This window comes from Puerhibacterium sp. TATVAM-FAB25, assembly GCF_046535855.1.
In the GTDB taxonomy this organism is placed as follows: Bacteria; Actinomycetota; Actinomycetes; order Actinomycetales; family Cellulomonadaceae; genus Puerhibacterium; species Puerhibacterium variabilis_A.
Map to the genome: position 1 here is coordinate 57,672 of NZ_JAXUAK010000006.1, position 56,214 is coordinate 113,885.

Below are 56,214 nucleotides of genomic sequence, written 5' to 3' on the forward strand. Positions count from 1 at the left end.
GGAGTACGGCGGCGACACCATGTTCGTCGACGTCTCCGCCAAGCAGCGGATGGGCATCGACGACCTGCTCTCGGCCGTCCTGCTCACCGCCGACGCCTCGCTGGACCTGCGGGCGAACCCGGACAAGGACGCGCGCGGCGTCGCGATCGAGGCCAACCTCGACCGCGGCCGCGGTGCCGTGGCCACGGTGCTGGTCCAGTCGGGCACGCTGCACGTCGGCGACGCCATCGTCGCGGGCACGGCCCACGGCCGCGTCCGGGCGATGTTCGACGAGCATGGCAACGCGGTGACCGCCGCGGAGCCGGCCCGCCCCGTCCAGGTGCTGGGTCTGTCCTCGGTGCCGAGCGCCGGCGACACGTTCCTGGTCGCCCCGGACGAGCGCACCGCCCGGCAGATCGCCGAGAAGCGCGAGGCCGCCGAGCGTGCCGCCCTCCTGGCCAAGCGCCGCAAGCGCATCAGCCTCGAGGACTTCACCAAGGCGCTCGAGCAGGGCAAGGTCGAGACGCTCAACCTCGTCATCAAGGGCGACGTGTCCGGTGCCGTCGAGGCGCTGGAGGACTCGCTGCTCAAGATCGACGTGGGCGACGAGGTCCAGCTGCGGGTCATCCACCGCGGCGTCGGCGCGATCACGCAGAACGACGTGAACCTGGCCACGGTGGACAACGCCGTGATCATCGGCTTCAACGTCAAGTTCGGCGAGCGCGTCGAGGACCTGGCCGACCGCGAGGGCGTCGAGGTCAAGTTCTACTCGGTCATCTACCAGGCGATCGAGGACGTCGAGGCCGCCCTCAAGGGCATGCTCAAGCCGGAGTACGAGGAGGTCCAGCTCGGGACCGCGGAGATCCGCCAGGTCTTCCGCTCCTCGAAGTTCGGCAACATCGCCGGTTCGATCATCCGCTCGGGCACCATCCGACGGAACTCGAAGGCGCGCGTGCTGCGCAACGGCACGGTCGTCGGGGACAACCTGTCGATCGAGTCGCTGCGCCGCGAGAAGGACGACGTCACCGAGGTCCGCGAGGGCTTCGAGTGCGGTATCGGCCTCGGCGCGTACAACGACATCACCGAGGGCGACGTCATCGAGACCTTCGAGATGCGCGAGAAGCCGCGCGTCTGACGCCGCCCCGACGTCTCGTGGCCCGGGTGCCCTGCCAGCGGCAGGGCGCCCGGGCCACGGGCGTCCACGACACCATCCCGGGAGGGAACCGACTCATGGCCGAGAACCCGCGCGCCCGCCGGCTGGCGGACCGCATCAAGGTGATCGTCGCGCAGCTGCTCGACACGCGGATCAAGGACCCGCGGCTCGGGTTCGTCACGATCACGGACGTGCGCGTCACCGGTGACCTGCAGAACGCCTCGATCTTCTACACCGTCTACGGCGACGACACCGAGCGGGCCGGCACGGCCGCCGCGCTCGAGAGCGCCAAGGGCCTGGTGCGCTCGGAGGTCGGCAAGCAGACCGGCGTGCGCCTCACCCCGGCGATCGAGTTCCACCTCGACGCCGTGCCCGAGACGGCCGCGCACCTGACGGCCGCGCTCGACGAGGCCCGCCGGCGCGACGCCGAGCTGGCCGCGCTGCGCGAGGGCAAGGACTACGCCGGCGGCGAGGACCCGTACCGCAAGCCCGCCGAGGACGACGACGTCGACGCCCTCGGGGGCGCCCTCGCGGACGACCTCGCGGACGACCTCGGCGCCGACGACGACCGCCGCGCCTGAGGTCGCCCGCGCCGTGACCACCGCGACCAGCGACACCCCGCGCCCGCCGCGGCGCCCGACGGCGCCCGACGGCCTGCTCGTGGTCGACAAGCCCGCCGGGTGGACCAGCCACGACGTGGTCGGGCGCGTCCGGCGGCTCGCCGGCACCCGCCGCGTCGGTCACGCCGGGACCCTCGACCCGATGGCCACCGGCGTGCTCGTCGTCGGCGTGGGCCGGGCCACGCGCCTGCTCACCTACGTGGTCGGGGCGGACAAGGCGTACGACGCCACGGTCCGCCTCGGCGTCGGGACCACCACGGACGACGCCGAGGGGGAGGTGACCGCCCGCCCCGGCGCCGCCGGCGTGACCGACGACGCCGTCCGGCGGGCCGTCGCCGACCTCACCGGCGACATCCTCCAGGTGCCCACCGCCGTCTCGGCGATCAAGGTGGACGGGCGCCGCGCCTACGCGCGCGTCCGGGCGGGGGAGGAGGTGGAGCTGGCGGCCCGGCCCGTCACGGTGCACCGGTTCGAGGTGCTGGCCGCGCGGCCCGGGGACGCCGACGGCGTGCCCGTGCTCGACCTGGACGTCGAGGTCGTGGTGTCCTCCGGCACGTACGTGCGCGCGCTGGCCCGCGACCTCGGCGCCGCGCTCGGCACCGCCGGGCACCTCACGGCCCTGCGGCGCACGCGCGTCGGCGGGCACGCGCTCGCCGCGGCGCGCACCCTCGAGCAGCTCGAGGCCCAGGCCGACGCCGACGGGGTGCTGGCCACGATCCCGCTGGCGGAGGCCGCGCGGGCGACCTTCCCCGTGCGCGAGGTCACCGCGGCCGAGGCCGCGGACCTCGGGTTCGGCCGGTGGGTGGCGCCCACCGGCGCCCCGGGCACCGTGGCCGCCGTCTCGCCGGCCGGCGAGCTGGTGGCGCTGCTCGAGGACGCCCGGCGCCGGGGCGAGGACCTGGCCCGGCCCGTCCTGGTGCTGGCCCCGGCCGGGGGCTGACCGACCCGGACCCGACCCGACGAACCCGGCTCGACGGGCTCGACCTACCCGGACCCGGCCGCCCGGGGCGGCGGGCTACCCTTGACGGTCGACACCCGGCGCAGGCCGGACGACGACGAGGAGCGACGCGCGTGCAGGTGTGGCAGGACCTGGCCCAGGTCCCCGACGACCTCGGGTCGTCCGTCGTGACGATCGGCAACTTCGACGGCGTCCATCGCGGGCACCAGGCGGTGCTCGGCCGCGTCGTGGGCCTCGCCCGCGGCGACCGGCGGGCGGCCGTCGCCCTGACGTTCGACCCGCACCCCGCGCAGGTGCACCGCCCGGAGCAGGCGCCCGAGCTGCTCACGGGCCTCGACGACCGCCTCGAGCTGCTCGCCGCCACGGGGCTCGACGGCGTCCTGCTGGTGCGCTACACGCTGGACCTCGCGGCGCTCACGCCCGAGGAGTTCGTCACCCGCTACCTCGTCGAGGGGCTGCGCGCCCGCACCGTCGTGGTCGGCCACGACGTGCGGTTCGGCAAGAGCAACTCCGGCACGCTCGCCACGATGGTCGAGCTCGGGGGCCGGCACGGCTTCGAGGTCGTCGCCGTCGACGACGTCGGCCGCCTCGTGCCGCCGGGCGCCGGGGCCGGGGTGCGCTGGTCGAGCTCCGCCGCCCGCGCGCTGCTCGCCGAGGGTGACGTGGCCGGGGCCGCCGACGTGCTCGGCCGGCCGCACCGGGTGCGCGGCGTCGTCGTGCACGGCGACGCCCGCGGGCGGCAGCTCGGCTACCCCACGGCGAACCTGGGGGAGATCCGCGGCATGGTCCCGGCCGACGGCGTCTACGCCGGCCGCCTGCTGCGCCCCTCGCTGCCGGCGGACCACCCCGACGCGGTGCTGCCGGCCGCGGTGTCCGTCGGGACCAACCCGACCTTCGACGGCGTGGAGCGCCGGGTCGAGGCGTACGTGCTCGACCGCACCGACCTGGACCTGTACGACGAGGAGGTCGTGCTGGAGCTCGTCGCCCACCTGCGGCCCACGCTGCGGTTCGACGGCGTGGACCCGTTGGTGGCGCAGATGCGCCTGGACGTGGAGCGGGCGCGGGAGATCCTGGGCGCTCCCGCGGCCTGACCGTGCCGCCGCGTCGACGCTGGTAGACTGCTGGGGCCGTCAGAACGGCCGCGGACCGAGAGCGCCCGGCGGAACAGCCCCGGAGCACCGCGCAACGACACCAAGGAGAGCCATGCCGCTCGACTCTGCCACCAAGCAGCGCATCATGACCGAGTACGCGACGCACGAGGGCGACACCGGCTCGCCCGAGGTGCAGATCGCGCTCCTCTCGCAGCGCATCAAGGACCTGACCGAGCACCTCAAGACCCACAAGCACGACCACCACAGCCGCCGCGGGCTGCTGCTGCTGGTCGGCCAGCGCCGTCGTCTGCTGGGCTACCTGCAGAAGATCGACATCCAGCGCTACCGCTCGCTGATCGAGCGCCTCGGCCTGCGCCGCTGACACTCCCGACCCAGCCCGGTCCCTGCTGCAGGGGCCGGGCTGGTCTGGTGAGATAGTCCCGTATACCACCACAGCCGCGCCGGCGCTCGTCCGGTCCTCGGTAGTGGCTCCCCGAACCCCCGTGCGGCCTGCGCCGCGGCGGACGGGCCGACGGCCCGGGTGTCGGAGGGCCTCGATCGAAGACCGCCGAGGCTCGGCGCCCTCGCAGAACGGAGGGCACCCCATGGAGGGTCCCGAGATCCAGTTCGCCGAGGCCGTCATCGACAACGGCCGCTTCGGCACCCGCACCGTCCGCTTCGAGACGGGCCGCCTCGCCCGCCAGGCCGCCGGCTCCGTCGCCGCGTACCTGGACGGCGAGACCATGCTCCTGTCGGCCACCACGGCCGGCAAGCAGCCCAAGGACCAGTTCGACTTCTTCCCGCTGACGGTGGACGTCGAGGAGCGCATGTACGCCGCGGGCCGCATCCCCGGCTCGTTCTTCCGCCGCGAGGGCCGCCCCTCGACCGAGGCGATCCTCGCGTGCCGCCTCATCGACCGCCCGCTGCGCCCGCTGTTCGTCAAGGGCCTGCGCAACGAGGTCCAGGTCGTCGTGTCCGTCCTGGCCATCCACCCGGACGACGCCTACGACGTGCTCGCGATCAACGCCGCGTCGCTGTCCACGCAGATCTCCGGCCTGCCGTTCTCCGGCCCGGTCGCCGGCGTGCGCGTGGCCCTCATCGACGGCCAGTGGGTGGCGTTCCCCAAGTACTCCGACAAGGAGCGCGCGGTCTTCGAGATGGTCGTGGCCGGGCGTGTGGTCACGGCCGACGACGGCAGCACCGACGTGGCCATCGCGATGATCGAGGCCGAGGCCACGGACGACGCGTGGAAGCTCATCAAGTCCGAGGGCGCCCAGGCCCCCACGGAGGAGGTCGTCGCCGAGGGCATCGAGGCCGCCAAGCCGTTCCTGCGTGCCCTGTGCGAGGCGCAGTCGGCCCTCGCCGAGCAGGCCGCCAAGGAGGTCCAGGACTTCCCGCTGTTCCCGGACTACCAGGACGACGCCTTCGCCGCCGTCGAGGGCGCCGTCGCCGCCCCGCTGCGCGAGGCCCTGGCGATCGCGGACAAGCAGGCCCGCGAGAACCGCCTCGACGAGATCAAGGCGCAGATGCTGGGCGAGCTCCAGGCCGGCTTCGACGGCCGCGAGAAGGAGCTGTCCGCCGCCTACCGCTCGCTGCAGAAGAAGCTCGTGCGCCAGCGCGTGCTCACCGACGGCGTGCGCATCGACGGCCGCGGCCTGCGCGACATCCGCACGCTCTCGGCCGAGGTCGAGGTCATCCCGCGCGTGCACGGCTCGGCGCTGTTCGAGCGCGGCGAGACCCAGATCCTGGGTGTCACCACGCTCAACATGCTGCGCATGGAGCAGCAGATCGACTCCCTGGGGCCGGTCACGCGCAAGCGCTACATGCACAACTACAACTTCCCGCCGTTCTCCACCGGCGAGACGGGCCGCGTCGGCTCGCCGAAGCGCCGCGAGATCGGCCACGGCGCCCTGGCCGAGCGCGCGCTCGTGCCGGTGCTGCCGGACCGCGAGGAGTTCCCCTACGCGATCCGCCAGGTGTCCGAGGCGCTCGGCTCCAACGGCTCGACGTCGATGGGCTCCGTCTGCGCCTCGACGCTGTCGCTGCTCAACGCCGGCGTGCCGCTCAAGGCGCCGGTCGCGGGCATCGCGATGGGCCTCATCTCCGACACCGTCGACGGTGAGACCCGCTACGCGGCGCTCACCGACATCCTCGGTGCCGAGGACGCCTTCGGTGACATGGACTTCAAGGTCGCCGGCACGCGCGACTTCGTCACCGCCATCCAGCTCGACACCAAGCTGGACGGCATCCCCGCCTCGGTCCTGGCCGGCGCGCTGACCCAGGCCCGCGACGCCCGCCTGACGATCCTCGACGTCATCGCCGAGGCCATCGACACCCCGGACGAGATGTCGCCGAACGCCCCGCGCGTCATCGCCGTCAAGGTGCCCGTGGACAAGATCGGCGAGGTCATCGGGCCCAAGGGCAAGATGATCAACCAGATCCAGGAGGAGACGGGCGCCGACATCACGATCGAGGACGACGGCACCGTCTACATCGGCGCCGTCGACGGCCCCTCGGCCGAGGCCGCGCGGGCCGCGATCAACGCGATCGCGAACCCGCACGTGCCCGAGGTCGGCGAGCGCTTCGTCGGCACCGTCGTCAAGACGACGTCGTTCGGCGCGTTCGTCTCCCTCGCCCCGGGCAAGGACGGTCTGCTGCACATCAGCCAGATCCGCAAGCTCGTGGGCGGCAAGCGCGTCGAGAACGTCGACGACGTGCTGTCCGTGGGCCAGAAGGTCCAGGTGGAGATCGGCGAGATCGACCCCCGCGGCAAGCTCTCGCTCGTCGCGGTGACCGAGGACGACGCGAAGGACGCCGACGCGGCCGACGCGATCGCCACCGAGCCGGCCGACGCCTGAGGCTGACCACCACATGACCTGGCACCTCCCGCTCGTCCCCGCGGGCGAGCCCGGTGCCGAGCTGACCGCCGGGCAGGACGGCGCGACGATCCGTCGCTCCGTCCTGCCCGGCGGCGTCCGCGTGCTCAGCGAGCACATGCCGGGCCTGCGCTCGGCGACCGTGGGCGCCTGGGTCGGCGTCGGCTCCCGGGACGAGACCGACGGGCACCACGGCTCGACGCACTTCCTCGAGCACCTGCTGTTCAAGGGCACCCGGCGCCGCTCGGCGATGGACATCGCCGAGGCCTTCGACGCCGTCGGCGGCGAGGCCAACGCGGCCACCGGCAAGGAGCACACCTGCTACTACGCGCGCGTGCTCGACACCGACCTGCCCATGGCGGTCGACGTCATCGCCGACATGGTGACCTCCGCGCGCCTCGACGAGGCCGAGCTCGAGACCGAGCGCGGCGTCATCCTCGAAGAGCTCGCCATGACCGACGACGACCCGGCGGACGTGGTCCACGAGGAGTTCGCCGCGGCCGTGCTGGGCACCCACCCGCTCGGCCGGCCAATCGGCGGCACCCCCGCGACCATCCGGTCCGTGCCCCGCGACGCCGTGTGGGAGCACTACCGGTGGCACTACCGGCCGGAGACCCTGGTCGTGGCCGCGGCCGGCGGCGTCGACCACGACACCCTGGTCGAGCAGGTGACCGGTGCCCTGCGCGCCGGGGGCTGGGACCTGTCCGAGGCGGTCGTCCCGCGCGAGCGGCGCCCCGAGGAGGTGGCCGACGACGAGGCCGCCGCGATCCCGGGCGAGGGCGTCGAGCTCTCCGTGCGCCGCCAGGTGGAGCAGGCGAACGTCATCGTCGGGTCCACGGGCCTGTCCGTCACCGACGACCGCCGCTTCGCCCTGAGCGTCCTGAGCGCCGTGCTCGGCGGCGGGATGAGCTCGCGGCTGTTCCAGGAGGTCCGCGAGCGGCGCGGCCTGGCCTACTCCACCTACTCCTTCGCGTCCGGCCACGGCGGCGTCGGCACGTTCGGCCTCTACGCCGGCTGCGCGCCGGCCAAGGTCGACGTCGTCACCGAGCTGCTGCACGCGGAGCTGGACCGCCTCGCCGACGGCGGCATCACCGACGCCGAGCTCGAGCGCTCGGTGGGGCAGCTGCAGGGCGGCCTCGTGCTCGGGCTCGAGGACTCCGGCTCGCGCATGTCCCGCCTCGGCAAGGCCGAGCTCGTCTTCGGCGAGCTGCTCAGCCTGGCCGAGTCCCTCGAGCGCATCCGCGCCGTCACCGCCGAGGACGTCCGTGAGCTCGCGGCCGAGCTGGCCGCGCGGCCGCGCTCGGTGGTGCGCGTGGGCCCGTTCGGCGACTGACCACCCACCCCAGGAGGACCACGTGACCGAGCCTGACCGCGCGCCGCACCCCGAGCCGGGCCGCGCGCCGCTGCGGGTGGCCGTGCTCGGCGCCGCCGGGCGCATGGGCGCCACCACGTGCGCCGCCGTCGAGGCGGCCGGCGACCTCGAGCTCGTCGCCCGGGTGACCCGGGACGACGACGTCGCCACCGCGGTGCGCGACGCCGGCGCGCAGGTGGCCGTCGACTTCACCGTGCCGGGGGCCACCGAGGCCAACGTGCACGCCCTGCTCGACGCCGGCGTGCACGCCGTCGTCGGCGCCACCGGCTGGACGGACGCCTCGCGCGCCCGCGTGGCCGAGCACCTGGCGCAGGCGAACGCCGGCCGCGCCGACGACGCGGGCCTCGGCGTCGTCATCGCGCCGAACTTCGGCCTCTCGGCCGTGCTCGCCATGCGCTTCGCGGCCCAGGCCGCGAGGTACTTCGAGTCCGCCGAGATCGTCGAGCTGCACCACCCCGACAAGGTGGACGCGCCGTCCGGCACGGCCCGGCACACGGCGGCGGCCATCGCCGCGGCGCGCGCCGACGCCGGCCTGGGGCCGGTGCCGGACGCCACGACGTCCGGGCACGAGGCCCGCGGGGCCGACGTCGACGGGGTGCGCGTGCACGCGGTGCGGCTGCGCGGCCTCGTCGCCCACGAGGAGGTGCTGCTGGGCAACCCCGGCGAGCAGCTCGTGATCCGCCAGGACTCGTTCGACCGCGTCTCGTTCATGCCCGGCGTGCTGCTCGCCGTGCGCTCCGTGGTCGCGCGGCCGGGACTCACGGTGGGGCTCGAGCACCTGCTGGACCTCGGATGACCGGACCGGGGCCGGGCGGACCGGGGCCGGACGGACCGGGCGCCGGGCGCGGCGGGCGCCCCGCCGGGCGCCGCCGCGTCCCCACGGCGCTCGTCGGCGCCGCGGCCGTCACGCTGCTGCTCGCGCTGTACGCGTGGCAGGTGGCCGGGCGGGGCGTCGCGATGATGCGCACCGGGCAGCCGGTGCTCGTGGCCATCGGCCTCGGCGTGCTGATCATCCCGCTGCTCGTGCTCGGCCTCATCGCCGTCGAGTACCGGCTCGCCGCGCGCGTGCAGCGGATGGCGGACACCCTGGCGGCCGCGGGGCAGCTGCCCGTCGACGACCTGCCGCGCTCCCCGGGCGGCCGCATCGACCGCTCCGCCGCCGACGCCGCGTTCGGCCCCTACCGCGAGGCCGTCGAGCGGGAGCCGGGGAGCTGGCGGGCCTGGTACCGCCTCGCGTTCGCCTACGACGCCGCGGGCGACCGCAGGCGCGCCCGGGCGGCGCTGCGCAAGGCGTCCGGGCTGTACCGCGACTGAGCGGGCGGGCCCGGCGGCGGGGCGCCGCTCAGGCAGGATCCGCGGCGTCCCGCGCCGTCGAGGCCTGCGCGGTCGACCCCTGCACCGCTCCACCGGCGTCGAGCACCGCCGTGACCTCGGCCGCGGTACCGCCGTGCGTCGGCACCCAGGTGCGCCACGTGAGCACGATCCCGACGGCGAGCAGCGCCGTCGTGAGCCAGAACGGGTAGGTGCGGTCGATGCCCGAGAGCACGCCGGAGATCCAGCCGAAGGGCGCGGCCGCCAGCATGACGACGGTGCGCTGCAGCGCCATGAGGCGCGAGCGCTCCGCGGCGTCCACGTGCAGCGCCACCAGCGACTCCGAGAGCATGAACATCATGCCGCCGCCGAACGCGTCCAGGAGCAGGCAGACGCCCAGGAACGCGTACGTGCCCGCGGTGGCCGACCCCTCGGCCGCCGGGATCACCGCCAGCAGGAGCTGGCCCAGCAGGTAGACGCCGAACCCCCACAGGGTGGGCCGCTTGAGGTCCACCGCCGTCGTCAGGCGAGGGATGAGGGTGAAGAACAGCAGCACGGAGAGCAGCGAGCGGACCATGGGGAAGATCGGCAGGACGGCGTCGGGCACGTGCAGGTGCTGGCTGACCAGCAGCTGCCAGAACGTGGCGTTGACCAGCGTCACCGCAGCCACGAGCGCCATGATGCCGAGCGAGAGCAGCGAGCCGCGCGAGCGCAGGAGCATGCCGGCCACTCCGCGGTAGCCGGACAGCAGCGACCACAGGCTCTGGCCCCGGGTGGCGGCGATGCGCAAGGCGCCCTGCCGGGTCTCGTGCGACCAGGCGTACAGCCAGACGACCTTCGCGGCCATGACCACCGCGGCGTTGACGAACAGGATGCGCACGGCCACCTCGAGGCCGAGCTGCGCGACGAGCACCGCGGCGACGGGGGCGAACAGCGCCGAGCAGTCCCCGGCCACCTTGACCAGCGAGTAGATCCGGGTGAGCTGGCCGCGCTCGGCGTCCTCGACCATGAGGGCGTCCCAGGAGTTCTGCGTCACCTGCAGGGCACCGTTGACCACGGACGCGGCGAGGAAGAACCAGAAGTCCTGCGCGAGCGCCCACAGCGCGCACGGGATCACCCAGGCGATCACGTCGAACCACGCGGTGGTGGGCCGGCGCCCGAGGCGGTCGGTGATGATCCCGCCGGCGAGGCCGAACCCCACCTGGGCGACCATGCCGACGGTGGCGACCAGACCGATCTGGGCGTCGTGCACGCCGAGGGTCAGCATGTACACCGACAGGTAGGGCAGCACCAGGGCCATCGACAGGCCCCAGAGCGGCTCCGTCCACACGCAGGCGCGCGGGTTGCCGCGCAGGCGCACGAGGGTGCGCCAGAGGGAGTCGTGGGCCACCGGCCAAGTCAACCAGAGCGGTGGCCCCGTCCGGCGGAGCCGGGCCTCAGAGGAGTGCGGACCACCGGCGCTCGACGACGCTGCGCACGCCGTCCTCGTCCATGCCGACGGCCAGGGCGCGCTCCGTGCCGTCGGGGCCGAGCCCGGCCTCGCCCAGGAAGCGCTCGCGGCCGTCGTCGCCCTCGAGCACCCAGGTGACCATCTCGTCCGCGCCGTCGGCGCGCAGCCGGTCCACGGCGGCGGCCAGCAGGCGCGACCCGTGCCCGCCCCGGCGGTGCTCGGGGTCGACCTCCAGGGCCAGCAGGGTCCCGGGGGCGACCGCGGCGAAGCCGACGACGGCAGGCCCGGCCAGCGCCACCAGGACCGCGAACCCGGGGCCCGGGGGAGCGGTGACGGCGTCCCGCCAGCGCCGGCGCACGGCGTCGGCGTCCACGAGGTCCACGACGGCGTCACCCAGCGCGCGGGCTCCTCGCCAGGCCGCGAGCTGCACCCGCGTGACGGCGTCCTCGTCGCCGGGGACGGCGGGGCGCACGGAGACGTCGGCGGTCGCGCCGTCGGAGGAGCTGAACAGGGTCACGCCGCCAACCTAGCGCCGGTCCGGACGACCTAGCCCCAGCCGAGCGCCCGCAGGCCCGCCGCCGTCGCCGCTGCCAGCACCACGACGAGCACGAACGGAGCCCGCAGCGCCAGCGCCACCGCCGCCACGGCGAGCGCCGGGAGCCGCGCGTCGACCGTCAGGCCCTGCCCGTCGCCCACGGTCTGGGTGACCACCAGCGACGCGAGCAGCGCGACGGTCACCAGCGAGGTGAGCCGTGCGACCCGCGGATCGGCCAGCCAGTGCTCCGGCACCAGGTGCCCGGCGATCTTCAGTGCCAGGCACGCCAAGGACGCCAGCACCACCGTCGCCCACAGGACGCCCGTCGTCATGCCTCCCCCTCTCGCGTCAGCACCTGCTGCACGCCCGTGGCCTCGCCCGGACCGGCGCGCCGCCCGGCCCACAGCCCGACGACGATCGCGGAGGCCGCCGCGGCCAGCACCGGCACCCCCGGCGGTACCACGGGGACGAGCGCGGCCGAGAGGACGACGGCCACCGCCGCGACCACCTGCGCCGTGCGGGACGCTAGGCGCGGCCACACCAGGCCGAGGAACGCGGCGGCGGCCGCGGCGTCGAGCCCCCACCGGCGTGGGTCGCCGAGCGCGTCGCCGGCCAGGGCGCCCGCGAGCGTGAACGCGTTCCACAGGACGAAGACGCCGAGGCCGGCCGTCCAGAACCCCACCCGGGCGGCCTGACGATCGCGCTGGGCGACGCTGACGGCCGTCGACTCGTCGATGGTCACGTGGGCGGCCGCGAGGCGCAGTGGCCCGCGGGAGCCCAGCAGCGGCGAGACCACCGCCCCGTACAGCGTGTTGCGCGTCCCGAGCAGCGCCGACGTCGCCACGGCGGCCAGCGGGGAGCCGCCGGCCGCGACCACGCCGACGAGCGCGAACTGCGAGCCGCCGGAGAACATCAGCAGGCTGAGCACCATGGTGGGGAGCACGCCGATGCCCGCCGCGACGGACAGCGCGCCGAACGAGACGCCGTACAGGCCGGTGGCCACCGCGACCGAGACACCCTGGCGGGTCGCCGCCCGGACGGCCGGGGAGGGGGTGGTGCGGGTCATCCGGCCACTGCACCACAGCCCTCGGCCGCGGCGCACGCACGTCTCAGCATGCCGGCCGCTCCCGGCGTCACAGGGCCACGTACACCGTCTCCAGGTACTCCTCGAGGCCGGCCTCCCCGCCCTCGCGGCCCAGGCCGGACTGCTTGAGCCCGCCGAACGGGGCGCTGGCGTCGGACACCAGGCCGCGGTTGATGCCGATCATCCCGGCCTCGATCTCCTCGGACAGCCGCACGGCCCGGTCCAGCGACGTCGTGTACGCGTAGGCCGCCAGCCCGTACTCGGTGTCGTTGGCCAGCTCGATCGCCTCGTCGTCGTCGCCGAACGCCACGATCGGCGCGACCGGCCCGAAGACCTCCTCGGTGACGACGCGGGCGTCCCGGTCGACGCCGGCCAGCACCGTGGGCCGGTAGAAGTAGCCCTTGCGGCCGGGCCGCTCGCCGCCGGTGAGCACCTGGGCGCCGTGGTCGGCGGCGTCCGCGACCAGCTCGTCGACCTTGTCGACGGCCTTCGGCTCGATGAGCGGGCCGAGGTCGACGCCGTCCTCGGCGCCGTGGCCCAGGCGCAGCGCCTCGAAGCGGTCGGACAGGCGACGGGAGAACTCGCGGGCCACGGACTCGTGCACGACGAACCGATTGGCCGCGACGCAGGACTGGCCGGCGTTGCGCAGCTTGGCCACCATCGCGCCCTCGACGGCGGCGTCGAGGTCGGCGTCGGCCATGACCACGAACGGCGCGTTGCCGCCGAGCTCCATCGACGCCTTGAGCACCTGACCGGCGGCCTGCTCCAGCAGGGTGCGCCCGACGGCGGTCGAGCCGGTGAACGACACCTTGCGCAGCCGGGGGTCCGCCAGCAGGGGAGAGGTCACGTCGGCCGCCCGCGCGGTGGGCACCACGTTGACCACGCCGGCGGGCAGCCCCCGGTCCTCCAGCTCGGACCGGATCACCTCGGCCACCAGCATCGTCGTCATCGGCGTCAGGTGCGCGGGCTTGATCACCACGGGGCAGCCGGCCGCGAGCGCCGGGCCGATCTTGCGCGTGGCCATCGCGATGGGGAAGTTCCACGGCGTGATGAGCAGCGCCGGGCCCACCGGGCGGCGGTGGACCAGCTGCCGGTTGCCGCCCGCGGGGGCCGTGCGGGCCAGCCCGTCGAAGCGGACGGCCTGCTCGGCGTACCAGCGCAGGAAGTCGGCGCCGTAGAGCACCTCCGCGCGGGCCTCGGTGCGGGTCTTGCCGCACTCGGCGGTGATGAGCGCGGCGATGTCGTCGGCGCGGGCGACGAGCCGCTCGTAGACCGCGCGCAACAGCTCGGAGCGCTCGCGCGGCGCGGTGGCGCGCCAGGCCGGAGCGGCCTGCGCCGCCGCGGCGAGCGCGCGGCGGCCGTCCTCCGGGGTGGCGTCGGCGACGTCGAAGAGCACCTCCTCGGTGGCCGGGTCGACCACCTCGAACGTGCGGCCCCCCGTGGCCGGCCCCCAGTGGCCGTCCACGAGCATCCCGGTCGGCAGGTGAGAGACGAGGGCGGGGGAGAGCGTCGGCGCAGTCATGGTCCGAGCATGCCCCGCGTGCTGCACGCTCGAAAGCCCGCAGCCGGTACGGTGGTGCCATGGCACTCCCCTCCACCCCGGCGCGTCCGTTCGGCGCGGTCCTCACCGCGATGATCACCCCGATGACGGCGGGCGGAGAGGTGGACCTCGAGGCGGCGCAGCGGCTGGCCGCGTGGCTCGTGGACCACGGCAACGACGGCCTCGTGCTCAACGGCACGACGGGCGAGGCGCCCACCACGCACGCGCCGGAGAAGGCCGCGCTGGTGCGAGCCGTCGTCGAGGCGGTCGGCGACCGCGCCGCCGTGCTGGCCGGTGCCGGCTCCAACGACACCGCGCACGCGGCCCGCATGGCCGAGCAGGCCGCCGAGGCCGGCGCCGACGGGCTGCTCGTCGTCGCGCCCTACTACTCCCGGCCCTCCCAGGAGGGCGTGGCCCGGCACGTCGAGACCGTCGCGGACGCCGGCGGCCTGCCGGTGATGCTCTACGACGTGCCCGGCCGCACCGGCGTGCGCATCGCGGCCGAGACCTACGAGCGCCTGGCGCGCCACCCGCGGGTCGTGGCGACGAAGGACGCCAGCGGCGACGTCGCCGCGGCGGCCGGGCTCGCCGCGCGCACGGGCCTGGCCTGGTACTCGGGCGACGACGGGCTGCTGCTGCCGTTCCTCGCGCACGGCGGCGCCGGCGTCGTGTCCGTGGCCGCCCACGCCGTGCCCGACGCCTTCGCCCAGGCGGTCGCCGCCTGGGACGCCGGCGACCACGCCCGGGCCCTCGAGGCCTTCCGCACCACGCTGCCCGCGATCGCCGCCCTCAACGGCGCCGGCTTCCAGGCCGTGATGGCCAAGGCCGCCGTCGAGGCCCTCGGCGTCGTGCCCGGCCGCGCCGTGCGCCTGCCGCTCGTCGCGGCGTCCGACGACGAGGCCGCCGCCGTGCGCGCGGGCCTCGTCGAGGCCGGCGTCCTCGCCGGCGCCCCCGTGAACTGACCCTGTACCCCCTGGCCATGGAGACCGTGTGAGCCACCCCCACCCTGAGCTGACCCCGCCCCCCGCGCTGCCCGCCGGAGGCCTGAGGATCGTCGCCCTCGGCGGCCTCGGCGAGGTCGGCCGCAACATGGCCGTCCTCGAGCACGAGGGCCGGCTGCTCGTCATCGACTGCGGCGTGCTGTTCCCGGAGGAGCACCAGCCGGGCGTCGACCTCATCCTCCCGGACTTCGACTACATCGCCGACCGCCTCGACGACATCGAGGCGATCGTGCTGACGCACGGGCACGAGGACCACATCGGCGCGGTCCCGTACCTGCTGCGCCTGCGGCGGGACATCCCGCTGGTGGGCTCGCAGCTGACGCTCGCGTTCGTCGAGGCGAAGCTCAAGGAGCACCGCATCACCCCGGTCACCCTCGCGGTGAAGGAGGGGCAGGTCGAGCGGCTCGGCGTCTTCGAGTGCGAGTTCGTCGCCGTCAACCACTCCATCCCGGACGCGCTCGCCGTGGCCGTCACCACGAAGGCCGGCACGGTGCTGCACACCGGCGACTTCAAGATGGACCAGCTGCCGCTGGACGGGCGCATCACCGACCTGCGCGCCTTCGCCCGGCTGGGGGAGAAGGGCGTCGACCTGTTCATGGTCGACTCCACCAACGCCGAGGTGCCCGGCTTCGTCACGCCCGAGGTCGAGATCGGCCCCGTGCTGGACAACGTCTTCGCCCAGGCCGAGAAGCGCATCATCGTCGCGTCGTTCTCCTCGCACGTGCACCGCGTGCAGCAGGTCCTCAACGCCGCGCACAACCACGGCCGCAAGGTCGCGCTCGTCGGCCGCTCGATGGTGCGCAACATGGCGATCGCCGCCGACCTGGGCTACTTGCAGGTGCCCGCCGGCGTGCTGATCGACCTCAAGCGCGCCCAGGACCTGCCGGACGACCGGATCGTCTACATGTCCACCGGGTCGCAGGGCGAGCCCATGGCGGCGCTGTCGCGCATGGCCAACGGCGACCACCAGGTGCGCGTCGGCGCCGGCGACACGGTGATCCTCGCGTCGTCGCTCATCCCGGGCAACGAGAACTCGGTCTTCCGCGTCATCAACGGCCTGACCCGCCTCGGCGCGCGCGTCGTGCACTCGGGCAACGCCAAGGTGCACGTGTCCGGCCACGCGAGCGCCGGCGAGCTCCTGTACTGCTACAACGTGCTCAAGCCGCGCAACGTCATGCCGGTGCACGGCGAGGTGCGCCACCTCGTGGCGAACGGCGCGCTCGCGGTGCGCACGGGCGTGCCGGCCGACCGCGTCGTGCTGGCCGAGGACGGCGTGGTCGTCGACCTGGTCGACGGCAGGGCGTCCGTCGTCGGCGCGGTGCCGTGCGGGTACGTGTACGTGGACGGCTCGTCGGTCGGCGAGATCACCGACGCCGAGCTCAAGGACCGCCGCGTGCTCGGTGAGGAGGGCTTCGTCTCCGTCTTCGCCGTGGTGGACTCCGCCACCGGCAAGGTGCTCGCGGGCCCGCAGATCCTGGCCCGCGGCATGGCCGAGGGTGACGCCGTCTTCGACCAGGTGCTGCCCGACGTCGTCAAGGCGCTCGAGGACGCGATCGCCGGGGGCGCGACCGACACCTACCAGCTGCAGCAGGTGATGCGCCGCGTCATCGGCCAGTGGGTCAGCCGCCGCCTGCGGCGCCGGCCGATGATCGTCCCGGTGGTCGTCGAGGCCTGAGACGAGCGCCGCGGCGGGCTGGACGGCCCGACCCGACCCTCACCGCGGGGCCGGTCCTCCTCCGAGGAGGGCCGGCCCCGCGCCGCGCAGGGCGGCCTCGTAGCGGGCCGCGCGCGCGGCGTCGTCGCCGGGCGTCAGCCCGGCCAGCTCCAGGCTCACCAGGCCGTGCACGAGCCCCCACAGCGCGAGCGCGGCGTCGTGCGCCCGCGCGTCGAGGGCGCCGTGGACGGCGCCGTGGACGGCTCCGTCGGCGGGGCCGCCGGACGGGCCGACGGCGGGGCCGTCGGCGCCCGTGCCCCCGTCGTGCCCCGCGGCCGCGAGGACGCGGGCGACGGCGTCGCGCAGCACCCGGAACGTGGCGTGCTCGGTCGCGGGCCCCGTCTGCCCGGCGGGTGCGACGGCGCGCTCGAACATCACGCGGTAGAAGTGCGGGCCGGCGAGCGCGCTGTCCCGGTACGCCAGGCCCAGCGCCAGCAGGTCGGCGCGCGGGTCCGCGGTGCGCGGCACCGCGGCCAGGCGGTGCCCGAACCGCCGGAAGCCCTCCGCGCTCACCGCGCCGACGAGCGCCTCGCGGGACCCGAACAGCGCGTACACCGCCGACGCGCTCGTCCCCGCGGCGGCGGCCACGCCGCGCACGGTGACGGCACCCTCGCCCGCGGCGGCGATCGCCTCGGAGGCCACCTCCAGCAGCCGGGACCGCAGGGTGTCGTCGTGCACGCGGGGACGGGCCATGCCCGCAGCCTAGACGCTTGACCAGAGTTCCGTAACGGTGTTCCATAACAGTGTTACGAAACATCGGCGCACCACGCGGAGGAGTCGTCATGCTCGAGCTGACCGAGGCCGCCCGGACCACCGCGGGCGTCGTGCTCCTGACCGTGGTGGCCATCGAGTCCGGCGGCGTGTTCCTGCTGCGGGTGGTCGGCGGCGCGGTCCCCACCACCGAGTTCCAGAAGTCCTTCTACCGGGCCGGCCACGCCCACGCCGGGGTGCTGGTGACGCTGGGCCTGGTGTGCGTGCTGCTCGCCGAGGCGACCGACCTCGGCGGCTTCGCCCGGTGGCTCGCGGCGACGGGGGTGCTGGTCGGCGCGGTCCTGCTGCCGGCCGGCTTCTTCTTCTCCGCGATGGGGCGCGGGCGCACCCGGCCCGGCCGGGCCGCCGTGCTCTTCCCGCTGGGCGGGCTGGCGGTCGCCGCCGGCGTCGTCACGCTCGGCGCGGGGCTGCTGCGCGGCTGACCCGGCGCCCGGGCCGGACCTGCTCAGCCGCCCGGCGCCCCGCGGCGGGCGCGCAGGTGGCGCACCTGCCGGGCGTGCTCGCCGGCGACCCAGGCGTCGGCGAGCCGCGGGTCGGCGACGGCCGGGCCGCCGGCCGCCTCCCGCTCGAGGGCGTCGAGGTAGGCCCGGTCGGCGGCCACGAGGTCGGCGATCGCGCCCCGTCCGCGGACCACGGGGCCGTGGCCGGGCACGAGGACCTCGACGCCGTGCTCGGCGGCGGCCGCCGCGAGCCGGTCCAGGGCCGCGCGGTGGTCGCCCACGGGGTCGGGCGGCGCGGGCCGGGCCTCGCCGTCGTGGCCGACGTCCAGCAGGGGCACCTCGCGCGGCGACAGCATGTCGCCGGCCAGCAGCACCCCGCGCACCACCAGGGCGAGGTGGCCGGGCGCGTGCGCGTCGTGGACGACGACGGCGCACCCGCCCGGCGCCGGCGCTGGCAGCTCGCGCGCCTCGGCGGGCAGCGGCGTGAGGCCGCCGAACACCTCCGGGTCGAGGGCCGGGTCCACCTCGGCGGCGTCGCGCCAGGCCCGCTGCCGGTCGGCGGCGAGCGTGGCGACCGCGGCGGGGGCGGCGAAGCGGGGCGCCGTCCCGAGCGCGCGGTGCCACAGCACGTGGTCCCAGTGCGGGTGGGTGCTGGCGCCGGCGACGACGCGCCCGCCGCGCGCCGTGACCGCCGCGGCCAGCCCCGCGAGCTCCGCGGCGGTCACGCCGGGGTCCACGACGAGCACGTCGCCGAGCACGTTCCCGGGCACGTTCCGGGGCGCGTTCCCGGGCGCGTCTCCGCCGCCGGGCACCGGGGCGACGACGACGGCGTTGGACGCCCACACCTGCGACGTCGCGACGTGCACCCCCGGCGCGACCTCGACGAGCGGGCGCGCGGGGACCGGCGGGGGCGCGGGTACGCCGGGCGGCGGGACAGGGAAGCCCGCGGGCGGGGCCGCCGGCTCGTCGGGGCGGGGCACCCGACGATCGTGCCACCGCGGCACGCGCGCCCGCGCCACCGCCGCGACGGACGTCACACCGGCCGCCCGGGCCGCGCGCCTCCCGGGCGGTGCCGGGCCGGGTGACTACGGTGGGAGGATCATGGCCACCCGTCCCCAGCGCGCCGCCTCGAGCGGCACCTCGAGCGGCACCTCGAGCGGCACCTCGAGCGGCACAGCCCGCGGCGGCTCCCGCACGTCCGGGCGCACCCCGACGCGCGTCGCCCCGGCACGCACGGCGCACCGTGCGCAGGCGACCGCCGCGCGGCCCGCCCGCACGGCGAGCCGCGCCACGGGGACGAAGGCGCCCGCCCGGTCGTCCGCCGCCTCGGCCAAGGGGCGCGGCACCGGCCGGCCGCCGGCCCGGCGTCAGGGGCACTCCTGGCCGGTGCGCGCCGTCCGCGGCCTGTGGCTGGGCGTGGCGCACGGCGTCGGGGGCGCCATCCGCACGATCTTCAGAGGAGCGAGAGACCTGGAACCCGAGCACCGTCGTGACGGCGTCGCCTTCTTCCTCGTCGCGCTGGCGATCGTCGTCGCCGCGCGCGAGTGGTGGGGGATCCCCGGCGTCTTCGGGACCGTCGTGCACGCCGTCGTCGCCGGGACCGTCGGCCTGGCCGGCGTCGCCGTCCCCGTCCTGCTGCTGTGGCTCGGCGTGCGGATCATGCGGCACCCCGAGCGCGAGCAGGCCAACTCCCGCGTCGCGATCGGCGTGACCCTGCTGGTCATGAGCGTGTGCGCGCTCGTGGCCATCGCCGAGGACCTGCCCAGCCCGCGCGACGGGTTCGCCCGGGTCCAGGATGCCGGCGGCATCGTGGGCTACCTCGTCGCCACGCCGGTGGTCACCGGCGTGACCGCCTGGGGGGCCGTGCCGCTGTTCCTGCTCCTGGGCTTCTTCGGCCTGCTCGTGGTCACGGCCACGCCCGTGCACCGGGTGCCCGACCGCCTGCGCGCCGGCTACGACCGGCTCACCGGCAACCACCACCCCGAGCCGTCGGACGACGACACGCTGCAGCTCGCCGAGGGCTTCTCCCGCCACGACGGCACCGACGAGGCGCCGCGCAAGCGCCGGCGCAAGACGAAGGCCGAGAAGGAGGCCGAGCGCGCGGCGCTCGCCCGGCCCGACGGCGGGTTCTCCGGCGACGAGGCGTTCGAGACCGCCGCCGAGGTGGAGAAGCCGGGCGCGCCCGGCCGCTCCGGGCGCGCCCGCAAGACCGCGCCGGTGCCGTCCCCGCCGACGGAGGCCGTGCCGGCCGCCCCTGCCGCCCCCGTCCCGGCGGCCTCGGAGCTCGAGGGCGCCGACCCCGAGACGGCGCCCGCCGCGTCGTCGCGCGACCTCGCGCCGACGCCGCCGCCCGCGCCGTCGGGCCGGCCCGTGCAGCCCATGCTCGAGGGCGACACGGTCTACCTCATGCCCGAGGAGGACCTGCTCGTCAAGGGCGCCCCGCACAAGACCCGCTCGGCGGCCAACGACCGCGTCGTCGAGGCGCTCACCGGGGTGTTCGAGCAGTTCGAGGTCGACGCCAAGGTCACGGGCTTCACCCGCGGCCCGACCGTCACCCGCTACGAGGTCGAGGTCGGCGCCAAGACCAAGGTCGAGAAGATCACCAACCTCTCGAACAACATCGCGTACGCGGTGGCCAGCGCGGACGTGCGCATCCTGTCGCCGATCCCGGGCAAGTCCGCGATCGGCATCGAGATCCCGAACAGCGACCGCGAGACGGTCGTGCTGGGCGACGTCCTGCGCTCCTCGGCGGCCCGGCGCACCGAGCACCCGATGGTCGTGGGCATCGGCAAGGACGTCGAGGGCGGCTACGTGGTGGCCAACCTGGCGAAGATGCCGCACATCCTCGTCGCCGGCGCCACCGGCGCGGGCAAGTCGAGCTTCATCAACTCGATGATCGTCTCGATCATGATGCGGGCGACGCCCGAGCAGGTCCGGATGATCCTGGTGGACCCCAAGCGCGTCGAGCTGACGATCTACGAGGGCATCCCGCACCTCATCACGCCGATCATCACCAACCCCAAGAAGGCCGCCGAGGCCCTCGACTGGGTGGTGCGGGAGATGGACGCCCGCTACGACGACCTGGCGGCGTTCGGGTTCAAGCACGTCGACGACTTCAACGCCGCGGTGCGGGCCGGCAAGGTCAAGCCGCTGCCGGGCTCGGAGCGCAAGATCGCGCCGTACCCGTACCTGCTCGTGGTCGTCGACGAGCTCGCCGACCTCATGATGGTGGCGCCGCGCGACGTCGAGGCGTCCATCCAGCGCATCACCCAGCTCGCGCGCGCCGCCGGCATCCACCTGGTGCTGGCCACGCAGCGCCCGTCGGTCGACGTCGTCACCGGCCTGATCAAGGCGAACGTGCCCTCGCGCCTGGCGTTCGCGACGTCGTCGCTCGCCGACTCCCGCGTCGTGCTCGACCAGCCCGGCGCGGAGAAGCTCATCGGCCAGGGTGACGCGCTGTTCCTGCCGATGGGCGCGGCCAAGCCGATGCGCGTCCAGGGCGCCTGGGTCAGCGAGTCGGAGGTGCACCAGGTCGTCGAGCACGTCAAGGAGCAGCTCAAGCCGGTCTACCGCGAGGACGTCACCGCGCCGGCGGCGGCGAAGAAGCAGGTCGACGACGACATCGGCGACGACCTCGACCTGCTGCTGCAGGCCGCCGAGCTCGTGGTCACCACGCAGTTCGGCTCGACGTCGATGCTGCAGCGCAAGCTGCGCGTCGGCTTCGCCAAGGCCGGCCGGCTCATGGACCTGCTGGAGTCGCGCGAGATCGTCGGTCCGTCCGAGGGCTCCAAGGCCCGCGAGGTGCTCGTCCAGCCGGACGACCTGCCCGCGGCGCTCGCGCTCATCCGCGGCGAGACCCCGCCGCCGGCCGAGCAGGACGACGCGGTCGCGGCCGGCGGCGGCGCCCACGACTACTCCGACGGCGTGGACGGCCACCTGCCGCCCGTGGCGAAGGACTACCACGACGGGGCCGACGAGGCCGAGAGCTGGCGCTGACCGCAGGCCCGGTGGCTCAGGACCGCGGCACCACGACCGGTCCCGGGCCGCTCGGCGCCGGCGGCGCGGTGCGCTCCGGGGCGGCCGGTCCGACGGCGGTCCGGACGCGGTCGTGCCGCACGCGCAGCTCGTCCGGTCCGAGCGTGCCGGCGGCCGACCCGTCGCCGCCGCTGAGGACCCGCAGCCGGTGGCCCGCCTCGCGGTCGACGGTGGTGGCCGCCCAGCCCACGGCCGCCACCTGCGGGGCCTGCGCGCCCTGCCAGCGGAGGTCCGCGACGAGCAGCACGCCGTCGGAGGTGGCGGCGGCGCAGCAGGCGTCGTCCTGGTTCGACAGGTGGTTGCCCAGGCCGTAGGCCACCCACATGCCGGTCCCGCCCGGGCCGCCGGGCAGCCGTTCGACCGGCTGCGGCACGTGGGCGTGGTGGCCGATCACCAGGTCGACCTGGCCGGACTCCGCGAGGGCGGTGGCCACCCGGCGCTGGGCCGCGGTCGGCTCCGCCGTGTACTCGGTCCCGGCGTGCACGCTGACGACGACGACGTCCGCGCCGTCCGCGCGGGCGTCGCGGGCGGCGGCCACGAGCGCGTCGACGTCGAGCTGCTGGACGGCCCACGGGGCGTCGGCGGGCGGCGTGAACCCGTTGAGCTGCTCGGTGGCCGACAGGTGGGCCACCCGCACCGTCCGGCCGCCGCGCTGCAGGTCGTAGCGCTGCACGGCCGCCGCCTCCGCGGCGTCACGTGCCGTGCCCGCGTGCCCCAGGCCTGCGGCGTCGAACGCGTCGAGCGTAGCCACCACGCCGGCCAGGCCACGGTCGAGCGTGTGGTTGGACGCGGTCGAGCAGCCGTCCCAGCCCTGCTCGGCGAGGTCGCGGACGATCTCGCCCGGCGCGCCGAACACCGGGTAGCCGGACGGCGCCTCGCCCGGGGGCGCCAGCGGCACCTCCAGGTGGCACAGCGCCAGGTCGGCCCCGCCCACCCACGCGTCGGTGCCGGCGAGCAGGGGGGAGTAGTCGGTGCCCGCCGCCGTGGTCGCCGAGTCGTTGACCGGCCCGTGCAGCAGCACGTCCCCGGCCGCCAGCAGGGTCAGCACCTGTGCGGGCGCGGGCGCCGGCGGCACCTGCCGCTGCGCCGCCACGGCCGCGGGCACGGTGACCGGTGTCGGCGGCTCCGCCGTCTCGGCGCGCCAGCGGCCGAGGCCCGCGCCGGCGGCCACGCCGAGGCCGGCGGCGACGGCGAGCACGGCGACCGCGGCGACCGTCCGGCGTCGTCGCCGGGCCACGGCGCGGCGCCGTCGCCAGCCGCCCTCGGGGGAGCTCATGGCGCCACCGTAGGGCCGGCGGGCCTGTTCCGGGGACGTGCTCCGGCGCCGCGTCGCGGACGCTTCCGTGCGGCGCGTCCGATTTCACCCTCTAGGCTGGACGCGTGGTCGACGCAGCCCCCTCCCCGTGGAACGCCGCGAACGCGGTGACGATCGCGCGCATCGCGCTCGTCCCGTTGTTCGCCTGGGCGCTCCTCGTCGACGGAGGGCAGACGGTGGAGTGGCGCCTGGTCGCCACCGGGATCTTCGTGCTCGCCGCGGCGAGCGACCGCCTGGACGGGTACCTGGCGCGCAGCCGGGGCCTGGTGACCGACCTCGGCAAGCTGCTCGACCCCATCGCGGACAAGGCGCTCATCGGCACCGCGCTCGTGCTGCTGTGGTGGCCGCTCGGCGAGCTGCCCTGGTGGGTGCCGGTGGTGATCCTGGCGCGCGAGCTCGGCATCACGGTGATGCGGATGGCGGTGCTCAAGTACGCGGTCATGCCGGCGTCGCGCGGCGGCAAGCTCAAGACGGTGCTGCAGTCGGTGGCCGTCACGCTGTTCCTGCTGCCCCTGGAGCACCTGCCGGGCTTCGTCGGGGTGGTGGCCTGGGTGGTGCTCGCGGCGGCGATCGCCGTCACGGTCGTCACGGGCGTGGAGTACGCGGTCCAGGGTTGGCGGCTGCGCCGCGAGGCGCGGCGCGCCGCGCGGCTCGCGTGAGCGACGGCGCCACGGAGGCCGGCGCCACGGGAGCCTGCGCGGGGCCGGGCACGTCGGCGGCCCGGCAGGTCCTGGCCGCCGCGGCCGCCCGCGGGCTGACCCTCGGCGTGGCCGAGTCGCTCACCGGGGGCCTCGTCGTCGCCGCGCTGGTGGGCGTGCCCGGGGCGTCGGCGGTGCTGCGCGGCGGCGTCGTCGCCTACGCGACCGACCTCAAGGCGGCGCTGCTCGGCGTCGACGCCGACCTGCTCGCCGCGCGTGGCGCCGTGGACCCCGACGTCGCCGCGCAGATGGCGCTCGGCGTGCGGCGGGTGACCGGCGCCGACGTCGGCCTGGCGACCACCGGCGTCGCCGGTCCCGACCCCCAGGACGGGCACCCGCCGGGGCTCGTCTACGTCGCGGTGGCGGCGCCGCGGCCGGGCGCCGAGGTCGAGGTGCGCCGGCTCGACCTGAGGGGCGCCCGGCCCGCCGTGCGGGCCGGGGCCGTCGCGGCCGTGCTGGGGCTCGCGGTGGAGGTGCTGTGACGAGCACGTGCCCGGGCTGGCGTGCGCCCGCGGCCCGTGGGAGGTTCGAAGGGTGGTCCACCGGTGAGGACGGTCACGGCCGGGTATCGGCGGGAACAAGCATTCGCACGCACGCGTTCAACGAAGCGTGATCACCACCAGGCCCACGGGACGACCCCAGGTGCGTCCGAGCCGACAGGACGCGGCGCGCGCAGGGTACGGTAGGGCAACCCCCGATCACGGGGGACGCAAGTCAGCAAGGACGAGGCCGGCGACGGCGCACGATGTCCGGCCCGCAGAGCCGGACGCAGGAAGGGGGCGCGAGATGGTCGTTCTTCGACGCGAGATCGGCGACGTGCTGCGCGACGCGCGGCAGCGTCAGGGGCGCACCCTGCGTGAGGTCTCCTCGGCCGCCCGGGTCTCGTTGGGCTACCTCAGCGAGGTCGAGCGGGGCCAGAAGGAGGCGTCCTCGGAGCTGCTCGCCTCGATCTGCGAGGCGCTGGACGTGCCGATGTCGCTGGTGCTGCGCGAGGTCAGCGACCGCATCGCGGTCGCCGAGGGCCTCGCGATCCCCGACACGATCCCAGCCGACTTCGTCGCCGGGCTCCTGGCCCGCGGCGGCGAGGCGCGGCCCTGGTCGGGCCGCGGCGCCACGACGGAGGACCCGGAGCTGCAGCCGGTCGGCTGACCCGCAGCACCGCCACGCACGACGGGCGTCCCACCTCGCGGTGGGGCGCCCGTCGCCGTCGCGGCGGTGCCTGCGGTCGGGACCAGGGCCGCGCACCTCGGGCGGCGACCCGCACGCCGTGATCCAGGCCGCGACCTCAGGCCGCGGGCCCGGCCTGGCACACCGGGCACCAGTAGATCGCGCGCTCTCCGGCGTCCGGGCGCACCCCCGGGCCGGCGGTGCTGCCGAGCGCGATGGGCGTGCCGCAGCGCCGGCACGGCTTGTGGTGCCGCCCGTGGACGGCGGGCTCGACCGACCCGAGCCCCGAGCGGCGGCCCACGAGCACCGACCGGCCGATGAGCCGGCGCGCCGCCAGCAGCAGCGCGCGGCGCCCGTCCTCCGGCAGGTCTCCCGCGGGCAGCCACGGCCACAGCCGCTGCGCGAACAGGGACTCGGCCGTCCAGATCGTGCCGAGCCCCGCCACGGTGCGCTGGTCGAGCAGCGCGGCGCACAGCGGCCGCCGCGGGTCGGCGGCGAGCCGGGCGGCGGCCTCGTCGAGCCGCTCGGGGAAGTCGTCGGCCAGCACGTCCGGGCCCAGGTGGCCCAGCAGGCGCGGCTCGTCCCGGGTGCGCAGCACGTCGAGCATGCCGAGGTGCCAGCCCAGGCAGGTCCAGCGCTCCGTGGCGAGCACCGCGCGCACCGCGGCCGAGCGCCCCGAGGCCGCCGGGGTGCCCGTGCGGTGCACGCGCCAGTACCCCTCCATGCGCTGGTGGGCGTGCACGGTGCGGCCGTCGTCGAACCGCAGGAGCAGGTGCTTGCCGTACGCCACGGACTCGCGCAGCGTCGCCCCGACGAGGTCGACGCCCGCCGCCGACGGCCAGCGCAGCTCCGCTCGCACCAGCGGCACGCCGCGCAGGGCGGCGTCGAGCCGCTCGGCGGTCAGGCGGAGCACGTCTCCCTCGGGCACCTGAGCAGCCTAGGCTCTCGCGACCCGCGGGGAGCGCCGGACCGGTCTGCACAGGATCTCCCGAGAACCCGACCGAGCGCCGCCTGCGCTGCACCGTCGTGCGCCGCACGATGCCCCTAGGGTCGAGCCGTGGCCGAGAACCTGACCTCGCAGATCGCCGACTGGGCGGTGCACCTGATGGAGACCCTCGGCGCGCCGGGGGCGGGCGTCGCCGTGGCGCTCGAGAACATCTTCCCGCCCCTGCCGAGCGAGGTGATCCTGCCGCTGGCCGGGTTCACCGCCTCGCAGGGCAGCCTGGAGCTCGTGCCGGTCCTGATCTGGACCACCGTCGGGTCCGTCGTCGGCGCCCTCGCGCTCTACACGCTCGGCGCGGTGCTCGGCCGCGACCGGCTGCGCCGCCTGGTGGCCAAGGTGCGGTTCGTGCCGCTGGAGGACGTGGACAAGGCAGAGGCGTGGTTCGACCGGCACGGTGACAAGGCGGTGCTGATCGGCCGGCTCGTGCCGATCGTGCGGTCGCTGGTGTCGATCCCGGCGGGCGTGGAGCGCATGCGGCTGGGCCGCTTCCTGCTGCTGACCCTGATCGGCAGCGGGGTGTGGAACACGGTGCTGGTCGGGGCCGGGTACCTGCTGGGCGACCAGTGGCACCGGATCGAGGCGTGGGTCGGCACCTTCCAGTCCGTGGTGATCGTGCTGGCCGCCGCGGCGGTCGCCTGGTGGGTGGTGAGCCTGGTGCGCCGCCGCCGCGCCCGGGGCCGCGCCGACGCCGACGACGCCGGAGCCGACGAGGCCCGGACCGCGGACGCCCGGACCGCGGACGCCCGGACCGCGGACGCCCGGACTGCGGACGCCCGGGCCGGCGACGGCCGCGAGGCCGGGCGCCCCGGGGTCAGGCCGCGGGCCGCAGACCCCGAGGCGTGACGGCGAACCCCGCGTCGAGCAGCGCCGCGGCGGCCGGGGTCCGGTCCCGCGCGGCCGTGAGCGCCGCGACCCCGTCCACCCGCTGCACCGTGACCCGGCCCAGCCGGCCCGCGCGCGTGGCGGCGGCGAGCGCCGCTGCCGCGGCAGCGAGCCGTGCCGGGTCGCCGCCGTCGCCGCGGCCGAACGACAGGACCGTGCGCCCGCCGCGCTCCACGAAGAGGGCGAGCTCGCCGTCGACGAGCACCACCACGGCGCCGGCCTTGCGGCCCGGGCGGTGGGCGGAGGCGCCGTCGCCGTCGGCCGCCTCCGGTCCCGTGACGGCGGAGCTGGGCGGCCAGGCGAGCGCCGCCCCGTAGGGGTTCGCCGGGTCGGTGGCGGCGAGCAGCACCGCGCCCGGCTCGGCGCGGCGGGTCGTGCCCGCGCCGGCGCCGGCGTCGTCCACGAGCGCCTCGAGGGCGCGGGACCGGTCGGCGGCGTCCGTGCGCACCTGGTCGACGGCGCCGGGGACGGCGAACTGCGAGCCGCCGAGCCCCTCGACGAAGTAGCCGCGGCGCACGGCGCCGCGCTCCTCGAGCTCGGTGAGCACCCGGTAGACCGCGCGGAACTCGGGCGTCACGCCCTCCGACGGCGCCACGGCGCGGGTCAGCACCCCGTGCCGGTCGAGCAGCACCTGCGTCAGGGCGTGCGCCCGCACCGTGGGGTCCTGCTCCACGGCGGGCAGGGCCGACCACCGGCCGCCGCCGGTGCGCGGCACCACCGCTGCCGACGTCGGGCGCACCAGCCCGAACCGCGAGGGGCGCACGGGCCGGGCCCGGCCCGGGGCGGCCGGGGCGCGGTGCGCGCCGCCGCCCTGGCGGCCGGAGCCGCCCAGTGCCTCGCGCAGCGGGCCCAGCCGGTCGTTGGTCACCCACCCGGCCCACACCAGGTCCCACAGCGCCTCGAGCGTGGCGGCCTGAGACGCCCCGGCCACCTCGGCGAGCCGCGGCAGGAAGTAGCCGCCGGAGCCGGTGAGCAGGTCGAGCACGGCGCGGTGCAGGTCGCTGTCGAGCGGGGCGCCCTCCTCGACGGGGTCGGGGCGTCGCAGCGTCAGCGGCGCGCCGTCGGCCAGGTGCAGGCTGACCATGCCGTCGCCGCCGCCCGACCCGGGCAGCCGCCCGTGGCCGCACCACAGCACCTCGCCGGCCGTGGTGAGCTCGTCGAGCAGGGCGGGGGAGTAGTCCGTCACGCGCGCGGGCAGCACGAGCGTCTCGAGGGCCGAGGCGGGCACCGCCGCGCCGGCGAGCTGCTCGACCGCGCGCAGCAGCCCGTCGGTGCCGCGCAGCGTTGCGCCGGCCGAGCCGGTCCCGCCCACGCGCACGCCGATGCCGTGCCAGCGCGGCAGGAACACCCCGAGGGCCTGCGGCTCCACCGGCTCGACCTCGGCGCGCAGCGCCGCGAGGGACCGGCGCCGCAGCGTGCGCAGCACCTCGGGGTCGCACCACTCGTCGCCCGTGCCGCCCAGCGACGACGGGCGCAGCGCGCCGCGCACCACCGCCCCGACGGCGTCGAGCCGGGCGAGGGCCTGCTGCACGACCGCGATGCCGAGGCCGAACCGGCGCGCGACGTCCGCGGCGGCGAACGGCCCGTGCGTCCGGGCGTGCCGGCGCACGAGGTCGCCGAGCGGGTCGGCGACCGGCTCGGTGAACGTCTCCGGGATGCCGACCGGCAGGGCCACGCCCAGCGCGTCCCGCAGCCGGCCCGCGTCCTCGACGACGGCCCACTGCTCGGGGTCGGCGGCCTGCGGCCCGCCGACCCGCACGCGGATCACCCGGCGGCCCCGCTCGAGGTCGGACAGCCAGCCCGCGACCTCCCCGCGCGAGCCCTCGCGGGTGCGGGCCTGCAGCGCGGCGAGCGGGTGCGGCCCGGTGCGCCGCAGCACGTCCCACAGGCCCTCGGCGTCCTTGGCCTGGCGGGTCTCGGCCAGCGCCTGCAGCTCGGCCTCGGTGCGCTCCACGGCGCCAGGGTCGAGCAGGTCGGCCAGGGGGGTGGCGCCCTGCTCGCCGAGCAGCTCGGCCAGCAGGTCCGGGTCGAGCGACAGCGCGGCGGCGCGCCGCTCGGCCAGCGGCGCGTCGCCGTCGTAGAGGAACTGCGCCGTGTAGCCGAACAGCAGGGCCTGGGCGAACGGTGACGGGGAGGGCGTCGTCACCTCGACCAGGCGCACGCGCCCGGCGGCGACGTCGGCCATGAGGCCGGACAGCGCCGCGACGTCGAAGTCGTCCTGGAGGCACTCGCGCGCCGCCTCGAGCGTGATGGGGAAGTCGGGGAACTGCGCGGCCACCTGGAGCAGCTGCGCGGCGCGCTGGCGCTGCTGCCACAGCGGCTGGCGCCGGTCGGGCCGGCGGCGCGGCAGCAGGAGCGCGCGGGCGGCCGCCTCGCGGAACCGGGCCGCGAACAGCACGGATGAGCCGAGCTCGTCGCGCACCGCGGCGAGCACCTCGTCCGGCTCGAGCAGGAGGTCCTCGGCGGTGACCGACGGCGCGTCGGCGGACCGGCCGTCGCCGTCCGCGCCGACCCGCTGCCCGCGGGCGGGCAGCCGCCCGTCCCACCCGGCGTCCCAGCCGCCCGGGTCCGGCAGCCGCAGCACGATCCCGTCGTCGGCGTGCATCGCCGCCACGTCGAGCCCGTACCGGTCGCGCAGGCGGGCGGCGACCACGAGCGCCCACGGCGCGTGCACGGGGGCGCCGAACGGCGAGTGGACCACCACGCGCCAGTCGCCGAGCTCGTCGCGGAAGCGCTCGACGACGATCGTGCGGTCGTCGGGGACGCGGCCCGTCGCCGCGCGCTGCTCGCGCAGGTACGCCGCCAGGTTGTCGGCCGCCCAGTCGTCGAGGCCCTCGTCCTGCAGCCGAGCGCGGGCGGCGTCGGGGTCCGCGGCGAGCAGCGCGTCGGTGGTGCGCACGAACTCGCCGACGGCACGGCCCAGCTCGACGGGGCGGCCGGGGGAGTCGCCCTTCCAGAACGGCAGCCGGCCGGGCAGGCCCGGCGCCGGGGACACGAGCACGCGGTCGGGGGTGATCTCCTCGATCCGCCACGTGGACGAGCCGAGCGTGAACGTGTCGCCCACCCGGGACTCGTAGACCATCTCCTCGTCGAGCTCGCCGACGCGCTTGCCGCCGCGCTGGCCCTCGCCCTCCGCGCCCACGAGGTAGACGCCGTACAGGCCGCGGTCGGGGATGGTGCCGCCGCTCGTGGCCGCCAGGCGCAGGGCGCCGGGCCGCCCGGACAGCCGGCCGGTGGCGCGGTCCCACACGATGCGCGCGCGCAGCTCGCCGAAGTCCTCGCTCGGGTAACGCCCGGCGAGCATGTCGAGCACGGCCCGCCACGTCGCGTCGCCGAGGCCGGCGTACGGGTGCGCCCGGCGGAACAGGGCCAGCAGCGCGTCGGCGTCCCAGTCCTCGGTCGCGAGCGCCGCGACGACCTGCTGGGCGAGCACGTCCAGGGGGTTGGTCGGCACGTGCAGCGACTCGATCTGCCCCTCGCGCATGCGGCGGGTCACCACGGTGGCCGGCACGAGGTCGCCGCGGAAGGTGGGGAAGACGACCCCGTGCGACACCGCGCCCACCTGGTGGCCCGCGCGCCCGATGCGCTGCAGGCCGCTCGCGACCGACGGGGGAGCGCCCACCTGCACGACGAGGTCCACGGCGCCCATGTCGATGCCCAGCTCCAGGGAGCTGGTGGCCACGACGGCGGGCAGGCGCCCCTCCTTGAGCTCGGTCTCGGTGCGGGTGCGCTGGGCGCGGCTCATCGACCCGTGGTGGGCGCGGGCCAGCACGAGGGCGCCGTCGCCGTCGCCACCGCCGTCACGGCCGTCGCCGTCGCCACCGCCGCCGGGACCGGGGGCCCCGTCGTCGGGCGCGCCGCGCGCCGCGGCGGCGCTCGCGAGCGCCGCGGGCAGCGCCGCCGCGGTGCCCGACTGGCCCGGCGCCTGCGCCGCCCACTCCCGGCCCGGGTCCGCGACCGCGAGGCCGAGGCGCTGCGCCCACGTCTCGTTCATGCGCGCGGTGAGGCGCTCGGCGCTGCGCCGGGAGTTGGCGAACACCAGCGTCGAGCGGTGCGCCGCGACCAGGTCGACCACCCGCTCCTCGACGTGCGGCCACACCGACGCGCGGCGCAGCGGGGACGTCGCGTCGCCGGTGAGGTCCGGCACGCCCGGCACGCCGACCGGGTCGCGGCCCCCGACGCCGTCGTCGGGGCCGCTGCGGGAGACCGCGGCGTCCAGGTCGGCGAGGTCGGGCACCGGCACGACGACGTCGATGTCCCAGCGCTTCTCGGCCGGCGGCTGGACGACGACGACCTCGCGCCCGCCCTCGGCCGCGGGCCGGTGGCCGCCGAGGAAGGACGCGACCTCCTCCACCGGGCGCACCGTCGCCGAGAGGCCCACGCGCTGGGCGGGCCGCTCCAGCAGGGCGTCGAGCCGCTCGAGCGTCAGCGCCAGGTGCGCGCCGCGCTTGGTGCCGGCGACGGCGTGGATCTCGTCGACGATGACCGTCTCGACCCCGAGCAGACCCGCGCGCGCCTGCGAGGTGAGCACCAGGAAGAGGGACTCCGGCGTGGTGACCAGCACGTCCGGTGGCCGCGTGGCGAACGACCGGCGCTCGGCGGCGGGGGTGTCGCCGGTGCGCATGCCCACCGTGACCTCGGGCGTCTCGAGCCCGAGGCGCACGGCGGCCTGGCGGATGCCGGTGAGCGGCGAGCGCAGGTTGCGCTGCACGTCCGCCGCCAGCGCCTTGAGCGGCGAGACGTACAGCACCCGGCAGCGGCGCGAGCGGTCCTCGGGCACCGGCTCGTGGTGCAGCCGGTCGATCGCCCACAGGAAGGCCGCCAGCGTCTTGCCCGAGCCGGTCGGGGCCACCACCAGCGCGTGCCGGTCCGCCGCGACCGCGTCCCACGCCCCCACCTGGGCCGAGGTCGGCCCCTCGAACGCGCCGCGGAACCACTCGCGCGTCGCGGGGCCGAACCGGGCGAGCGGGTCGGGCGCAGCGCCCTGGCCGTCACCGGGCACTCCGTCGGGCACTCCGTCGGGCACTCCGTCAGGCGCTGCGTCAGGCGCTGCGTCGGGCGTGGTCACCCGGCCATTCTGCCGCCGACCACCGACAGGCGCGGGGTGGCCGGCGAGCGGAGCACCCCGGTCCGGGGGCGTGCCACCGGGCCGGCGTCGGGACGGTGTCGCGACGACGCCGGTGCCGCGCCGGTGCCGGGCCGCCTTGACCGTCGTGCGAGGCTGGGCACGTGCGTGAGCGGGAGTTCTGGCAGCTCGTCGACGAGGTCTTCGGACCGGCGTACGGGCGGTCGCTCGTGCGCGAGCAGGTGCTGCCCCGGCTCGGTGACCGCACGCCGGTGCAGGCGCTCGAGGCGGGCCTGCAGCCCCGCGACGTCTGGCACGCGCTGTGCGACGCCCTCGACGTGCCCGACTCCCGGCGCTGGGGCCGCGGCGCCGAGCGCCAGGCGCCCCCGCCCAGCCGCTGAGCCGCACCGCCGCCGGCCGCGGGCACGGGGCCGCCCACGAGACCTTCCTCCCCTGGTGCCGTCGCGAGCCGCGACGGCCACCCGGTGTGCGGTGCGACACACCTGACAGGGGCCTGTCTTTCGAACACGCGTTCGGCTAGAGTGGTGCACAGGCACGGGTTCTGGAACCTCGTCGACAGGCGGGGGCCGGAGGAGGCGCTCGTGTCGGTGGCTGCGCATACGGTCGAGACCGATGAGCACGCAGGCACAGAAGCCGGCGCGGACCCGCCGCGCCCCGAACGCAAAGGTGACCGACATGCCCGCACCGGCAGACCGCGACAAGGCCCTCGAGGCCGCGCTCGCCCAGATCGACCGCAGCTTCGGCAAGGGCTCGGTCATGCGCCTCGGCGACGAGACCCGCGCTCCCGTCGAGGTGATCCCCACCGGCTCCATCGCGCTGGACGTCGCCCTCGGCATCGGTGGCCTGCCGCGCGGCCGCATCATCGAGGTCTACGGCCCCGAGTCCTCCGGCAAGACGACGGTGGCGCTGCACGCGGTCGCCAGCGCGCAGCGCGCGGGCGGCATCGCGGCGTTCATCGACGCCGAGCACGCGCTCGACCCCGAGTACGCCAAGAAGCTGGGCGTCGACACCGACGCGCTCCTGGTCTCCCAGCCGGACACCGGCGAGCAGGCGCTCGAGATCGCGGACATGCTGATCCGCTCCGGCGCCCTGGACATCATCGTCATCGACTCGGTCGCGGCGCTCGTGCCCAAGGCCGAGATCGAGGGCGAGATGGGCGACAGCCACGTGGGTCTGCAGGCCCGCCTCATGTCCCAGGCGCTGCGCAAGATCACCGGTGCGCTCAACGCCTCGGGCACCACCGCGATCTTCATCAACCAGCTGCGCGAGAAGATCGGCGTCTTCTTCGGCTCCCCGGAGACGACGACGGGTGGCAAGGCGCTGAAGTTCTACGCCTCGGTGCGCATGGACATCCGCCGCATCGAGACGCTCAAGGAGGGCACGGACGCGGTCGGCAACCGCACGCGCGTCAAGGTCGTCAAGAACAAGATGGCCCCGCCGTTCAAGCAGGCGGAGTTCGACATCCTCTACGGCGTCGGCATCTCCCGCGAGGGCGGCCTCATCGACATGGGCGTGGAGCACGGCCTCGTGCGCAAGTCCGGCTCGTGGTTCACCTACGAGGGCGACCAGCTCGGCCAGGGCAAGGAGAACGCCCGCAAGTTCCTGCGCGACAACCCCGACCTCGCCAACGAGATCGAGAAGCGCATCAAGGAGAAGCTCGGCGTGGGCGCGCGGGTCGACGCGCCCGCCGACGAGGTCGCGGCCGGTGCCGCGGCACCCGTCGACGCCGCGCCCGTGCCGGTCGGTGCGGGCGCCGGCAAGGGCAAGAAGGCGCCGTTCTGACGGACGGGCGCACGATGACGGACGAGCCCTTCGGGCCGGACGAGCAGGACGGCCGGGGCGGTCGCGGCGTGGGGAAGCGTCGCGGCCGCCCCGGCCGTCGTGGTGAGAGCCGTCGTGGCGGTGGCGATGGCGGTGGCGGTGGCGACGGCGAGCGCGGTCGGCGCGCTCCTCGCGCCCCGCGTCGCACGGTCGCCGAGCGGCTCGAGGCCGGCGAGATCGGCCTGGAGGAGGCGGCGGAGCTCGCGCGCGAGACCCTGCTGCGCATCCTCACCGCGGCGCCCAAGAGCCGCCACGAGCTCGAGCAGTCGCTGGCCCGCAAGGGGTACCCCGAGCACGTCGTCGGCCCGCTGCTCGACCGGTTCGACGAGGTGGGCCTCGTCGACGACACCGGCTACGCGCACCTCATCGTGCGCACCCGGCACGCCGAGCGGGGCCTCGCCCGCCGGGCCATCGCCGTCGAGCTGCGCCGGCGCGGCATCGACGACGACACCGCCGCCGAGGCGCTGGAGCAGGTGGAGCCCGACGACGAGCGCGCTACGGCCGCGGCGCTCGCCCACCGGCTCGTCGCGCGCACGCGCGGCCTCGACCGGGACGTGCGGGTGCGCCGCGCCGCGGCCGCGCTCGCCCGCAAGGGCTACGGCGCCGGCGTCGCGTTCGCGGCGGTGCGCGAGGCGCTGTCGGCCGAGGGGGAGGACACCGAGGACCTCGCCGACCTGGAATGAGCCTCGCGGCGGCGGAAGAACGGCCGCGCGGCGGCGGCCGCACGGACGACGAGGGCCTCCGACCGGAACCGGTCGGAGGCCCTCGTGCTTGCGCGGAGCGGGTCGCTCAGGTCTGGCCGATACCGGCGCCGGCGACCGGGCCGGGGCCGATGCCGGCGACCGGGCCGGGGCCGATGCCCGGACCCTCGTCCGTGGTGCCGGAGGTGCGGCTGGACAGCCGCCGCGCCAGCAGGTGGGCGACCCCGGAGAGCACCCAGTTGAGCGCGATGAACAGCACCGCGGCCACGAACAGCGTCTGCAGCGGGTTGCCGGAGCCCGCCTGCAGCACCTGCGCCGAGCGCAGCAGCTCGGCGTAAGCGATCAGCTGGCCCAGCGCCGAGTCCTTGAGCACGACGACGAGCTGGGAGACCAGCGCGGGCAGCATCGCGATGAGCGCCTGCGGCAGCTGCACCGAGCGCAGCGTCTGGCCCTGGGTCAGGCCGATGGACAGGCCCGCCTCGCCCTGGCCCTTCGGCAGGTTGTTCACGCCCGAGCGCACCAGCTCGGCGATGACCGACCCGTTGTAGAGCACGAGGGCGACGACCACGGCCGCGAACGCCGGCTCGGCCACCAGGCCCTCGAAGAAGAATCCGAAGAGGGCGTTGAAGAACACCATCATCAGCAGCACGGGCACGGCGCGGAAGAACTCCACGACCACCGAGGAGACCCATCGCACGGGGCGCAGGTGCGACAGGCGGCCCATGCCGAACACGAGGCCGAAGACGACCGCGCCGACGGTCGCGAAGGCGGCCGCGCGCAGCGTGTTGACCAGGCCGGGGATGTAGTAGAACTGCCAGGCGCGCGCGTCCAGGGCCGGGCCCCACAGCGCGGCCGAGAACTGGCCCTTGTCGTAGAGCACGAACGCGACCCAGGCCAGCAGCGCCACCACCACCAGGGCGCCGACGACGTTGCCGACGGCCTGCCGGCGCCGGCCGCGCGGGCCGGGGGCGTCGAAGAGGACCGAGGAGCTCATCGCTTCACCGCCAGACGGTTGGACAGCGAGGTGGTCAGCACGCCGATGGGGATCACCAGGATCACGTAGCCGATCGCGAAGGTCGCGAAGATCTCCCAGATGTAGTTCGGCTGGAACTCGATCATCGTCTTCATGAGGCTGGACGTCTCCCAGGTGACCGACGCGGCGGCCGCGACGGTGGAGTTCTTCAGCAGCGCGATGAGCGTGTTGCCCAGCGGGGCGACTGCGCCGCGGAACGCCTGCGGCAGGATGACCAGCCACGCCGCGGACAGGAACGGCAGGCCGATCGCGCGCGCCGCCTCCGCCTGGCCCACGGGCACGGTGTTGACGCCCGACCGGATCGCCTCGCAGACGAACGCGGCGTGGTACACCCCGAGGCCCACCACGGCCAGCCAGAAGAAGTTCCACTGGAAGCTCGGGGACAGGTTGACGCCCAGCTGCGTCCACACCGCCAGGACCAGGAAGGTCATGATCACGGTCAGCGGCGTGTTGCGGAAGACGTTGACGTACGCCCCACCCGCCCAGGCGAGCGACGGCAGCGGCGAGATGCGCATGACCGCCAGGACCGTGCCGAGGACGAGCGCGAGGATCGCGCCGAAGAACGTCAGCTGGATGTTCGTCCAGAACGCGCCGAGCACGTCGTACTGCTCGAACAACGCCAGGAAGCCGGACAGGTAGTCGTCGTCCACCGGTCACCTTTCGACGGGGTGGAGGGGGAGGGAGAAAGGCGCGGCGGGGCGCCCGCCAGGGCGCCCCGCCGCGGGTGCGCGTCAGGCGCAGGCGTCCTGCGACGGCGGGTTCATCTCCGCGTTGGGCGTGTAGCCGGTGCCCTCGGTGTTCGCGGTGACCGCCTCCTCCCAGGCGCCGTCCTCGATCATCTTCGCGATGGCGTCGTTGATCGCCTGGCACTGGTCGGAGTCCTGCGGGATGCCGACGCCGTAGCGCTCCTCCGAGAACGGGTTGCCGACGACCTTGAGCTTGCCGGCGTTGGCCGGGGTCGCGGCGAGGCCGGCGAGGATGATGTCGTCGGTCGTCACCGCGTCGACCTGACCGCCCGTGAGCGCGGTGACGCACTCGGAGTAGCCGGGGCGCTCGAGCAGGTTCACGTCCTGCGCGTACTCGTCCTTGATCCGCTGGGCGGACGTGGAGCCCGTGACGGAGCACAGGTTCTTGCCGTTGAGCGACTCGGGACCCGTGATGTCGGTGTTGTCGGCGGCGACCAGGAGGTCCTGGCCCGCGACGAAGTACGGGCCGGCGAAGCTGACGACCTGCTTGCGCTCGTCGGTGATCGAGTAGGTCGCGAAGATCATGTCGACCTGGCCGGTCTGCAGCAGCTGCTCGCGCTGGGCCGACGGGGCCTCGACCCACTCGATCTGGTCGGCGGAGTAGCCGAGCTCGTTCGCGACGTACGTGGCGACGTCGACGTCGAAGCCGGTGTACTGGTCGCCGTCCTGGTAGCCCAGGCCCGGCTGGTCGAACTTGATGCCGATGCGGATGCTGTCGCCGCCGGCCGAGCCGGTCGGCGAGGCGTCGCCGCCGCCGCCGGAGCCGCCGACCTCGGCGCCCGAGCAGGCGGACAGGGTCAGAGCGGCCGTGGCCGCGAGGGCCAGCAGGCCCGTGGTGCGCTTGCGCATGATGGGTCCCCTTCGATCTGTCATGGTGCGGGAGGAACTCGTGGGCGGGGCCGGGCCCCGCGGGCGTCGGCGCCGCGGGCGGCGCCGGTCGAGATCAGTGGACGAGGATCTTCGACAGGAAGTCCTTCGCCCGGTCGCTGCGCGGCGCGGTGAAGAACGTGTCCGGGTCGGCCTCCTCGACGATCTGGCCGTCGGCCATGAACACGACGCGGTCGGCCGCCTTGCGGGCGAAGCCCATCTCGTGGGTCACCACGATCATCGTCATGCCCTCGCGGGCCAGGGCGACCATCGCGTCGAGCACCTCGTTGACCATCTCGGGGTCGAGGGCCGAGGTCGGCTCGTCGAAGAGCATGACCTTGGGGTGCATGGCCAGGGCGCGGGCGATCGCGACGCGCTGCTGCTGGCCGCCCGAGAGCTGGGCCGGCATCTTGCGGGCCTGGTTCTTGACGCCCACGCGGTCGAGGAGCGCGAGCGCCTCCTGCTCGGCCGCCGCCTTCGCGGTGCCGCGCACCTTGCGCGGGCCGAGCGTCACGTTGTCGAGCACGGTCTTGTGCGCGAACAGGTTGAACGACTGGAAGACCATCCCGACCTCGGCGCGCAGGCGGGCCAGGTCCTTGCCCTCGGCGGGCAGGGGCCTGCCGTCGACGCGGATCTCGCCGTCGTCGATCGTCTCCAGGCGGTTGATGGCGCGGCAGAGCGTCGACTTGCCCGAGCCCGACGGGCCGATGACGACCAGCACCTCGCCCTTGCGCACGGTCAGGTCGATGTCGCGCAGGACGTGCAGGTCGCCGAAGTGCTTGTTGACGCCCTTGAGCTCCACGAGAGCGGGCGCGCCGGTTTCCATACGTTCAACCCCATCAGTCGGTGGTCGGCCGCGGGCCATGATGCCCTCATCATGTTTCGGGGAGGGACTCATGGTGTGACGCGGTTGGCATCGGTCCGGTAACGATATGCCCTGGGTCACCACCACAGGAGCCGGCCCCTGGCCGTCCGTACCGCTGGGCCCGGGAACGTACCCTAGGAACGATGTCCACGACCACCGCATCTCAGCCCCTGACGTACGTCGTGCGCACCCTCGGGTGCCAGATGAACGTGCACGACTCCGAGCACATGGCGGGCCTGCTCGAGCAGGCCGGGTACGTGCGCGCCTCCAAGGAGGACGAGGCGGCGAGCCGCGCCGACGTCGTGGTCATCAACACCTGCGCGGTGCGCGAGAACGCCGCGACGCGCCTGTACGGCAACCTCGGCCAGCTCGCGTCGGTCAAGGCCGACCGTCCCGGCATGCAGATCGCCGTCGGCGGCTGCCTCGCGCAGAAGGACCGCGGCGAGATCGTCGGCAAGGCGCCGTGGGTCGACGTCGTCTTCGGCACCCACAACCTCGACGCGCTGCCGGTGCTGCTCGAGCGCGCGCGGCACAACGCCGAGGCGCAGGTGGAGATCGCCGAGTCGCTGCAGGTCTTCCCCTCGACGCTGCCGACCCGGCGCGAGAGCGTCTACGCCGGCTGGGTCTCCATCTCGGTGGGCTGCAACAACACCTGCACCTTCTGCATCGTGCCGCACCTGCGCGGCAAGGAGCGCGACCGGCGACCCGGCGAGATCCTCGCCGAGGTCGAGGCGCTCGTCGCCGCGGGCGCCGTCGAGGTCACCCTGCTGGGGCAGAACGTCAACAGCTACGGCGTCGAGTTCGGCGACCGCGGCGCGTTCGCCAAGCTGCTGCGCGCGTGCGGGCAGATCGAGGGCCTGGAGCGGGTCCGCTTCACCAGCCCGCACCCCGCCGCGTTCACCGACGACGTCATCGCCGCCATGGCCGAGACCCCCAACGTGATGCCGCAGCTGCACATGCCGCTGCAGTCGGGCTCGGACCAGGTGCTGCGCGCCATGCGCCGGTCGTACCGGTCGGCGAAGTTCCTCGGCATCCTCGACCGCGTCCGCGCGGCGATCCCGGACGCGGCCATCACCACGGACATCATCGTGGGCTTCCCGGGCGAGACCGAGGAGGACTTCCTCGAGACCATGCGCGTGGTCGAGGCCTCGCGGTTCAGCTCGGCGTTCATGTTCCAGTACTCGCCGCGCCCGGGCACGCCCGCCGCGACGATGGCGGGCCAGCTGCCCAAGGAGGTCGTCCAGGAGCGGTTCGAGCGGCTCCTGGCCCTGCAGGAGCGGATCTCCGCCGAAGAGGCGGCCGCCCAGGTGGGCCGCACCCTCGAGGTGCTCGTCGCCGAGGGCTCGGGCAAGAAGGACGGCGAGACGCGCCGCCTGTCGGGCCGCGCCCCCGACAACCGCCTGGTGCACTTCGCCCTGCCCGCCGGCACCCTGGGGGTCGCCGAGGCGCCCGAGTCGCTCGCCGACCCGCGCCTGGGCTCGGCCGCCGACCTCGACCCGCGCCTGCCCCGGCCGGGCGACATGGTCACGGTCGAGGTCACCCGCGCCGCGCCGCACTTCCTGGTGGCCGACTCCGCGCTCGACGGCGGCGCGTTCCGCGTGCGGCGCACGCGGTCCGGCGACGCCTGGGCGGCGCGCGAGGCCGCGCGCCTCGGCGGCGGGGACGAGCACGGGCACGGCCACGGGGCGGCGCCGTCGGGCCCCGTGACGCTCGGCATGCCGTCGCTGCGCCGCTGACCCGGTGGTCCGGGGCCCGGCTCAGTCCGTGCCCTCGGCGTCCTCGTCGTCGTCGCCACCGTCGAGGGCGGTCCCGGGCGTCAGCGCCGCCACCGTGGCGAAGAACTGGCTCGCGGTGACGAGGCCGCACGAGACGGTGGCCGCGAGCTGGTCGTCGGTGGCGCCGTGCTCGAAGTCCACCGAGACCTCGGCGTACAGCGCCATGCCGCCGCCCTCCTCGCGCGTGTAGACCTTGGGCCAGATCCGCTCGCGGTTCCAGTCGTTGGCGGCCTGCAGCACCGCCAGCCGCGCGCTCGGCGGGACCAGGCCCGCCCAGCGGCCGCGGACCTGGAGGATCTCGCGGTGGTCGCCCAGCAGCAGGAACCAGAACCGGTTGCCGTCCCACGTGCCGGTGACGTCGCCGTCCGCGTCGACGCGGAAGCGGTAGCCGCGCCGGGCGAGGTCGTCGCCGACCCGCTCCGTCGTCAGCGGCGTCGGCCGCTGCACGACGACGGGCTCGCCGACGGGCCGCGCGACGCGCGTGCGGTGCCCGAGGGCGCGCAGCAGCGTCCGCCACGGGGTCCGTGCGCTCACGGCGCCTCCCGCAGCGGGTCGGGGTACCGGGCGTCGAGGTGCTCGAAGAACATCGTCCCCGTGGTCAGCCCGCACTGCAGGAGCTGCTCGAGCTGGTCGTCGGTGGCGCCGTGCTCGACGTCGACGGTCACGTCGGCGCACACCACCACGGAGCCGTTGTCGCGGACCCGCACGTACGTCTTGGGCCAGATGCGCTCGGCGTTCCAGGCGTTGCATACCTCGAGCACCTCCTCGAGCCGCTCGATCGTCAGCTCGCGGTGCCACTGGCCGCGCACCTGCAGCACCTCGTCGTCCTGGCCGAGGACGAGGAAGTAGAACAGCCAGCCGTGCCACAGCCCGCCGACGTCGCCGTCGGAGTCGACGAAGTAGGCGAAGCCCGACTCCTGCAGCCAGCGGACGACGCGGTCGCGCGACAGGGGGGCGGGGACCTCCGCGGGGTCCAGGTGCCGGGGCCCCGGCGCCGTGCGCGGCGAGCCGACCACCCGCAGGAGCAGGCTCTCGACCCGGTCCCGCAGCTCGTCGTCGTCGATCCCCTCGCCGGCGTCCGCGTCGGGGCGTGCGCCCCGCGGCCCGTCAGACCGGCGTGACCCGAAGAACCTCACCCGGCCACACTACCCGGCGCCGCCGACGCCCCGTCCAGCGGCGGCTAGGGTCGGCGGCGTGCCCGCGCCCGCCGCCCCCGTCCGCGCCGTCGTCGTGCCCGCCACGCCGCTGCTCGTGCCGGGCGCGGCGGGCGCCGCCGAGGTGCTGGTCGCCGTCCGCGCCGCGGTGCGCCGGGCGCTGCGCGAGCTCGCCGCCGCGGACCCGGGCGGTCCGGCGCCCGCGGTGCTGGCGCACGGACCGGTCGTGCGCGCCGGCCGCCTGCGGCCGTCGCTCGCGGCCGTCGGCGTCGCGGACCGCTGGGTCCCGCTGCTGGGGGAGCGCACCGCCGCCGGCACCGGCTCGGGCGACGACGGCGTGGCCGGCGTCCCGGCGTCGGTCGCCCTGCTCGCGCTGGCGGACGCCGGTCTGGCCGCCGGCGTGACCGTCGAGGTGCCCGCCGCCGCGGGGCCGGACGACGTCGCGGCGGCCGTGGCCGCGCTGGGCACGGGCCCGGTCGTGGTCGCCGGCGGCGGCGTGCCGGGCGGCCCGGAGCGGGGCCCCGCGGCGCTCGCGCCGGGCGTGGCCGCGGTGCTCGCGGCGCTGGCCGCGGCCGGCGGCTGGGAGGCCGGGCCGACGGCGGTGCCGGCGCACCACGAGCACCTGCCCGCGGCCTACCACGTCACCGTCCACCGGGGGCGCGCCCCGGGACGCTGACGTGGACGGCGTGCGGCGGCGCGCCCGACCGTGTGACGGAGGGCGTGACCGAGGCGTGCCGGGCGGCGGCGCGCCGCCCACTAGGGTCGTCGCGTGAGCGCAGCACAGACGGGGCCCGGGGTGGTCGTGGCCGTGGTCGGCCCCACCGCGACCGGCAAGTCGGACCTCGCCCTCGACCTGGCCGAGGCGCTCTCGCCCGGCGGCGCGCGGCCCGGCGCGGCCCGCGCGGCCGCCGAGGTCGTCAACGCCGACGCCTTCCAGCTCTACCGCGGCATGGACGTCGGCACCGCCAAGGTGCTCCCGCACGAGCGGCGCGGGATCGTCCACCACCAGGTCGACGTGCTCGACCCGCACGAGGACGCGTCCGTCGCCCGGTACCAGGAGGCCGCCCGCGCCGACCTCGACGCGATCGCCGCGCGCGGCGCGCGCGCCGTCGTCGTCGGCGGATCGGGGCTCTACGTGCGCGCGCTGCTGGACCACATGGACTTCCCCGGCACCGACCCGGGGCTGCGCGCCGACCTCGAGGAGCGCGCCGAGCGCGAGGGCCGACGGGCCCTGCACGCCGAGCTCGAGCGGCTCGACCCGGCCGCCGCCGCGAGCATCGGGCCGCACAACACGCGACGGATCGTGCGGGCGCTGGAGGTCATCGCGCTCACCGGCCGGCCGTACACCGCCAACCTGCCGCGCCAGGAGTACGTGCGGCCCGCCGTGCAGATCGGCCTCGACTGCGACCGCGCCACGCTGGACGCGCGGGTCGCGCACCGGGTGGAGCGCATGTGGGACGCGGGCCTGGTGGCCGAGGTGCGCGCCCTGGCGAGCCCCGAGCAGGGCGGCACCGGGCCGGGGCTCGGCACGACGGCGGCGCGCGCCGTCGGCTACGCCGAGGTGCTCGCGGCCCTGCGCGGTGAGGCGAGCGAGGACGAGGCGCGGGCGGCCGTGGTGGCCAACACCCGCCGGCTGGCGCGCAAGCAGATGGGATGGTTCGGGCGCGACCCGCGGGTGCGGTGGCTCGACGCCGCGTCGCCGACCCTGCTCGCCGACGCGCTCGCGGTCGTGGCGGCGGCGGACGCCGGTGACCTCGCCCCACCTGCGGCGGAGCCCGTGCGCCGTAGTCTGGGGTCATGACCTCGGCCACCACGACCGTCGGCACGCTGCGCTTCACCAAGGGGCACGGCACCCACAACGACTTCGTCCTCCTCGCGGACACGCGCGGCGACCTCGAGCTGACCCCCGAGCAGGTGCGCCGCCTGGCGGACCGCCGCGGCGGCGTCGGCGGCGACGGCGTCATCCGCCTCGCGCCCACGGCGGCGATCGCCCGCGCGGGGGAAGCGGTCGCCGACGAGGTGCTCGCCGAGGAGCCGCGGGCGATCTGGTTCATGGACTACCGCAACGCCGACGGCTCGGTCGCCGAGATGTGCGGCAACGGGGTGCGGGTGTTCGCTGCCTTCGCCGAGTCGCTCGGGCTGGCCGACCTCGCCGACGGCGACGGCTTCGCCCTCGGCACGCGCGCCGGCGTCAAGCGGGTGCGCAAGGTCAGCGCCCCGGACGGTTCCGGGGCCTGGTACGCCGTCGACATGGGCCCGTGGTCCCTGCCCGGCGGCCCGGAGACCGCCACCACGGGCGCCGACGCCGCCGTCGCCGTGCGCGGCTGGGACGCCCCGCGGCCGGCGCTGTCGGTCGACCTCGGCAACCCGCACACGGTCGTCGCGATCGCCGAGGTCGCCGAGCTCGAGCAGCTCGACCTGACGCAGGCGCCCGACGTGGCGCCGGTGCCGCCGCGCGGCACCAACGTCGAGCTGGTCGTGCCGCTCGGCGAGGAGCGCACCGCCGCGGGCGACGTCGTGGGCCGCGCCCGGATGCGCGTGCACGAGCGCGGCGTGGGGGAGACCCGCTCGTGCGGCACGGGCGCGTGCGCCGCGGCCCTCGCCGTGCGCACCTGGGCCGCCGCCGGCGGCGCCCCGGCCGTGGACACCTGGTTCGTGGAGGTGCCCGGCGGCCTGCTGCGGGTGCGGGCCCTGCCCGACGGGCACGTGGAGCTGGCCGGGCCGGCCGAGCTGGTCTTCACCGGCGAGGTCGCGCTCGGCTGACCGCTCCGGCAGGGTCGCCGCGGCGCCGTCGCAGGCCCTCCGCGGGGCGGCAGGGCGGAGCGGCGCCCCGCGGTCAGCGGGTGATGCGCAGGACCCGGTAGCCCTTGGCGCTCGCGGCCCGCTCGACGGCGACGCCCAGCGGGGCGCCGAGCTCCGCGTCGACCCAGCGCGCCAGGGAGTCGGCACCGAGGTTGCGCTGCACCACGAGCCACGCGCCGCCCGCCGGGTCGCCCGGCGCCACGGGCGCGAGCCGGGCCAGCCAGGTGCGCAGCATGCCGTGCAGCACGTCCTTGCCCACGCGGATGGGCGGGTTCGACCAGAGCGCGGCGACCGTGACGTCCGCCGGGACGTCGTCGGGCAGGCAGGCACGCACGTTCTCCAGGCCCAGCCGCGCGGCGTTGCGCCGCACCAGGTCCAGCGCCCGCTCGTTGACGTCGACCGCCCACACGGTGGCGCCCGGCGCCTCGAGCGCCATCGTCAGCGCGAGCGGCCCCCAGCCGCAGCCGAGGTCGAGCAGGTGGCCCGTGGCCGGCGGCGGGGGCGTCTCGCGCAGCAGCACCTGCGTGCCCAGGTCGACGCGCCCGGGGGAGAACACGCCCGAGGCGACCTCGACCTCCACGTCCCGCCCGGCCAGCCGCACCGCCACGGTGCGCCGCTCCTCGGCGGAGGCGGGCCGTGCGGTGAAGTAGTGGTCGGCGGGCTCGGGGACGTCCGGGTGGTTCACGGCGCGATCCTACGTGCGGCCCAGAACCACCGGCCTCGAATTCCCGGGCCTCGGGCGGCCCGGCGTGGAATCCTGGGGGTGCACCACGCGTTGTACCGAAGGCGCCCACCGAAGCGGCGCCAACCGATCGAGAGGCACATTCTTGACCCACACCCCGCAGGACCCCCAGGCTCCGACGGCGGAGCAGCCCGACACCCGCGCCGCCGCCCCGGACGCCCAGGCGATCGCGAACGACGTCGTGGCACGGGTCCTCGCCCGGGCGGGGACCGCGCGCGCCGAGGGCGGCACCGTCCACACCGAGCACGACGGCGAGCAGCTCGACCTCGAGGAGCGCACCGCGCTGCGGCGCGTCGGCGGGCTCTCGACCGAGCTCCAGGACGTCACCGAGGTCGAGTACCGCCAGCTGCGCCTCGAGCGCGTCGTCCTCGTCGGCGTGTACTCCGGCGGCGAGCGCGAGGCGGCCGAGGCCGAGGTCTCGCTGCGCGAGCTCGCGGCCCTCGCCGAGACGGCCGGCTCCCAGGTGCTCGACGGCGTGCTGCAGCGGCGCCAGAAGCCGGATCCCAGCACCTACCTCGGCTCCGGCAAGGCGGCCGAGCTGGCCGACGTCGTCGCCGCCGAGGGCGCGGACACCGTCGTGGCCGACGCCGAGCTGGCCCCCTCCCAGCGCCGCGCGCTGGAGGACATCGTCAAGGTCAAGGTCATCGACCGGACCGCGCTGATCCTCGACATCTTCGCCCAGCACGCCAAGTCGCGTGAGGGCAAGGCGCAGGTGGAGCTGGCGCAGCTCGAGTACCTCCTGCCGCGCCTGCGCGGCTGGGGCGAGTCGATGTCCCGCCAGGCCGGTGGCCAGGTGGGCGGCGCGGGCGCCGGCATGGGCTCGCGCGGCCCCGGCGAGACGAAGATCGAGCTGGACCGCCGCCGCATCCGCAACCGCATGGCGAAGCTGCGCCGCGAGATCGCGGCCATGAAGCCGGCCCGCGAGACCAAGCGCCTCGAGCGCCACCGCAACGCCGTCCCGTCCGTGGCGATCGCCGGGTACACGAACGCCGGAAAGTCGTCGCTGCTCAACGCCCTGACGGACGCGGGCGTGCTCGTGGAGAACGCCCTGTTCGCCACGCTGGACCCGACCGTGCGCCGGGCCCGCACCGAGGACGGGCGCGTCTACACGCTGGCCGACACCGTCGGGTTCGTCCGGCACCTGCCGCACCAGCTCGTCGAGGCGTTCCGCTCCACGCTCGAGGAGGTCGGCGAGGCCGACCTGCTGCTGCACGTGGTCGACGCCGCGCACCCGGACCCCGAGGGGCAGATCGCGGCGGTGCGCGAGGTGCTGTCCGAGATCCCCGGCGTGCACGACGTGCCCGAGGTCGTCGTGCTCAACAAGGCCGACGTCGCCGACCCCGAGGTGATCGGGCGCATCCAGCGCCGCGAGAAGCACACCGTGGTCGTCTCGGCCCACACCGGCGAGGGCATGGCGGAGCTGCGCGCGCTGATCGCCGACGCCCTGCCGCGGCCCGACGTCGAGATCGACGTCGTGGTGCCGTACTCGCGCGGCGACCTGGTGCACCGGGTGCACCAGGCGGGTGAGATCGACCACGAGGAGCACCTCGCCGCCGGCACGCTGCTGCGTGGCCGGGTCGACGAGGGGCTCGCTGCGGAGCTGCGGCGCGTCGCGGTCGCGGCATCCTGACCCGGCGGCGCGCGCCGCGGACCTGCGGGCGCGCTGCCGCCGACCGCTCGCACGGCCCCGTGCCCGGCTCTCGCCGGGTGCGGGGCCGTCGTGCGTCCCGGGCCCGGCGGCGGAGCGGGCGCGGCGCCCGCGGCGTCCACAGGGCCGCCGGCGGGGTCGGACCGCCACCGTAGGATCGACCGGTGAGCACGAGCGCGCGCGGGGCCGAGGTCGAGGACGCACCGGCCGAGGGCGCGGCGGTGCCCGACGTCGAGGCGCTGCTCGACCTCGCCGTCGGCCGCCTGGGCGGCGGCCGGCGCGACGGCCAGCACCGGATGGCGCTGGAGGTGGAGCGGTCGATCGCCTCCGGCCGGCACCTGCTCGTGCAGGCCGGGACGGGCACCGGCAAGTCGCTCGGGTACCTCGTGCCCGCGGTGCGGCACGCCGTGGTCGAGGGCGAGCGCGTCGTGGTGTCCACGGCCACCCTGGCGCTCCAGCGCCAGGTGATCACGCGCGACCTGCCGCTCGTCGCGGAGGCGGTCGCGCCGCAGCTGCCGCGCCCCCCGAAGGTGGCCCTGCTCAAGGGCTGGCACAACTACCTGTGCCTGCACAAGGTGGGCGGCGGCTATCCCGTCGAGGAGTCGGTGCTGTTCGACCTGCCGGGCGAGGCCGCGGGCGCCGCCGAGCACCCCGCGGCGTCGTCCGCCGGCCCCGGGCGCGGGGACGCGCCCGCCACGCTGGCCGACCAGGTGCGCCGCCTGCACGCCTGGGCCCAGGAGACGGAGTCGGGCGACCGGGACGACCTCGTGCCCGGCGTGCCGGACCGGGCCTGGCGGCAGGTGTCCGTGACCTCGCTGGAGTGCCTGGGCCAGCGCTGCCCGCTGCTCGAGCAGTGCTTCCCGGAGCGGGCGCGCGCGGCGGCCCGCGAGGCCGACGTCGTCGTCACCAACCACGCGATGCTCGGCATCGCCGTGTCCGGCAACCCCAACGTGCTGCCGGAGCACGACGTCGTCGTGGTGGACGAGGCGCACGAGCTCGCCGACCGCGTGACGGCGGCGGCCACCGTCGACCTGTCCCTCACGAGCGTCGAGCACGCCGCGCGGCTGGCCCGCCGGCACGGCGGCACGGAGACGTCGGCGCTCGACGCGGCCGCCCAGACGCTCGGCTCGCTGCTCGCCACCGTGCCGGCGGAGCGGTTCCCGCAGGGCCTGCCGGACGACCTGCGCACCGCCGTCGGCGCCGTGCGCGACGCGGCGCGCGAGCTGCTCAGCCGCCTCAAGCCGGAGGGCGGCGCGCAGGCCCAGGCCCAGCCCGACCCCGGGCACAAGATGGCCCAGTCGGCGGTGCTGCAGCTGTTCGAGGTGGCCGAGCGCATGGCCGCCGAGGACACCAGCGCCGACGTGCTGTGGTGCTCGCGGCCCGACGAGAGCTCGCCGTGGGGCGACGGCGTCTCGCGGCTGCACGCCGCGCCCCTCGGCGTCGCGGGCCTCATCCGCACCGCCCTGCTCGGCGAGGCGACCGGCGTCTTCACCTCCGCCACGCTCGCCCTGGGCGGCCGGTTCGACGCCGTCGCCGGGTCCCTCGGCCTCGGGCGCGCGACGGGCGACGACGCGAAGGGTGACTGGGCCGGGGTCGACGTCGGCAGCCCGTTCGACTACGCGCGCCAGGGCATCCTGTACGTCGCGCGCCACCTGCCGGCCCCGGGGCGCGAGCCCACGACCGACGCGCAGCTCGACGAGATCGCCGGGCTGATCGAGGCGGCCGGCGGGCGCACGCTGGGCCTCTTCTCGTCCCGGCGCGCCGCCGTCGCCGCCGCGGAGGCGATGCGCGAGCGCCTCGACGTGCCCGTGCTCGTGCAGGGCGACGACCAGCTGCCCAGCCTCGTGCGGCGGTTCGCGGAGGACCCGCGCACGTGCCTGTTCGGCACGCTCTCCCTGTGGCAGGGCGTGGACGTGCCGGGCCCCAGCTGCCAGCTCGTGCTGATCGACCGCATCCCGTTCCCGCGGCCCGACGACCCGGTGCGCTCCGCGCGGGCGCGCGCCGTGGAGCAGGCGGGCGGCAACGGGTTCATGCAGGTGGCCGCGACGCACGCCGCGCTGCTGCTGGCGCAGGGCGCCGGGCGCCTCGTGCGCAGCGCCGAGGACCGGGGCGTGGTGGCGGTGCTCGACCCGCGCCTGGCCACCGCACGGTACGGGACCTTCCTCGCGCGCTCCATGCCGAGCTTCTGGCCGACCTCCGACCCGGCGGTGGTCCGCGCTGCGCTGAGCAGGCTCGACACCTAGCCTGGGGGCGGCGACGCCGGACCCGCTCCGAGGAGGACACCGTGACCCTGCCCGACGACATCGCGCCCGGCACCGTCCCCGGCCGCAGCGCTACCAAGCTCGCCGTCGTGGGCGCCGGCGCGGTGGGCTCCACCCTCGCGTACGCGGCGCTCATGCGCGGCACCGCGCGCTCCGTGGCCCTGCTCGACGTCAACCGGCAGAAGGTCGAGGCCGAGGTGCTCGACCTGCGGCACGGGGCGATGTTCATCCCGCCCGCGCAGATCGACGGCTCCGACGACGTCGAGGTGTGCCGGGGCGCCGACGTGGTGGTCGTGACCGCCGGGGCCCGGCAGAAACCGGGGCAGACCCGCACCGACCTGGCGGAGGCCACGGTCGGCCTCGTCCGCGGCATCCTGCCCGGGCTGGTCGACGTGGCGCCGGACGCGGTCTACATCATGGTCACCAACCCCGTCGACGTCGTCACCTACGCCGCCCAGCGGATCCTGGACCTGCCCGCCGGGCGCGTGTTCGGCTCCGGCACCGTGCTGGACTCCTCGCGGCTGCGCGCGGCGCTGGCGGCGCACTGCGGCGTGGCGGTGGGCAACGTGCACGCGTACGTCGCGGGTGAGCACGGCGACTCGGAGATCGCCCTGTGGAGCTCCGCCACGGTCGGCGGCGTGCCGCTGCTCGACTGGCAGCCGCTGCCGGGGCGCGCGCCGCTCGACGCCGCGGCCCGGGACCGGATCGCCGAGGACGTCGTGCAGTCGGCCTACCGGATCATCGCCGGCAAGGGGGCGACGAACTACGCCGTCGGGCTGGCCGCCACGCGGATCATCGAGGCCGTCCTCAAGGACGAGCAGCGCGTGCTGACGGTCTCCTCGCGGCTCGACGGGTACCACGGCATCGAGGACGTGTGCCTCTCCCTGCCCGCGGTGGTCGGCCGGCGCGGCGTCGCCCAGGTGCTCGACGTGCCGCTGTCGGACGCCGAGGTCGCCGGCCTGCGGGCGTCCGCCGACAGCATGCGGGCGGTGCAGCGGCGGCTCGGCCTCTGACCCGCGGTCCGGCTCCCGGCCGGGCCTCTGCCGCCGGCCACCGCCCGCCGCGCCGTCAGAGGCTGCGGAGCACCGCCACGACGCGGCCCAGCACCTGCGCCTCGTCACCGGGGATCGGGGCGTAGGCCGGGTTCTGCGGCAGCAGCCACAGGTGCCCGCGCTCGCGCTTGAAGGTCTTGACCGTGGCCTCGCCGTCGAGCATCGCCGCGACGACCTCGCCGTTCTCCGCGACGGGCTGGCGGCGCACGACCACCCAGTCCCCGTCGCAGATCGCCGCGTCGACCATCGAGTCGCCCTGGACCTTGAGCAGGAACAGCTCGCCGTCGCCCACGAGCTGGCGGGGGAGCGGGAAGACGTCCTCGACGAGCTGCTCGGCGAGGATCGGGCCGCCGGCGGCGATCCGGCCGACGACCGGGACGTACGACGGCGCGGCGACGAGCTCGTCGTCGGCGCCCGGCAGCTGGGCCACCAGCGGCGTGGGCGCCGCGGTGCCCGTGCCCGCCTCGCCGCCGTCCTGCGGCTGGTCGAGCGGGTCGACGACCTCGATGGCACGGGGCCGGTTCGGGTCGCGCCGCAGGTAGCCCTTGCGCTCGAGCGACGTGAGCTGGTGCTTGACCGACGACGGGCTGGCCAGGCCGACGGCCTCGCCGATCTCGCGCATGGTCGGGGGGTAGCCGCGCGTCTCGACCGACGTGCGGATCGTCTCGAGGACGCGGCGCTGGCGCGGCGTGAGGCGGTCGGCCGTGCCCGCTGCCGGCAGCTCGCTCACCGTCGCGATGGCGGAGGCGGCGTCGCCGCCCGTGCCGGTCGTGCGACCCGTCATGACCTCTCCCGTCGTCGTGGCCGGCCCGCGTGGCCGCGCCGTCGCCGGCGGAGCCTCCGGCCCCGGCGACGCGCTCGTGCTGACCCGACCGTTCGTGCTGGTCGTACGCCCACTCTAGGGCAGCGCGGGCGCCGGATCAAACACGTGTTCGACGCGAGTCTCGACAATGTCGGTGGCTCGTGCGATGCTACAGGCGTTCGAACGAACGGCTGTTCGAACGAACGCCCGTTCGAGCGCAACTCGATGACCAGCACTTTCCTTGTCCGCTCACCACGACACCCGGAGGTCACCGTGGCCGCCACGCTCGCCGCTCCCGCCGCCCGTCCCGCGCCCGCCGTCGCGCGGTCGTCCTCGGCCCCGCACGGTCTGCTCGGCCTGGGCGGGCTGCGCCTCACGGGGCGCGGGCGCGTCGTCACCGCGTTCCTCGCGGCGCTGGTCTGCGCCCCGCTGGTGAGCCTCGGGGCGCAGGCGATGGCGAGCAGCCCGGGCGAGCCCGTCGAGGTCCGCGTGCACACCGTGGCGCCGGGGGAGACCCTGTGGGACTTCGCGCAGGAGATCGCCGGGCCGCGCGAGGACGTGCGCGACGTCGTGGCGGACCTGCGCGAGCTCAACGAGCTGGGCAGCGCCGCGCTGCAGGTCGGGCAGACCATCCTGGTGCCCGTCGCCTGACGCCCGCGGGCCGAGGCCGTCCTGTCCTGCGGCCGAGCACGGGTGACCGTGCGCGGCCGGCCCGCTCGGGCGGCCGGAACCTCCCGGTTCCGCGGGCGGCGCTCCGGTAGTCTGCCGGGATGCACTGCCCGTTCTGCCGCCACCCCGACTCGCGCGTGGTCGACTCGCGCACGGCCGACGACGGCGCGTCGATCCGCCGCCGCCGCCAGTGCCCCAGCTGTGGGCGGCGCTTCACCACCATCGAGAGCGCCAGCCTGTCGGTCGTCAAGCGCTCCGGCGCCACGGAGCCGTTCAGCCGGGACAAGATCGTCTCCGGCGTCCGCAAGGCGTGCCAGGGCCGGCCGGTGAGCGAGGACGACCTCGCGCTGCTGGCCCAGAAGGTCGAGGAGACGCTCCGCCAGGCGGGCAGCGCGGAGATCGACGCCTACGAGATCGGCCTCGCGATCCTCGGGCCGCTGCGCGAGCTCGACGAGGTCGCGTACCTGCGGTTCGCGAGCGTCTACCAGGCGTTCGAGTCGCTGGAGGACTTCGAGAGCGCCATCACGTCCCTGCGCGCCGAGCGCGCCGAGCGCGAGCGGGCCCAGGACGGCGGCCCGGACGCGGGCGCCGCGGGCACCCAGGGCGGGGCGGGCGACGCCGCCGGCGAGCTCCACGCCGACGCCCGCGGCTGAGGCGGCCGGGCCGCGACGGCCCGCTGCTCCCCGGGACGGGGCGACCACGCGCGACGCCTCCCCCCGAGGCACCAGAGCCCGGCCGGGTGCACCCGGCCGGGCTCCGTGCTGCGGGCGTGCTCCGCGGACGGTGCGGCGGGACGCCCCGGTGGGGCGGCCGCCGGGGGCGTCAGAGGCCCGCGGCGGGTCCCGGGCCGTACTCGTCGCGCGGCAGCTCGTCGAGGACGCGCAGGCGGATCGTGCTCTCCATCGCCTGGAGCTTGACGGACGCGCCGCGCTCGGTGACGTCGGCGATGTCGGTGACCACGTAGCCGATCTCGCCCCGCGTGGCGAGCATCTGGCCCTCGATGTTGGCGCCGTGCTCGGCGAACACCTGGTTGACGGCGGCGAGGACGCCGGGGACGTTGCGGTGCAGGTGCGCGATGCGCCCCACGCCGGTGCGGCCGAGCTGCAGGTTCGGCAGGTTCACGCTGAGCATGGTGGAGCCGGTCTGCAGGTAGTCGCGCAGCTTGCCGGCGACGAACTCGCCGATGGCCTCCTGCGCCTCCTCGGTGGAGCCGCCGACGTGCGGCGTGAGGATGACGTTCGGCAGGCCGCGCAGCTCGGAGTCGAAGCTGTCGCCGCGCTTCTTGGGCTCGCTGGGGAAGACGTCGACGGCGGCGCCGCCGAGGTGGCCGGCCAGGATGTTCTCCCGCAGCGCCTCGACGTCGACGACGAAGCCGCGCGAGAGGTTGAGGAACACGGCGCCCGGCTTCATGCGGGCGAACTCCTCGGCGCCGAACAGGCCGGCGTTCCCGGCGCGCCCGTCCACGTGGATCGTCACGGCGTCCGACCGCTCCAGCAGCTCGTCGAGCGTGGCGACGCGCTGGGCGTTGCCGAGCGCCAGCTTCTCCGAGACGTCGTAGAACAGCACGCGCATGCCGAGGTTCTCGGCGAGCACGGACAGCTGGGAGCCGATGTTGCCGTAGCCGATGATGCCGAGCGTGCGCCCGCGCACCTCGTGCGCGCCCTCCGCCGTCTTGTCCCAGACGCCGTCGTGCAGCGCCTTGTCGCGGACGGTGAGCCGGCGGGTCAGCGCGATGACCTCGGCGAGCGCGAGCTCCACGACCGACCGGGTGTTCGAGTAGGGCGCGTTGAACACGCCGACGCCGTACGAGGACGCCGCGGCCAGGTCGATCTGGTTGGTGCCGATCGAGAACGTGCCCACCGCGAGCAGGTGCGGAGAGCTCTCCAGGACCTTGCGGGTCACCATGGTCTTGGAGCGGATGCCGAGCACGTGGACGCCGTCGAGCGCCTCGATCAGCTCGGCCTCGTCGAGGGCTCCGGGTCGGGTCTCGACCTCGAAGCCCGAGGCGCGCAGGATCTCGGTGGCGACAGGGTGGACGTTCTCGAGGAGAAGGGCACGCAGCACGCCCTCATGGTGCGCCCTGGGCACCTGCGGCGACAAACCCGTCTCAGCCCGCGAAGCCGTCCGGCAGCGGGCGGGCGTGGACCACCGCCAGGCGCTGGGTGGGCCGGGTCATGGCGACGTACAGGTCGGACCAGCCGCCCGGGCCCTCGGCCACCTCCGCCGGCTCGACCAGCACCACGGCGTCGAACTCCAAGCCCTTCGTCTCGCGCGGCGTCAGCACGGGGACCTGGGCGTCCTCGGGCCGCTGCGCGGCCAGGCGGGCGGCCTCGGCCTCGCCGAGCGCGCCGGGCAGGGCACGCACGACGGCGTCGCGCAGGGCCCCGGCGCGGCGGTCGGCCGCCACGACGGCGACGCGCCCGGCGCCGTCCGTCCCGACGAACTGACGGGCGAGGCCCGCCACCTGCGCCACGACGGCGGCCACCACGGCGTCGTCGTCGCCGTCGCCGTCGCCGGCCCTGGCGCCGACCGGCACGGCGACCAGGGCGTCCGGCAGCTCGCGCGCGGCCGTCAGCGGCGACACGGGCAGCCCGGCCGCCTTGGCGACGCGCTGGGCGGTGTCGGCCACCTCCGCCGGCGTGCGGTAGCTGACGGTCAGCTCCTCCAGGCGCCAGCCGTCGCGCAGCACGGGCGTCAGCGCGGCCGACCACGACCGGGCCCCGGCGGCCGAGGAGGTCTGCGCGACGTCGCCCACGATCGTCATCGAGCGCGTCGGCACCCGGCGCACCAGCATGCGCCAGGCCATGAGCGACAGCTCCTGCGCCTCGTCGACCACGACGTGGCCGTAGGTCCACGACCGGTCCGCGGCGGCCCGCTCGGCGGTGGTGAGCACCGGCCCGCCCGACTCGAACCGCGCGGCCAGGGTCTCGGCGTCGACGAGCCCGCCGCCCGCGCCGGTCGACTCGAGCACCGACCGCGCGTACTCGAGCTCGGCGGCGCGCTCGGCCGCGCGGGCCCGCGCCTCGGCCTTCACGAGGGTGTCGTCCTCGCCGAGCAGCTCGGCGGCCTCGTCGAGCAGCGGCACGTCGGACTCGGTCCACGGCGCGCCGGGGTCGCGGCGCAGCAGGGCGCGCTCGGCCTCCGTGAGCTCCGGGGCGGCCTCGGCGAGCCGGTGCGGCTTGGCGAAGAGGTCCGCCACGAGCTTCTCGGGGGTGATGGGGAACCACGCCAGGTTCAGGGCCACGCGCACGTCCCGGTGGGAGCGCAGGTCCTCGAGCACCACCGCGCGGTCCTCGGGGGTCAGCTCGCCGCCGTCGACGCGGGCGTACTGGTCGGCGAGGCGCGACAGCATGTCGCGCACGAAGGCCGCGCGGGCCTCGTTGTGCGGCTTGTGCGTGCGGCGGGCGCGGGAGATGGCCTCGCGCACGTCGCGCCGCCGGACGGTCAGGTCGCGCCCGTCGAGGCGGAAGCGCACGTCGCGCGCCGGGATGCGCTCGCGCGCCCGCACGGCGCGCCGGATCGCGTCCGCCCACAGCAGCCGGCCCTTGATCTCGGCGACGGCGCCGTCGTCGACCGCCGTGGCACGGATCCCGGGCAGGATCTCGGCGACCGTGGTGGACACGACGCCGGTCTCGCCGAGGGAGGGCAGCACCTGGTCGATGTAGCGCAGGAACGACCGGGACGGGCCCACGAGCAGCACGCCGGAGCGCTCCAGCACGCGGCGGTGCGCGTACAGCAGGTAGGCGGCGCGGTGCAGCGCGACCGCCGTCTTGCCCGTGCCCGGGCCGCCCTGGACGACCAGCGCGCCGGTGAGCCCGGAGCGGATGATGCGGTCCTGCTCGGCCTGGATGGTGGCGACGATGTCGCCCATCCGCCCGGTGCGGCGGGTGGCGAGCGCCGCGAGCAGCGCGCCCTCGCCGGACAACGACGCCGCGTTCTCGGGGTCGACGTGGTCGAGGTCGAGCAGCTCGTCCTCGAGGCCGACCACCCGCCGGCCGGCGGTCACCAGGTGCCGGCGGCGCCGGACGCCGGCGGGCTCGAGCGCGGTGGCCCGGTAGAACGCCTCGGCGGCGGGGGCGCGCCAGTCCGTGAGCAGCGACCGCTGCTCGTCGTCGGCCAGCCCGATGCGCCCCACGTACCGCGCCGCGCCGTCCTCGAGGTCGAGGCGGCCGAACGCCAGCCGGTCCTCGACGGCGTCGAGCTGGGCGGCGCGGTCCTCGTAGAGCGTGGCGAACGCGTCGCGCTCGGACCGGTTCTGCGGCGACCCCGACGGCCCCGCGCGGCGCACGTCGCCCAGGCGGCGTCGTGCCCGCCGGCGCAGCTCGTCCAGCCGGCCGTAGAGCGTGTCGACGACGTCCTGCTCGTGCGCCAGCTCGTCGTGCCTGCCCGCCACGTGTCCTCCCCACGCTCGTGCGACCGTCGCGTCGGTCGGCCGACCATTATGGCGGACGCGGCGGGGCGCGGTCAGCCGTCCCGCCCAGCGGGCGCCGGGAAGGTTCTCCGGCCGCCCGGGGTTGTGAACGTGAGTCAGGGCGGCACGGCGCCGCTCGTCGACGGAGGGAGTGGACGTGCTGGACCCGCAGAGCATCGTGCAGGTGGACGAGGCGGCAGTGGCGGCCCTCGACGCCCGCACCGGGCTGTCGACCGGTCAGGCGGCCTCGGGGCGCGCCTCGGGGCCGGTGATGCTGCACGCCCTGCGCGGGTTCGTCGACGCCGGCGCGACCGGCGAGATCGCCGCGGCGCACCTCGTGGACGAGCTGGAGACGACCCGGCTGGCGACGTTCGACGTCGACCAGCTGCTCGACTACCGCTCCAAGCGTGCCGTGATGACCTTCGACGCCGACCGCTGGACCGACTACGAGGAGCCGTTCCTGGCGCTCGACCACGTCCGGGACGCCGAGGGCACCGGCTTCCTGCTGCTGCACGGCGCCGAGCCGGACCTGCAGTGGGAGCGGGTCGTGGCGGCCGTCAAGGGACTGGTCGAGCGGTTCGGCGTGTCGCTGACCGTCGGCTTCCACGGCATCCCCATGGGCGTGCCGCACACGCGGCCCCTGACGCTGACGGCGCACGCCACCCGCGACGGGCTGACCGAGGACTACACCTCGTTCTTCGGCACGGTGAAGGTGCCGGGCTCGATGGCGGCGCTGCTCGAGTACCGGCTGGGTCAGGCGGGCCACGACGCGCTCGGCTACGTC

The 56,214-nt window shown here is 75.9% G+C and carries 50 protein-coding genes (2 of these 50 running past the window's edge); 30 read left to right on the forward strand and 20 right to left on the reverse strand.

The window, feature by feature from the left end; genetic code table 11:
- The 9 genes from infB to U5M74_RS07850 form a co-directional block, all read left to right on the forward strand.
- On the forward strand, positions 1-1,114 hold the 3' end of the coding sequence (gene infB, locus U5M74_RS07810; protein WP_410907783.1) for a translation initiation factor IF-2. Its footprint begins 1,814 nt before the window's first position; 1,114 of the gene's 2,928 nt are visible here — the last part of the coding sequence; the start codon falls outside the window, past its left edge; its stop codon occupies positions 1,112-1,114.
- A 95-nt stretch (positions 1,115-1,209) separates the two neighbouring features.
- Positions 1,210-1,713 carry a 30S ribosome-binding factor RbfA gene (rbfA, locus tag U5M74_RS07815; RefSeq protein WP_410907785.1) on the forward strand — a complete coding sequence of 168 codons (504 nt, stop codon included), beginning with the start codon at positions 1,210-1,212 and terminating at the stop codon, positions 1,711-1,713.
- 13 nt (positions 1,714-1,726) lie between these two features.
- Positions 1,727-2,692, forward strand: a complete 966-nt coding sequence (gene truB / locus U5M74_RS07820) for a tRNA pseudouridine(55) synthase TruB (protein WP_410907787.1) — start codon at positions 1,727-1,729, stop codon at positions 2,690-2,692.
- 131 nt (positions 2,693-2,823) lie between these two features.
- Positions 2,824-3,801 (forward strand): bifunctional riboflavin kinase/FAD synthetase, encoded by a 978-nt coding sequence (locus U5M74_RS07825; protein ID WP_410907789.1) that lies wholly within the window; start codon positions 2,824-2,826, stop codon positions 3,799-3,801.
- Between the two features lie 112 nt (positions 3,802-3,913).
- Entirely contained in the window at positions 3,914-4,183 is a 270-nt protein-coding gene (gene rpsO / locus U5M74_RS07830) for a 30S ribosomal protein S15 (RefSeq protein WP_069983840.1), read from the forward strand.
- Positions 4,184-4,406: 223 nt separating this feature from the next.
- Positions 4,407-6,659, forward strand: a complete 2,253-nt coding sequence (locus U5M74_RS07835) for a polyribonucleotide nucleotidyltransferase (protein WP_410907792.1) — start codon at positions 4,407-4,409, stop codon at positions 6,657-6,659.
- Between the two features lie 13 nt (positions 6,660-6,672).
- Entirely contained in the window at positions 6,673-8,010 is a 1,338-nt protein-coding gene (locus U5M74_RS07840; RefSeq protein ID WP_410907794.1) for a M16 family metallopeptidase, read from the forward strand.
- Positions 8,011-8,113: 103 nt separating this feature from the next.
- Entirely contained in the window at positions 8,114-8,845 is a 732-nt protein-coding gene (gene dapB / locus U5M74_RS07845) for a 4-hydroxy-tetrahydrodipicolinate reductase (protein WP_410907986.1), read from the forward strand.
- Entirely contained in the window at positions 8,842-9,363 is a 522-nt protein-coding gene (locus tag U5M74_RS07850; RefSeq protein WP_410907796.1) for a tetratricopeptide repeat protein, read from the forward strand. Before dapB ends, U5M74_RS07850 begins: the two co-directional genes overlap by 4 nt.
- Positions 9,364-9,391: 28 nt before the next feature.
- Here the strand turns inward: U5M74_RS07850 and U5M74_RS07855 are convergent, their stop codons facing one another.
- The 5 genes from U5M74_RS07855 to U5M74_RS07875 form a co-directional block, all read right to left on the reverse strand.
- Positions 9,392-10,750, reverse strand: coding sequence for an MFS transporter (locus U5M74_RS07855; RefSeq protein ID WP_410907798.1), 1,359 nt, complete (start codon positions 10,748-10,750; stop codon positions 9,392-9,394).
- A 46-nt stretch (positions 10,751-10,796) separates the two neighbouring features.
- A complete protein-coding gene (locus U5M74_RS07860) occupies positions 10,797-11,327 on the reverse strand; it encodes a GNAT family N-acetyltransferase (RefSeq protein WP_410907800.1) in 531 nt (176 codons plus the stop codon).
- 29 nt (positions 11,328-11,356) lie between these two features.
- Positions 11,357-11,677 carry an AzlD domain-containing protein gene (locus U5M74_RS07865; RefSeq protein ID WP_410907802.1) on the reverse strand — a complete coding sequence of 107 codons (321 nt, stop codon included), beginning with the start codon at positions 11,675-11,677 and terminating at the stop codon, positions 11,357-11,359.
- Positions 11,674-12,411, reverse strand: a complete 738-nt coding sequence (locus tag U5M74_RS07870; RefSeq protein WP_410907805.1) for an AzlC family ABC transporter permease — start codon at positions 12,409-12,411, stop codon at positions 11,674-11,676. The genes U5M74_RS07865 and U5M74_RS07870 overlap by 4 nt, the downstream gene beginning before the upstream one ends.
- A gap of 67 nt (positions 12,412-12,478) precedes the next feature.
- Positions 12,479-13,951, reverse strand: a complete 1,473-nt coding sequence (locus U5M74_RS07875) for an NAD-dependent succinate-semialdehyde dehydrogenase (RefSeq protein ID WP_410907807.1) — start codon at positions 13,949-13,951, stop codon at positions 12,479-12,481.
- A gap of 59 nt (positions 13,952-14,010) precedes the next feature.
- Here U5M74_RS07875 and dapA point away from each other — a divergent pair, with 59 nt between their 5' ends.
- Together dapA and U5M74_RS07885 are read left to right on the forward strand one after the other, a co-directional pair.
- The gene (gene dapA / locus U5M74_RS07880) at positions 14,011-14,931 is read left to right on the forward strand and encodes a 4-hydroxy-tetrahydrodipicolinate synthase (RefSeq protein ID WP_410907809.1); all 921 of its coding nucleotides are present in this window, start codon (positions 14,011-14,013) and stop codon (positions 14,929-14,931) included.
- Between the two features lie 28 nt (positions 14,932-14,959).
- Entirely contained in the window at positions 14,960-16,645 is a 1,686-nt protein-coding gene (locus tag U5M74_RS07885) for a ribonuclease J (protein WP_410907811.1), read from the forward strand.
- 39 nt (positions 16,646-16,684) lie between these two features.
- Here U5M74_RS07885 and U5M74_RS07890 read toward each other — a convergent pair whose 3' ends face one another.
- Positions 16,685-17,377, reverse strand: a complete 693-nt coding sequence (locus tag U5M74_RS07890; protein ID WP_410907813.1) for a TetR-like C-terminal domain-containing protein — start codon at positions 17,375-17,377, stop codon at positions 16,685-16,687.
- Positions 17,378-17,466: 89 nt separating this feature from the next.
- Here U5M74_RS07890 and U5M74_RS07895 point away from each other — a divergent pair, with 89 nt between their 5' ends.
- Complete coding sequence (locus U5M74_RS07895) at positions 17,467-17,877, forward strand: hypothetical protein (RefSeq protein ID WP_410907815.1); 411 nt, start codon at positions 17,467-17,469, stop codon at positions 17,875-17,877.
- A 23-nt stretch (positions 17,878-17,900) separates the two neighbouring features.
- On the opposite strand, the gene U5M74_RS07900 is transcribed toward U5M74_RS07895, so the two are convergent.
- Complete coding sequence (locus U5M74_RS07900; protein ID WP_410907817.1) at positions 17,901-18,875, reverse strand: MBL fold metallo-hydrolase; 975 nt, start codon at positions 18,873-18,875, stop codon at positions 17,901-17,903.
- A 121-nt stretch (positions 18,876-18,996) separates the two neighbouring features.
- On the opposite strand from U5M74_RS07900, the gene U5M74_RS07905 reads away from it, so the two are divergent.
- Positions 18,997-21,891, forward strand: coding sequence for a DNA translocase FtsK 4TM domain-containing protein (locus U5M74_RS07905; RefSeq protein ID WP_410907819.1), 2,895 nt, complete (start codon positions 18,997-18,999; stop codon positions 21,889-21,891).
- Between the two features lie 16 nt (positions 21,892-21,907).
- On the opposite strand, the gene U5M74_RS07910 is transcribed toward U5M74_RS07905, so the two are convergent.
- Complete coding sequence (locus U5M74_RS07910) at positions 21,908-23,206, reverse strand: CapA family protein (protein WP_410907821.1); 1,299 nt, start codon at positions 23,204-23,206, stop codon at positions 21,908-21,910.
- Positions 23,207-23,310: 104 nt separating this feature from the next.
- On the opposite strand from U5M74_RS07910, the gene pgsA reads away from it, so the two are divergent.
- The 3 genes from pgsA (at position 23,311) to U5M74_RS07925 (ending at position 25,092) form a co-directional block, all read left to right on the forward strand.
- On the forward strand, positions 23,311-23,904 hold the full coding sequence (gene pgsA / locus U5M74_RS07915; protein WP_410907823.1) for a CDP-diacylglycerol--glycerol-3-phosphate 3-phosphatidyltransferase: 594 nt from the start codon (positions 23,311-23,313) through the stop codon (positions 23,902-23,904).
- Positions 23,901-24,425, forward strand: a complete 525-nt coding sequence (locus U5M74_RS07920) for a CinA family protein (protein ID WP_410907825.1) — start codon at positions 23,901-23,903, stop codon at positions 24,423-24,425. The genes pgsA and U5M74_RS07920 overlap by 4 nt, the downstream gene beginning before the upstream one ends.
- 304 nt (positions 24,426-24,729) lie before the next feature.
- Positions 24,730-25,092 (forward strand): helix-turn-helix domain-containing protein, encoded by a 363-nt coding sequence (locus U5M74_RS07925; RefSeq protein WP_069983891.1) that lies wholly within the window; start codon positions 24,730-24,732, stop codon positions 25,090-25,092.
- A gap of 136 nt (positions 25,093-25,228) precedes the next feature.
- Here the strand turns inward: U5M74_RS07925 and U5M74_RS07930 are convergent, their stop codons facing one another.
- Positions 25,229-26,038, reverse strand: coding sequence for a DNA-formamidopyrimidine glycosylase family protein (locus tag U5M74_RS07930; protein ID WP_410907827.1), 810 nt, complete (start codon positions 26,036-26,038; stop codon positions 25,229-25,231).
- A gap of 129 nt (positions 26,039-26,167) precedes the next feature.
- On the opposite strand from U5M74_RS07930, the gene U5M74_RS07935 reads away from it, so the two are divergent.
- The gene (locus tag U5M74_RS07935; RefSeq protein WP_410907829.1) at positions 26,168-26,956 is read left to right on the forward strand and encodes a DedA family protein; all 789 of its coding nucleotides are present in this window, start codon (positions 26,168-26,170) and stop codon (positions 26,954-26,956) included.
- Here U5M74_RS07935 and U5M74_RS07940 read toward each other — a convergent pair.
- Complete coding sequence (locus U5M74_RS07940; protein WP_410907831.1) at positions 26,925-32,021, reverse strand: DEAD/DEAH box helicase; 5,097 nt, start codon at positions 32,019-32,021, stop codon at positions 26,925-26,927. The two genes, U5M74_RS07935 and U5M74_RS07940, sit on opposite strands and share 32 nt — an antisense overlap.
- A gap of 203 nt (positions 32,022-32,224) precedes the next feature.
- On the opposite strand from U5M74_RS07940, the gene U5M74_RS07945 reads away from it, so the two are divergent.
- From U5M74_RS07945 to U5M74_RS07955, 3 genes are all read left to right on the forward strand, one after another.
- Positions 32,225-32,461, forward strand: a complete 237-nt coding sequence (locus U5M74_RS07945) for a DUF3046 domain-containing protein (protein WP_410907833.1) — start codon at positions 32,225-32,227, stop codon at positions 32,459-32,461.
- A 295-nt stretch (positions 32,462-32,756) separates the two neighbouring features.
- Positions 32,757-33,863 carry a recombinase RecA gene (recA, locus tag U5M74_RS07950; RefSeq protein WP_410907835.1) on the forward strand — a complete coding sequence of 369 codons (1,107 nt, stop codon included), beginning with the start codon at positions 32,757-32,759 and terminating at the stop codon, positions 33,861-33,863.
- A 14-nt stretch (positions 33,864-33,877) separates the two neighbouring features.
- Complete coding sequence (locus U5M74_RS07955; RefSeq protein ID WP_410907837.1) at positions 33,878-34,585, forward strand: regulatory protein RecX; 708 nt, start codon at positions 33,878-33,880, stop codon at positions 34,583-34,585.
- Between the two features lie 106 nt (positions 34,586-34,691).
- Here U5M74_RS07955 and U5M74_RS07960 read toward each other — a convergent pair whose 3' ends face one another.
- The 4 genes from U5M74_RS07960 to U5M74_RS07975 all read right to left on the reverse strand — a co-directional run bounded on the left by U5M74_RS07960 (position 34,692) and on the right by U5M74_RS07975 (position 38,075).
- The gene (locus U5M74_RS07960; protein ID WP_410907839.1) at positions 34,692-35,597 is read right to left on the reverse strand and encodes an amino acid ABC transporter permease; all 906 of its coding nucleotides are present in this window, start codon (positions 35,595-35,597) and stop codon (positions 34,692-34,694) included.
- Positions 35,594-36,286: an amino acid ABC transporter permease gene (locus U5M74_RS07965; protein WP_253181387.1), complete on the reverse strand. Its 693-nt coding sequence runs from the start codon at positions 36,284-36,286 to the stop codon at positions 35,594-35,596. The genes U5M74_RS07960 and U5M74_RS07965 overlap by 4 nt, the downstream gene beginning before the upstream one ends.
- 81 nt (positions 36,287-36,367) lie before the next feature.
- The gene (locus U5M74_RS07970) at positions 36,368-37,231 is read right to left on the reverse strand and encodes a glutamate ABC transporter substrate-binding protein (RefSeq protein ID WP_410907841.1); all 864 of its coding nucleotides are present in this window, start codon (positions 37,229-37,231) and stop codon (positions 36,368-36,370) included.
- Positions 37,232-37,325: 94 nt separating this feature from the next.
- A complete protein-coding gene (locus U5M74_RS07975) occupies positions 37,326-38,075 on the reverse strand; it encodes an amino acid ABC transporter ATP-binding protein (protein WP_410907843.1) in 750 nt (249 codons plus the stop codon).
- Positions 38,076-38,257: 182 nt separating this feature from the next.
- Between U5M74_RS07975 and miaB the strand changes: the two genes are divergently transcribed.
- Positions 38,258-39,850 (forward strand): tRNA (N6-isopentenyl adenosine(37)-C2)-methylthiotransferase MiaB, encoded by a 1,593-nt coding sequence (gene miaB / locus U5M74_RS07980; RefSeq protein WP_410907845.1) that lies wholly within the window; start codon positions 38,258-38,260, stop codon positions 39,848-39,850.
- Between the two features lie 21 nt (positions 39,851-39,871).
- Here miaB and U5M74_RS07985 read toward each other — a convergent pair whose 3' ends face one another.
- Together U5M74_RS07985 and U5M74_RS07990 are read right to left on the reverse strand one after the other, a co-directional pair.
- Entirely contained in the window at positions 39,872-40,423 is a 552-nt protein-coding gene (locus tag U5M74_RS07985; RefSeq protein ID WP_410907847.1) for a YbjN domain-containing protein, read from the reverse strand.
- The gene (locus tag U5M74_RS07990) at positions 40,420-41,025 is read right to left on the reverse strand and encodes a YbjN domain-containing protein (RefSeq protein WP_410907849.1); all 606 of its coding nucleotides are present in this window, start codon (positions 41,023-41,025) and stop codon (positions 40,420-40,422) included. Before U5M74_RS07990 ends, U5M74_RS07985 begins: the two co-directional genes overlap by 4 nt.
- A gap of 58 nt (positions 41,026-41,083) precedes the next feature.
- Between U5M74_RS07990 and U5M74_RS07995 the strand changes: the two genes are divergently transcribed.
- The 3 genes from U5M74_RS07995 (at position 41,084) to dapF (ending at position 43,806) form a co-directional block, all read left to right on the forward strand.
- Positions 41,084-41,719 carry a hypothetical protein gene (locus U5M74_RS07995; protein ID WP_410907851.1) on the forward strand — a complete coding sequence of 212 codons (636 nt, stop codon included), beginning with the start codon at positions 41,084-41,086 and terminating at the stop codon, positions 41,717-41,719.
- Positions 41,720-41,812: 93 nt separating this feature from the next.
- Complete coding sequence (gene miaA / locus U5M74_RS08000; protein ID WP_410907853.1) at positions 41,813-42,844, forward strand: tRNA (adenosine(37)-N6)-dimethylallyltransferase MiaA; 1,032 nt, start codon at positions 41,813-41,815, stop codon at positions 42,842-42,844.
- The gene (gene dapF, locus U5M74_RS08005) at positions 42,841-43,806 is read left to right on the forward strand and encodes a diaminopimelate epimerase (protein WP_410907855.1); all 966 of its coding nucleotides are present in this window, start codon (positions 42,841-42,843) and stop codon (positions 43,804-43,806) included. The genes miaA and dapF overlap by 4 nt, the downstream gene beginning before the upstream one ends.
- Before the next feature lie 73 nt (positions 43,807-43,879).
- Here the strand turns inward: dapF and U5M74_RS08010 are convergent, their stop codons facing one another.
- Positions 43,880-44,530, reverse strand: coding sequence for a class I SAM-dependent methyltransferase (locus U5M74_RS08010; RefSeq protein ID WP_410907857.1), 651 nt, complete (start codon positions 44,528-44,530; stop codon positions 43,880-43,882).
- 142 nt (positions 44,531-44,672) lie between these two features.
- Here U5M74_RS08010 and hflX point away from each other — a divergent pair, with 142 nt between their 5' ends.
- The 3 genes from hflX to U5M74_RS08025 all read left to right on the forward strand — a co-directional run bounded on the left by hflX (position 44,673) and on the right by U5M74_RS08025 (position 49,509).
- Entirely contained in the window at positions 44,673-46,217 is a 1,545-nt protein-coding gene (gene hflX, locus U5M74_RS08015; protein ID WP_410907859.1) for a GTPase HflX, read from the forward strand.
- 182 nt (positions 46,218-46,399) lie between these two features.
- Complete coding sequence (locus U5M74_RS08020) at positions 46,400-48,478, forward strand: ATP-dependent DNA helicase (RefSeq protein WP_410907861.1); 2,079 nt, start codon at positions 46,400-46,402, stop codon at positions 48,476-48,478.
- 41 nt (positions 48,479-48,519) lie between these two features.
- Positions 48,520-49,509 carry an L-lactate dehydrogenase gene (locus tag U5M74_RS08025; protein WP_410907863.1) on the forward strand — a complete coding sequence of 330 codons (990 nt, stop codon included), beginning with the start codon at positions 48,520-48,522 and terminating at the stop codon, positions 49,507-49,509.
- Between the two features lie 55 nt (positions 49,510-49,564).
- Here U5M74_RS08025 and lexA read toward each other — a convergent pair whose 3' ends face one another.
- Positions 49,565-50,332, reverse strand: a complete 768-nt coding sequence (lexA, locus tag U5M74_RS08030; protein WP_410907865.1) for a transcriptional repressor LexA — start codon at positions 50,330-50,332, stop codon at positions 49,565-49,567.
- Between the two features lie 243 nt (positions 50,333-50,575).
- Between lexA and U5M74_RS08035 the strand changes: the two genes are divergently transcribed.
- Both U5M74_RS08035 and nrdR read left to right on the forward strand, forming a co-directional pair.
- The gene (locus U5M74_RS08035; protein ID WP_410907867.1) at positions 50,576-51,001 is read left to right on the forward strand and encodes a LysM peptidoglycan-binding domain-containing protein; all 426 of its coding nucleotides are present in this window, start codon (positions 50,576-50,578) and stop codon (positions 50,999-51,001) included.
- A 119-nt stretch (positions 51,002-51,120) separates the two neighbouring features.
- Complete coding sequence (gene nrdR, locus U5M74_RS08040) at positions 51,121-51,672, forward strand: transcriptional regulator NrdR (protein ID WP_410907869.1); 552 nt, start codon at positions 51,121-51,123, stop codon at positions 51,670-51,672.
- Between the two features lie 169 nt (positions 51,673-51,841).
- On the opposite strand, the gene serA is transcribed toward nrdR, so the two are convergent.
- Together serA and U5M74_RS08050 are read right to left on the reverse strand one after the other, a co-directional pair.
- Positions 51,842-53,083 carry a phosphoglycerate dehydrogenase gene (serA, locus tag U5M74_RS08045; protein ID WP_410907871.1) on the reverse strand — a complete coding sequence of 414 codons (1,242 nt, stop codon included), beginning with the start codon at positions 53,081-53,083 and terminating at the stop codon, positions 51,842-51,844.
- A 43-nt stretch (positions 53,084-53,126) separates the two neighbouring features.
- On the reverse strand, positions 53,127-55,412 hold the full coding sequence (locus tag U5M74_RS08050) for a HelD family protein (protein WP_410907873.1): 2,286 nt from the start codon (positions 55,410-55,412) through the stop codon (positions 53,127-53,129).
- Positions 55,413-55,587: 175 nt separating this feature from the next.
- Between U5M74_RS08050 and U5M74_RS08055 the strand changes: the two genes are divergently transcribed.
- Positions 55,588-56,214 carry the 5' portion of a proteasome assembly chaperone family protein gene (locus tag U5M74_RS08055; protein ID WP_410907875.1) on the forward strand. It continues 327 nt past the right edge of the window, so 627 of the gene's 954 nt are visible here — the first part of the coding sequence; the start codon lies at positions 55,588-55,590; its stop codon lies beyond the right edge, outside the window.

What these genes read in the sequence shown, in the direction of transcription:
- U5M74_RS07905 (WP_410907819.1), top strand. Translation starts at nt 18,997, where the DNA reads ATGGCCACCCGTCCCCAGCGCGCCGCCTCGAGCGGCACCTCGAGCGGC.
- recA (WP_410907835.1), top strand. Translation starts at nt 32,757, where the DNA reads ATGCCCGCACCGGCAGACCGCGACAAGGCCCTCGAGGCCGCGCTCGCC.
- rpsO (WP_069983840.1), top strand. Translation starts at nt 3,914, where the DNA reads ATGCCGCTCGACTCTGCCACCAAGCAGCGCATCATGACCGAGTACGCG.
- nrdR (WP_410907869.1), top strand. Translation starts at nt 51,121, where the DNA reads ATGCACTGCCCGTTCTGCCGCCACCCCGACTCGCGCGTGGTCGACTCG.
- U5M74_RS07850 (WP_410907796.1), top strand. Translation starts at nt 8,842, where the DNA reads ATGACCGGACCGGGGCCGGGCGGACCGGGGCCGGACGGACCGGGCGCC.
- rbfA (WP_410907785.1), top strand. Translation starts at nt 1,210, where the DNA reads ATGGCCGAGAACCCGCGCGCCCGCCGGCTGGCGGACCGCATCAAGGTG.
- U5M74_RS07890 (WP_410907813.1), bottom strand. Translation starts at nt 17,377, where the DNA reads ATGGCCCGTCCCCGCGTGCACGACGACACCCTGCGGTCCCGGCTGCTG.
- U5M74_RS07925 (WP_069983891.1), top strand. Translation starts at nt 24,730, where the DNA reads ATGGTCGTTCTTCGACGCGAGATCGGCGACGTGCTGCGCGACGCGCGG.
- dapB (WP_410907986.1), top strand. Translation starts at nt 8,114, where the DNA reads ATGGGCGCCACCACGTGCGCCGCCGTCGAGGCGGCCGGCGACCTCGAG.
- U5M74_RS07910 (WP_410907821.1), bottom strand. Translation starts at nt 23,206, where the DNA reads ATGAGCTCCCCCGAGGGCGGCTGGCGACGGCGCCGCGCCGTGGCCCGG.
- miaB (WP_410907845.1), top strand. Translation starts at nt 38,258, where the DNA reads ATGTCCACGACCACCGCATCTCAGCCCCTGACGTACGTCGTGCGCACC.
- U5M74_RS07875 (WP_410907807.1), bottom strand. Translation starts at nt 13,951, where the DNA reads ATGACTGCGCCGACGCTCTCCCCCGCCCTCGTCTCTCACCTGCCGACC.
- U5M74_RS08035 (WP_410907867.1), top strand. Translation starts at nt 50,576, where the DNA reads ATGACCAGCACTTTCCTTGTCCGCTCACCACGACACCCGGAGGTCACC.
- U5M74_RS07865 (WP_410907802.1), bottom strand. Translation starts at nt 11,677, where the DNA reads ATGACGACGGGCGTCCTGTGGGCGACGGTGGTGCTGGCGTCCTTGGCG.
- dapA (WP_410907809.1), top strand. Translation starts at nt 14,011, where the DNA reads ATGGCACTCCCCTCCACCCCGGCGCGTCCGTTCGGCGCGGTCCTCACC.
- dapF (WP_410907855.1), top strand. Translation starts at nt 42,841, where the DNA reads ATGACCTCGGCCACCACGACCGTCGGCACGCTGCGCTTCACCAAGGGG.
- U5M74_RS07975 (WP_410907843.1), bottom strand. Translation starts at nt 38,075, where the DNA reads ATGGAAACCGGCGCGCCCGCTCTCGTGGAGCTCAAGGGCGTCAACAAG.
- lexA (WP_410907865.1), bottom strand. Translation starts at nt 50,332, where the DNA reads ATGACGGGTCGCACGACCGGCACGGGCGGCGACGCCGCCTCCGCCATC.
- U5M74_RS07835 (WP_410907792.1), top strand. Translation starts at nt 4,407, where the DNA reads ATGGAGGGTCCCGAGATCCAGTTCGCCGAGGCCGTCATCGACAACGGC.
- U5M74_RS07895 (WP_410907815.1), top strand. Translation starts at nt 17,467, where the DNA reads ATGCTCGAGCTGACCGAGGCCGCCCGGACCACCGCGGGCGTCGTGCTC.
- U5M74_RS07955 (WP_410907837.1), top strand. Translation starts at nt 33,878, where the DNA reads ATGACGGACGAGCCCTTCGGGCCGGACGAGCAGGACGGCCGGGGCGGT.
- U5M74_RS07960 (WP_410907839.1), bottom strand. Translation starts at nt 35,597, where the DNA reads ATGAGCTCCTCGGTCCTCTTCGACGCCCCCGGCCCGCGCGGCCGGCGC.
- U5M74_RS07840 (WP_410907794.1), top strand. Translation starts at nt 6,673, where the DNA reads ATGACCTGGCACCTCCCGCTCGTCCCCGCGGGCGAGCCCGGTGCCGAG.
- U5M74_RS07870 (WP_410907805.1), bottom strand. Translation starts at nt 12,411, where the DNA reads ATGACCCGCACCACCCCCTCCCCGGCCGTCCGGGCGGCGACCCGCCAG.
- U5M74_RS07970 (WP_410907841.1), bottom strand. Translation starts at nt 37,231, where the DNA reads ATGCGCAAGCGCACCACGGGCCTGCTGGCCCTCGCGGCCACGGCCGCT.